Annotated in this window: 53 protein-coding genes (1 of these 53 running past the window's edge); 21 read left to right on the top strand and 32 right to left on the bottom strand. The window is 69.6% G+C overall.

From position 1 onward, the window contains the following. Positions 1 to 430, bottom strand: the 5' portion of a protein-coding gene (gene sigE, locus BST38_RS26085; RefSeq protein ID WP_110781995.1) for an RNA polymerase sigma factor SigE. 401 nt of this gene lie to the left of the window's left edge; only the first 430 of its 831 coding nucleotides appear in the window; the start codon lies at positions 428 to 430; its stop codon lies off the left edge, out of view. Between the two features lie 165 nt (positions 431 to 595). Here sigE and BST38_RS26080 point away from each other — a divergent pair, with 165 nt between their 5' ends. The 6 genes from BST38_RS26080 to BST38_RS26055 all read left to right on the top strand — a co-directional run bounded on the left by BST38_RS26080 (position 596) and on the right by BST38_RS26055 (position 5,830). Next, a complete protein-coding gene (locus tag BST38_RS26080) occupies positions 596 to 1,276 on the top strand; it encodes an O-methyltransferase (protein ID WP_083146396.1) in 681 nt (226 codons plus the stop codon). Positions 1,277 to 1,393: 117 nt separating this feature from the next. After that, the gene (locus BST38_RS26075; protein WP_083146395.1) at positions 1,394 to 2,053 is read left to right on the top strand and encodes a TetR/AcrR family transcriptional regulator; all 660 of its coding nucleotides are present in this window, start codon (positions 1,394 to 1,396) and stop codon (positions 2,051 to 2,053) included. Continuing rightward, positions 2,046 to 2,951: an ABC transporter ATP-binding protein gene (locus BST38_RS26070; protein ID WP_083146394.1), complete on the top strand. Its 906-nt coding sequence runs from the start codon at positions 2,046 to 2,048 to the stop codon at positions 2,949 to 2,951. The genes BST38_RS26075 and BST38_RS26070 overlap by 8 nt, the downstream gene beginning before the upstream one ends. Then, complete coding sequence (locus BST38_RS26065) at positions 2,951 to 4,540, top strand: ABC transporter permease (protein WP_083146393.1); 1,590 nt, start codon at positions 2,951 to 2,953, stop codon at positions 4,538 to 4,540. The genes BST38_RS26070 and BST38_RS26065 overlap by 1 nt, the downstream gene beginning before the upstream one ends. After that, entirely contained in the window at positions 4,537 to 5,211 is a 675-nt protein-coding gene (locus BST38_RS26060) for a methyltransferase family protein (protein WP_083146392.1), read from the top strand. Before BST38_RS26065 ends, BST38_RS26060 begins: the two co-directional genes overlap by 4 nt. A 25-nt stretch (positions 5,212 to 5,236) precedes the next feature. Further along, a complete protein-coding gene (locus BST38_RS26055) occupies positions 5,237 to 5,830 on the top strand; it encodes a DUF4126 domain-containing protein (protein ID WP_083146391.1) in 594 nt (197 codons plus the stop codon). Positions 5,831 to 5,852: 22 nt separating this feature from the next. Here the strand turns inward: BST38_RS26055 and glgC are convergent, their stop codons facing one another. Beyond that, positions 5,853 to 7,067, bottom strand: coding sequence for a glucose-1-phosphate adenylyltransferase (glgC, locus tag BST38_RS26050; RefSeq protein WP_083146390.1), 1,215 nt, complete (start codon positions 7,065 to 7,067; stop codon positions 5,853 to 5,855). Positions 7,068 to 7,228: 161 nt separating this feature from the next. Here glgC and glgA point away from each other — a divergent pair, with 161 nt between their 5' ends. Then, positions 7,229 to 8,392, top strand: coding sequence for a glycogen synthase (gene glgA, locus BST38_RS26045; protein ID WP_110781993.1), 1,164 nt, complete (start codon positions 7,229 to 7,231; stop codon positions 8,390 to 8,392). A gap of 11 nt (positions 8,393 to 8,403) precedes the next feature. On the opposite strand, the gene BST38_RS26040 is transcribed toward glgA, so the two are convergent. The 7 genes from BST38_RS26040 to log all read right to left on the bottom strand — a co-directional run bounded on the left by BST38_RS26040 (position 8,404) and on the right by log (position 14,080). Then, entirely contained in the window at positions 8,404 to 8,571 is a 168-nt protein-coding gene (locus BST38_RS26040) for a DUF3117 domain-containing protein (RefSeq protein ID WP_003931055.1), read from the bottom strand. 156 nt (positions 8,572 to 8,727) lie between these two features. Beyond that, entirely contained in the window at positions 8,728 to 9,387 is a 660-nt protein-coding gene (locus tag BST38_RS26035) for a DNA-3-methyladenine glycosylase I (protein WP_083146409.1), read from the bottom strand. Between the two features lie 5 nt (positions 9,388 to 9,392). Then, entirely contained in the window at positions 9,393 to 9,770 is a 378-nt protein-coding gene (locus BST38_RS26030; RefSeq protein ID WP_083146389.1) for a DivIVA domain-containing protein, read from the bottom strand. 52 nt (positions 9,771 to 9,822) lie between these two features. Then, a complete protein-coding gene (locus BST38_RS26025) occupies positions 9,823 to 10,782 on the bottom strand; it encodes a glucosyl-3-phosphoglycerate synthase (RefSeq protein WP_083146388.1) in 960 nt (319 codons plus the stop codon). Then, a complete protein-coding gene (gene folP / locus BST38_RS26020; protein ID WP_083146387.1) occupies positions 10,779 to 11,654 on the bottom strand; it encodes a dihydropteroate synthase in 876 nt (291 codons plus the stop codon). The genes BST38_RS26025 and folP overlap by 4 nt, the downstream gene beginning before the upstream one ends. Before the next feature lie 19 nt (positions 11,655 to 11,673). Next, positions 11,674 to 13,479, bottom strand: a complete 1,806-nt coding sequence (gene fadD6 / locus BST38_RS26015; RefSeq protein ID WP_083146386.1) for a long-chain-acyl-CoA synthetase FadD6 — start codon at positions 13,477 to 13,479, stop codon at positions 11,674 to 11,676. Between the two features lie 37 nt (positions 13,480 to 13,516). Further along, positions 13,517 to 14,080 carry a cytokinin riboside 5'-monophosphate phosphoribohydrolase gene (gene log, locus BST38_RS26010; protein WP_083146385.1) on the bottom strand — a complete coding sequence of 188 codons (564 nt, stop codon included), beginning with the start codon at positions 14,078 to 14,080 and terminating at the stop codon, positions 13,517 to 13,519. Positions 14,081 to 14,111: 31 nt separating this feature from the next. Between log and BST38_RS26005 the strand changes: the two genes are divergently transcribed. Further along, positions 14,112 to 16,094 carry an AAA family ATPase gene (locus BST38_RS26005; protein ID WP_420872548.1) on the top strand — a complete coding sequence of 661 codons (1,983 nt, stop codon included), beginning with the start codon at positions 14,112 to 14,114 and terminating at the stop codon, positions 16,092 to 16,094. Between the two features lie 81 nt (positions 16,095 to 16,175). Beyond that, positions 16,176 to 16,904: an ESX-1 secretion-associated protein gene (locus BST38_RS26000; protein ID WP_083146383.1), complete on the top strand. Its 729-nt coding sequence runs from the start codon at positions 16,176 to 16,178 to the stop codon at positions 16,902 to 16,904. Here BST38_RS26000 and BST38_RS25995 read toward each other — a convergent pair. Both BST38_RS25995 and dapE read right to left on the bottom strand, forming a co-directional pair. After that, positions 16,901 to 18,520: an ABC-F family ATP-binding cassette domain-containing protein gene (locus tag BST38_RS25995; protein WP_083146382.1), complete on the bottom strand. Its 1,620-nt coding sequence runs from the start codon at positions 18,518 to 18,520 to the stop codon at positions 16,901 to 16,903. The two genes, BST38_RS26000 and BST38_RS25995, sit on opposite strands and share 4 nt — an antisense overlap. Positions 18,521 to 18,598: 78 nt before the next feature. Further along, a complete protein-coding gene (gene dapE, locus BST38_RS25990; protein WP_083146381.1) occupies positions 18,599 to 19,663 on the bottom strand; it encodes a succinyl-diaminopimelate desuccinylase in 1,065 nt (354 codons plus the stop codon). 46 nt (positions 19,664 to 19,709) lie between these two features. Between dapE and dapD the strand changes: the two genes are divergently transcribed. Further along, positions 19,710 to 20,654 (top strand): 2,3,4,5-tetrahydropyridine-2,6-dicarboxylate N-succinyltransferase, encoded by a 945-nt coding sequence (dapD, locus tag BST38_RS25985; protein WP_083146380.1) that lies wholly within the window; start codon positions 19,710 to 19,712, stop codon positions 20,652 to 20,654. Positions 20,655 to 20,979: 325 nt separating this feature from the next. Further along, a complete protein-coding gene (locus tag BST38_RS29830) occupies positions 20,980 to 22,419 on the top strand; it encodes a hypothetical protein (protein ID WP_110781990.1) in 1,440 nt (479 codons plus the stop codon). A 14-nt stretch (positions 22,420 to 22,433) separates the two neighbouring features. Here the strand turns inward: BST38_RS29830 and BST38_RS25975 are convergent, their stop codons facing one another. The 3 genes from BST38_RS25975 to BST38_RS25965 all read right to left on the bottom strand — a co-directional run bounded on the left by BST38_RS25975 (position 22,434) and on the right by BST38_RS25965 (position 24,849). Next, positions 22,434 to 22,991 carry a M15 family metallopeptidase gene (locus BST38_RS25975; protein WP_083146407.1) on the bottom strand — a complete coding sequence of 186 codons (558 nt, stop codon included), beginning with the start codon at positions 22,989 to 22,991 and terminating at the stop codon, positions 22,434 to 22,436. Positions 22,992 to 23,092: 101 nt separating this feature from the next. Beyond that, entirely contained in the window at positions 23,093 to 23,440 is a 348-nt protein-coding gene (locus tag BST38_RS25970; protein WP_083146379.1) for a VOC family protein, read from the bottom strand. Then, on the bottom strand, positions 23,431 to 24,849 hold the full coding sequence (locus BST38_RS25965; RefSeq protein WP_083146378.1) for an acyl-CoA synthetase: 1,419 nt from the start codon (positions 24,847 to 24,849) through the stop codon (positions 23,431 to 23,433). The genes BST38_RS25970 and BST38_RS25965 overlap by 10 nt, the downstream gene beginning before the upstream one ends. A 41-nt stretch (positions 24,850 to 24,890) precedes the next feature. Here BST38_RS25965 and BST38_RS25960 point away from each other — a divergent pair, with 41 nt between their 5' ends. Next, positions 24,891 to 25,427 (top strand): NUDIX domain-containing protein, encoded by a 537-nt coding sequence (locus BST38_RS25960; RefSeq protein WP_110781987.1) that lies wholly within the window; start codon positions 24,891 to 24,893, stop codon positions 25,425 to 25,427. Positions 25,428 to 25,593: 166 nt separating this feature from the next. Then, entirely contained in the window at positions 25,594 to 26,094 is a 501-nt protein-coding gene (locus tag BST38_RS25955; protein WP_083146376.1) for an Rv2253 family sensor-like surface protein, read from the top strand. On the opposite strand, the gene BST38_RS25950 is transcribed toward BST38_RS25955, so the two are convergent. The 4 genes from BST38_RS25950 to fdxA form a co-directional block, all read right to left on the bottom strand. Next, the gene (locus BST38_RS25950; protein ID WP_083146375.1) at positions 26,082 to 29,525 is read right to left on the bottom strand and encodes a proline dehydrogenase family protein; all 3,444 of its coding nucleotides are present in this window, start codon (positions 29,523 to 29,525) and stop codon (positions 26,082 to 26,084) included. The genes BST38_RS25955 and BST38_RS25950 overlap by 13 nt on opposite strands. 40 nt (positions 29,526 to 29,565) lie before the next feature. Continuing rightward, entirely contained in the window at positions 29,566 to 31,650 is a 2,085-nt protein-coding gene (locus tag BST38_RS25945; protein WP_133057268.1) for a cadherin-like domain-containing protein, read from the bottom strand. An 81-nt stretch (positions 31,651 to 31,731) separates the two neighbouring features. Further along, on the bottom strand, positions 31,732 to 32,895 hold the full coding sequence (gene dapC, locus BST38_RS25940; RefSeq protein WP_220182576.1) for a succinyldiaminopimelate transaminase: 1,164 nt from the start codon (positions 32,893 to 32,895) through the stop codon (positions 31,732 to 31,734). A 27-nt stretch (positions 32,896 to 32,922) separates the two neighbouring features. Next, positions 32,923 to 33,246, bottom strand: a complete 324-nt coding sequence (fdxA, locus tag BST38_RS25935; protein ID WP_083146372.1) for a ferredoxin — start codon at positions 33,244 to 33,246, stop codon at positions 32,923 to 32,925. A gap of 368 nt (positions 33,247 to 33,614) precedes the next feature. Between fdxA and BST38_RS25930 the strand changes: the two genes are divergently transcribed. Further along, positions 33,615 to 34,160: a YceI family protein gene (locus tag BST38_RS25930; protein WP_083146406.1), complete on the top strand. Its 546-nt coding sequence runs from the start codon at positions 33,615 to 33,617 to the stop codon at positions 34,158 to 34,160. Between the two features lie 4 nt (positions 34,161 to 34,164). On the opposite strand, the gene BST38_RS25925 is transcribed toward BST38_RS25930, so the two are convergent. From BST38_RS25925 to mshB, 4 genes are all read right to left on the bottom strand, one after another. Next, the gene (locus BST38_RS25925; protein ID WP_083146371.1) at positions 34,165 to 35,073 is read right to left on the bottom strand and encodes a fumarylacetoacetate hydrolase family protein; all 909 of its coding nucleotides are present in this window, start codon (positions 35,071 to 35,073) and stop codon (positions 34,165 to 34,167) included. Between the two features lie 123 nt (positions 35,074 to 35,196). Next, a complete protein-coding gene (locus BST38_RS25920; RefSeq protein ID WP_083146370.1) occupies positions 35,197 to 37,776 on the bottom strand; it encodes a bifunctional FO biosynthesis protein CofGH in 2,580 nt (859 codons plus the stop codon). 28 nt (positions 37,777 to 37,804) lie between these two features. After that, positions 37,805 to 38,317, bottom strand: a complete 513-nt coding sequence (locus BST38_RS25915) for a hypothetical protein (RefSeq protein ID WP_237160927.1) — start codon at positions 38,315 to 38,317, stop codon at positions 37,805 to 37,807. Positions 38,318 to 38,411: 94 nt separating this feature from the next. Then, positions 38,412 to 39,281 (bottom strand): N-acetyl-1-D-myo-inositol-2-amino-2-deoxy-alpha-D-glucopyranoside deacetylase, encoded by an 870-nt coding sequence (gene mshB, locus BST38_RS25910; RefSeq protein ID WP_083146368.1) that lies wholly within the window; start codon positions 39,279 to 39,281, stop codon positions 38,412 to 38,414. A 371-nt stretch (positions 39,282 to 39,652) separates the two neighbouring features. Here mshB and BST38_RS25905 point away from each other — a divergent pair, with 371 nt between their 5' ends. Beyond that, the gene (locus tag BST38_RS25905; protein WP_133057267.1) at positions 39,653 to 40,804 is read left to right on the top strand and encodes a hypothetical protein; all 1,152 of its coding nucleotides are present in this window, start codon (positions 39,653 to 39,655) and stop codon (positions 40,802 to 40,804) included. Positions 40,805 to 40,863: 59 nt separating this feature from the next. On the opposite strand, the gene BST38_RS25900 is transcribed toward BST38_RS25905, so the two are convergent. Together BST38_RS25900 and typA are read right to left on the bottom strand one after the other, a co-directional pair. After that, positions 40,864 to 42,711: an ABC transporter family substrate-binding protein gene (locus BST38_RS25900; RefSeq protein ID WP_083146366.1), complete on the bottom strand. Its 1,848-nt coding sequence runs from the start codon at positions 42,709 to 42,711 to the stop codon at positions 40,864 to 40,866. A 38-nt stretch (positions 42,712 to 42,749) separates the two neighbouring features. Continuing rightward, the gene (typA, locus tag BST38_RS25895; protein ID WP_083146365.1) at positions 42,750 to 44,657 is read right to left on the bottom strand and encodes a translational GTPase TypA; all 1,908 of its coding nucleotides are present in this window, start codon (positions 44,655 to 44,657) and stop codon (positions 42,750 to 42,752) included. A gap of 55 nt (positions 44,658 to 44,712) precedes the next feature. On the opposite strand from typA, the gene BST38_RS29145 reads away from it, so the two are divergent. The 3 genes from BST38_RS29145 (at position 44,713) to BST38_RS25885 (ending at position 45,773) form a co-directional block, all read left to right on the top strand. Next, positions 44,713 to 44,880 carry a hypothetical protein gene (locus BST38_RS29145; protein WP_110781983.1) on the top strand — a complete coding sequence of 56 codons (168 nt, stop codon included), beginning with the start codon at positions 44,713 to 44,715 and terminating at the stop codon, positions 44,878 to 44,880. Positions 44,881 to 44,955: 75 nt separating this feature from the next. Continuing rightward, positions 44,956 to 45,228: a hypothetical protein gene (locus tag BST38_RS25890; RefSeq protein ID WP_083146364.1), complete on the top strand. Its 273-nt coding sequence runs from the start codon at positions 44,956 to 44,958 to the stop codon at positions 45,226 to 45,228. After that, positions 45,225 to 45,773 (top strand): DUF488 domain-containing protein, encoded by a 549-nt coding sequence (locus tag BST38_RS25885; RefSeq protein ID WP_237160926.1) that lies wholly within the window; start codon positions 45,225 to 45,227, stop codon positions 45,771 to 45,773. The genes BST38_RS25890 and BST38_RS25885 overlap by 4 nt, the downstream gene beginning before the upstream one ends. 4 nt (positions 45,774 to 45,777) lie before the next feature. On the opposite strand, the gene narI is transcribed toward BST38_RS25885, so the two are convergent. The 6 genes from narI to BST38_RS25855 form a co-directional block, all read right to left on the bottom strand. Beyond that, positions 45,778 to 46,509: a respiratory nitrate reductase subunit gamma gene (narI, locus tag BST38_RS25880; protein WP_083146363.1), complete on the bottom strand. Its 732-nt coding sequence runs from the start codon at positions 46,507 to 46,509 to the stop codon at positions 45,778 to 45,780. A 1-nt stretch (position 46,510) separates the two neighbouring features. After that, the gene (narJ, locus tag BST38_RS25875) at positions 46,511 to 47,164 is read right to left on the bottom strand and encodes a nitrate reductase molybdenum cofactor assembly chaperone (RefSeq protein ID WP_165761660.1); all 654 of its coding nucleotides are present in this window, start codon (positions 47,162 to 47,164) and stop codon (positions 46,511 to 46,513) included. Then, on the bottom strand, positions 47,161 to 48,813 hold the full coding sequence (gene narH / locus BST38_RS25870; RefSeq protein WP_083146362.1) for a nitrate reductase subunit beta: 1,653 nt from the start codon (positions 48,811 to 48,813) through the stop codon (positions 47,161 to 47,163). Before narH ends, narJ begins: the two co-directional genes overlap by 4 nt. Then, the gene (locus BST38_RS25865; protein WP_083146361.1) at positions 48,810 to 52,508 is read right to left on the bottom strand and encodes a nitrate reductase subunit alpha; all 3,699 of its coding nucleotides are present in this window, start codon (positions 52,506 to 52,508) and stop codon (positions 48,810 to 48,812) included. The genes narH and BST38_RS25865 overlap by 4 nt, the downstream gene beginning before the upstream one ends. Next, positions 52,505 to 53,725 carry a nitrate/nitrite transporter gene (locus tag BST38_RS25860; protein ID WP_083146360.1) on the bottom strand — a complete coding sequence of 407 codons (1,221 nt, stop codon included), beginning with the start codon at positions 53,723 to 53,725 and terminating at the stop codon, positions 52,505 to 52,507. Before BST38_RS25860 ends, BST38_RS25865 begins: the two co-directional genes overlap by 4 nt. Positions 53,726 to 53,821: 96 nt before the next feature. Continuing rightward, complete coding sequence (locus BST38_RS25855; RefSeq protein ID WP_083146359.1) at positions 53,822 to 54,238, bottom strand: (deoxy)nucleoside triphosphate pyrophosphohydrolase; 417 nt, start codon at positions 54,236 to 54,238, stop codon at positions 53,822 to 53,824. Between the two features lie 27 nt (positions 54,239 to 54,265). Between BST38_RS25855 and BST38_RS25850 the strand changes: the two genes are divergently transcribed. After that, the gene (locus tag BST38_RS25850) at positions 54,266 to 54,547 is read left to right on the top strand and encodes a 4a-hydroxytetrahydrobiopterin dehydratase (protein WP_083146358.1); all 282 of its coding nucleotides are present in this window, start codon (positions 54,266 to 54,268) and stop codon (positions 54,545 to 54,547) included. Here BST38_RS25850 and BST38_RS25845 read toward each other — a convergent pair. Then, positions 54,495 to 55,703, bottom strand: a complete 1,209-nt coding sequence (locus BST38_RS25845) for a mannosyltransferase (protein ID WP_237160925.1) — start codon at positions 55,701 to 55,703, stop codon at positions 54,495 to 54,497. The two genes, BST38_RS25850 and BST38_RS25845, sit on opposite strands and share 53 nt — an antisense overlap. 178 nt (positions 55,704 to 55,881) lie before the next feature. Here BST38_RS25845 and BST38_RS25840 point away from each other — a divergent pair, with 178 nt between their 5' ends. Continuing rightward, positions 55,882 to 56,490: a hypothetical protein gene (locus BST38_RS25840; RefSeq protein ID WP_083146356.1), complete on the top strand. Its 609-nt coding sequence runs from the start codon at positions 55,882 to 55,884 to the stop codon at positions 56,488 to 56,490. Here BST38_RS25840 and BST38_RS29825 read toward each other — a convergent pair. Further along, positions 56,467 to 56,592, bottom strand: coding sequence for a hypothetical protein (locus tag BST38_RS29825; protein ID WP_272818862.1), 126 nt, complete (start codon positions 56,590 to 56,592; stop codon positions 56,467 to 56,469). The two genes, BST38_RS25840 and BST38_RS29825, sit on opposite strands and share 24 nt — an antisense overlap. On the opposite strand from BST38_RS29825, the gene BST38_RS25835 reads away from it, so the two are divergent. Beyond that, positions 56,549 to 57,598 (top strand): Rv1157c family protein, encoded by a 1,050-nt coding sequence (locus BST38_RS25835; RefSeq protein WP_083146355.1) that lies wholly within the window; start codon positions 56,549 to 56,551, stop codon positions 57,596 to 57,598. The two genes, BST38_RS29825 and BST38_RS25835, sit on opposite strands and share 44 nt — an antisense overlap. The last annotated feature ends 73 nt before the right edge of the window (positions 57,599 to 57,671 follow it).

The following is a 57,671-nucleotide window of genomic DNA, read 5'->3' as shown; positions in this document are numbered from 1 at the left end:
AGCGGAACACCCGGATGAACGTCTCCTGGGTGAGGTCCTCGGCGTCGTGCTGGTTACCGGACAGTCGGTAGGCCAGGCGATACACCCGGTCGGCGTGCTGGCGGACGAGTTCGTCCCAGCTCGGCATCGCGGCCTTGTCCCCGGTCGCGTCGAATACCGCGGTACCGGTCAACTCCTCGGACGGTTCGACCCATTCGGCGTCGGTGAACTGCTCGAGATGGGCCATCGATACGGGTGCGGGAGCCAGCGTGCTCGCCGGCGCTTTGGACACGGGGCCGTTGATGATGGTCGTCGGATCCTCCAGATCGATGTGGCGCTGGTTCAGTCGGCCGCCATTCGGCGACCCTTCAAGATCGGAAACGCGAGGCGTCGCCTGGTTGTTCCCCGGCTGCACGGAGTCGATACGTGCGCTGGATGCGCCGTGTGTCATGCGATCACCATTTCCCGCGCCCGTGTGCCAGGCATATGAGCAAACTGAACTTTTCCTGAGAAAGACCGCTACCCCTTTTTCTAGCAGCGGAAACAGGTGTGACTCTGGTCGCGCACGCGGGCGTGTCGGTGCGGCGGGCGACGGGGTTGGTTCTACGCTGCGGGCATGGCCAACACCGACGAGCCTGGAGCGAACTCCGGCGAACTCTCCGCGCGGGCACGTCAGGCCGAAGCGATCGTCAACCACGCCGAACACTCGATCTCCGAGGACTCCATCGTCGCGGCCGCCCGGGAGCGGGCCGTCGACATCGGCGCAGGCGCGGTGACCCCCGCCGTCGGTGCATTGCTGTGCGTGCTGGCCAAGCTGACCGGGGCGCGCGCGGTGGTCGAGGTCGGCACCGGAGCCGGCGTCAGCGGCCTGTGGCTGCTCTCGGGTATGCGCGAGGACGGCGTGCTGACCACCATCGACGTCGAACCCGAACACCAGCGCATCGCCAAGCAGGCGTTCACCGAGGCCGGCGTCGGGCCCGGCCGCACCCGGCTGATCAGCGGCCGTGCCCAGGAAGTTCTGACCCGGCTCGCCGACGAGTCCTACGATCTGGTCTTCATCGACGCCGAGCCGGCCGATCAGCCCCAGTTCGTCGTCGAAGGGGTCCGGCTGCTGCGTCCGGGCGGTGCGATCGTCGTGCACCGTGCGGCCCTCGGCGGACGCGCCGGCGACGCGTCGGCGAAGGACAACGAGGTGGCCGCGGTACGCGAGGCGGCGCGCCTGATCGCCGAGGACGAACGGCTGACACCGGTGCTGATCCCCCTCGGCGACGGTCTGCTGGCCGCCGCGCGCGACTGACCATTCCCTGCGCGAGCAGACGCATTCTCCGGCGAGTCCCGCACGACACGCCGGAGAATGCGTCTGCTCGCGGCACGCCCTTGACGCCGCACTGAACGCACGTTTAACGTACTAAACATGCGTTCAGTCGACGATCTGACCGCGACGGCCCGGATCCGGGACGCTGCGATAGATCTGTTCGGCCGCGACGGCTTCTCGGTGAGCGTGCGCGCGATCGCCGCCGCCGCGGACGTCAGCCCCGGGCTCGTGATCCACCACTTCGGCTCCAAGGAGGGGTTACGCAAGGCGTGCGACACCTTCATCGCCGAAACCGTGCTCGCGAGCAAGCAGGAGTCGATCAGGAGCTCAGACCCCGCGACGTGGTTCGCGGCGATGGCCGAGATCGAGGACTACGCGCCGATGATGGCGTACCTCGTGCGCAGCATGCAGAACGGCGGAGAGCTGTCGAAGATGCTGTGGCGCACGATGATCGAGAACACCGAGCTGTACATCGAGGAGGGTGTACGGGCCGGCACGATCAAGCCGAGCGTGGACCCCGAGGCGAGGGCTCGCTTCCTCGCGCTGGCCGGTGGCGGCGGATTCCTGCTCTACCTGCAGCTGCACGAGAGCACAGACCTGAAGGTGGTGCTCCACGACTACGCCGAGCAGATGATCCTGCCCGCGCTCGAGCTCTACACCCAGGGGCTGATGGCGGACTCGACGATGTACGACGCGTTCGCCGCACAACGTGCGCGGGGGGTTCCCTTCACCGCGGCACCCGGAGCGCAGGATGGCTGAGACCACGCATGCGGTCGCGATCGCCGGGCTGCGGAAGTCGTTCGGGCGTACCACGGCACTCGACGGTCTCGACCTCACCGTGGCCCCCGGCGACATCACCGGGTTCCTCGGACCCAACGGCGCGGGAAAGTCGACGACCATCCGGGTGCTGTTGGGACTGCTGCGCGCCGACGGCGGCAGCGTGCGACTTCTCGGCGGCGACCCGTGGCGCGACGCGGTCGCCCTGCACCGCAGGATCGCCTACGTTCCCGGCGATGTCACGTTGTGGCCGAATCTGACCGGGATGCAGGCCATCGACTTCCTGGCCTCGCTGCGCGGGGACGGAAGCATCGATGCGAAGCGCCGCGATGCGCTGATCGAACGTTTCGAACTCGACCCGCACAAGAAGGCGCGCACCTACTCCAAGGGCAATCGGCAGAAGGTCGCGATCGTCGCCGCGTTCAGCACCCGCAGCGAGCTGTTCGTCCTCGACGAGCCGACATCGGGACTGGATCCGTTGATGGAGAAGGTGTTCCAGCAATGCGTCCGCGAGGTCGCCGATCGTGGTGCCGCGGTCCTGCTGTCGAGCCACATCCTCGCCGAGGTCGAAAAGCTCTGCGACGCCGTGACGATCGTGCGGGCAGGACGCACGGTGCGGTCCGGGACACTGGCCGAGATGCGCCATCTGATGCGCACCACCGTCGTCGCCCGGACGCGCGAAGACGGCGGCACCCTCGCCCACGCGCCGTACGTGCACGATCTGCGCACCGAGGACGGGCAACTTCGATTCTCGGTCGACCGTGACGATCTCGGCCGGGCGATGACCGATCTGACCGCGCTCGGCATCGATGACCTGACCGTCTCCCCCGCCTCTCTGGAGGACTTGTTCCTGCAGGAGTACCACGCGGCGGCACCGTGATGACTTCCCCGTCCCCGGGCGGCGGGCCGTGGACCGGCACCGCGCGGCTGGCCGGCCTCGCGCTGCGGCGGGACCGCGTCCGGCTCTCGGTGTGGATCGCGACGCTGACGCTGCTCATGGTGTACACCCCTAACGCGCTCGAGCTCGCGTATCCCGAAGAGGCACAACGCCTTGCGCGGGTCAACCTGCTCAGGACACCGGCGGGCATGATGATGGGTGGCCCGATGTTCGGGGTCAACGAGACCGATCTCGGCGCGATGATCGCCAACGAGCTGATGTTCACGTTGATCGTCGCGGCGTCGATCCTGGCCATTCTCACCGTGGTCCGGCACACCCGTGCCGAGGAGGAGAGCGGGGTCGCCGAACTGGTGCTGGCATCGGCCGTCGGCCGCCACGCCAGGACCACGGCGGCGCTGGCCGTCGCCTGCGGCGTGAACATCGTTCTGGCGGTGACGATGACGGCGGCGACCGTCGCGGCGGGTTTCAGGGTCGCCGACTCGGCCGCGATGTGCCTCGGCGTCACCGCGGTGGCGACGGTCTTCGCCGCCGTCGCCGCGGTGACGGCCCAACTGTGGCGTACGGCAAGGGCCGCGACCGGCGCGGCGATGGCGGTGCTCGCCGTTTCGGCGTTGGTCCGCGGGATCGGCGACGTCATCGACAACTCGGGAAGCACGCTGAGCTGGTTCTCCCCGATCGCGTGGGCACAGCAGATGCGCGCGTTCGTCGACCTGCGCTGGTGGCCCCTGGTGCTGCTCGCGGCCGTCACGGCGGCGCTCGTGGCGCTGGCCGCCGCGCTCGAGGCCCGCCGTGAGTTCGACGACGCGATCGTGCCGTCGAGCGGCGAACATCCCGGCGCCCCGCCGGTCCGCGGGCTGTTCGGCCTGCAGGTGCTGCTGCAGCGGGGACAGGTGTTCGGGTGGGCGGTAGGACTGTTCACCGCCGGGCTGGCGTTCGGGTCGATGACGAAGTCGTTGCTCGATGCGGCCGAGGGCAACGAGCTCATCGCCCAGCTCCTCCCGGTGCAGGGGCGCGACGGGGTGTACACCACGATGTCGCAGTTCCTGGCTGCCGCGGCGGGCGCGTACGTGGTCGCCGCCGTGTTGCGGGTGTACGGCGACGAGCAGTCCGGGCTCGGCGAGGCAGTGCTGGCCGCAGCGGTGCCTCGGTGGCGCTGGCTGGTCACCGCCGTCGCGGCGGCGACGGCGGGCGCCGCGGTGCTCATGCTCGCGGCGGGGCTGGGCAATGGCGTGGGCGCCGCGCTCACCCTCGACGAGCCGGGCCTGGTCGTGCGGCTGACGCTGGCGGGTCTGGCGTTCGTGCCGGCGTTGGCGGTACTCGCCGGGGTCGCGGCGGTCGCGGTCGCGGTGCGGCGCAGCTGGATCGGCTGGCTGGCGGTGACGTTCGTGATCGCCTCGCTGTATCTCGGCGCCCTGTTGCGGCTGCCGGACTGGCTGCTGGACCTCTCGCCCGTCGGGCAGACGACCGCGCCGGCCGAGGTCCCGGTGCCGGCCATGATCGTGATGGTGCTCGCCGCAACGCTTTTCACCGCGCTGGCGGTGGGGATCTACCGGAACAGGGACGCGGTATGAAGATCAAGCTGCAGGCGCTGGCATCCACGCTGATCGGACTCGTCATCTTCGCCGCCGTACTGTTCTGGCCCGCAGGCACGCTCGACTACTGGCAGGCCTGGGTGTTCATCACGGTCTTCGTCGTGACGACGATCGTCCCGACGGTGTATCTGGCTGTCCGCCACCCCGATGTGCTGGCCCGGCGGATGAAGGCGGGCCCGCTGGCCGAGACCCGGCCGGTCCAGCGGCTCGTCATCACCGGGGTGACGGTCCTGGTGCTGGGGACCTTCGTCCTCTCCGCGCTGGACCACCGGTTCGGGTGGTCCCACGTGCCGGTGTGGCTCACGCTGCTGGCCAACCTGCTCGTCGGTGTCGGGCTCGGGATCACCCAGTTGGTCATCGTGCAGAACAACTTCGCCGGGGCCAGCGTCACCGTCGAACCGGGGCAGACCCTGGTCTCCACCGGCCTGTACGGAATGGTCCGCCATCCCATGTACTCCGGGGCCGCATTGATGATGCTCGCGACACCCCCGGCGCTGGACTCGCTGTGGGGCCTGGCCGGCGTCGCCGCGGCGGCCCCGCTGATGGTCGCCCGCATCCTCGACGAGGAGAAGATGCTGACGGAGGAACTGCCCGGATATCGCGAGTACACCCGGCAGGTGCGGGCCCGCTTGATCCCCGGGGTGTGGTGAGCGTGCTCGTCGCATACTGATTCGCATGGAGCTGCTCACCGGTTTCGGCCTGGCGACGGCGGCCGGGCTGAACGCCTACATCCCGCTGCTCGCGCTCGGGCTGCTGGCCCGGTTCACCGGCCTGGTGACGCTGCCCGCCGGCTGGGAGTGGCTGACGAACGGCTGGGTCATGGTGATCGTGGCGGTGCTGCTGGTCGTCGAGGTCGTCGCCGACAAGGTGCCCGCGCTCGACAGCGTCAACGATGCGGTGCAGACGTTCGTGCGGCCGGCCGCGGGCGGCATCGTGTTCGGTTCCGGCACGTCCGCGCAGACCGCGGTCGTCACCGACCCCGCCGCGTTCGCGCAGTCCGGCCAGTGGATCCCGGTGTTGATCGGCATCGCGATCGCACTGGTGGTGTCGTTGACCAAGTCCACGGTGCGCCCGGCCGCCAATGTCGCGACGGCCGGGATGGCCGCACCGGTGCTCAGCACCGCCGAGGACATCGCCAGCGTCGCGCTGGTTTTCGTCGCGATCTTGGTGCCGATGCTCGTCCTGGTCGCGCTGCTCGCGCTGGCGTGGGTCGCGGTCCGGCTGGTCCGCAGGCGCCGGGCCGCACAACGGGCCGCGCCCGGACGCTGACCCCCGTCCGGGTGCCGGTGGCTTAGATCCACACACCCTTGCCGACGGCCACCACGCCGCCCGCGCTGACGGTGAACCGTTCCCGGTCCTTGTCCAGGTCGACCCCGACCATCTCACCGGGGCCGACGACGACGTTCTTGTCCAGGATCGCGTGCCGCACCACCGCGCCGCGGCCGATGCGCACGCCCGGCATGATCACGCTGCCCTCGACGATGGCGCCGTCGTCGATCGCGACATTGGACGACAACACCGAATTGCGAACGGACGCAGCCGAAATGATGCTGCCCGCGCCCACCACCGATTCCTGGGCGGACCCGCCGTTGACGAATTTGGCCGGCGCCAGGTTCTCGGCGCCGCCGCGGATCGGCCAGCGCTTGTTGTACAGGTTGAAGATCGGGTGCACCGACACCAGGTCCATGTGCGCGTCGTAGAACGCGTCCAGCGTGCCGACGTCACGCCAGTAGCCGTGGTCGCGTTCGGTGGCACCGGGCACCTCGTTGTTGCTGAAGTCGTAGACCGAGGCCATTCCGTCGGCCACCAGGCGGGGAATGATGTTGCCGCCCATGTCGTGGTCGGAATCGTCGTCCTCGGCGTCCGCGCGGATCGAGTCGATCAGCACCTTGGTGGTGAAGACGTAGTTGCCCATCGATGCGAACGTCATGTCCGGGTCGTCGGGCGTGCCCGGCGGGTCGGCCGGCTTCTCCACCCATCCCCTGATGCGTCCCGAGTCGTCGGCGTCGATGCAGCCGAACGCGCTGGCCTCCGAGCGCGGCACCCGGATTCCGGCGACCGTCGCACCCGCTCCGCTCTCGATGTGTTGCTGGACCATCTGCTCGGGGTCCATGCGGTAGACGTGGTCGGCGCCGAAGATCACGATGTAGTCGGGATCCTCGTCGTAGATCAGGTTCATCGACTGATAGATCGCGTCCGCCGACCCGGTGTACCAGCGCGGGCCGAGGCGCTGCTGGGCCGGCACCGGGGTGATGTACTCCCCTGCGAGCCCCGACAGCCGCCAGTTCTGGGATATGTGGCGGTCCAGCGAATGCGACTTGTACTGCGTCAAAACGCAGATCCGCAGGAATCGGGCGTTGACGAGATTCGAGAGCACGAAATCGATCAGGCGGTAACCGCCACCGAAAGGCACCGCGGGCTTCGCCCGGTCGGCCGTCAGCGGGTAGAGCCGCTTACCCTCCCCGCCCGCCAGGACGATGCCCAGCACATGTGGCGCTTCCCTCATGTTTCCAACCTATCCGCACGCCGCGACGGCGGCTAGCCATTCGCCGCCAACTCGCGCGTCCCCGGCCCGCCACACGCCGCTGACGACGGGTTTTCGGGCTGTCCGTCAAGACAATTGGGGATGCGGCGCAGCGCATCGAGAAGTTGGATACGGTCAGGAGCATGCGGGTGGCGATGATGACGCGGGAGTATCCACCGGAGGTCTACGGCGGCGCCGGCGTCCATGTCACCGAACTCGTCGGGCAGCTGCGGCTGCTGTGCGAGGTCGACGTGCACTGCATGGGGGCACCGCGCCCCGGTGCGACGGTTGCCCAGCCCGACCCGGCGCTGGCCGGCGCGAACCCGGCGCTGGCGACGCTGTCGGCCGACCTGTCCATGGTCAACTCCGCCGCGCAGGCCACCGTGGTGCACTCCCACACCTGGTACGCCGGGATGGCGGGGCATCTGTCGGCACTGCTCTACGGGGTGCCGCACGTGCTGACCGCGCACTCGCTGGAGCCGATGCGGCCGTGGAAGGCCGAGCAGCTCGGCGGCGGCTACCGCATCTCGTCGTGGGTGGAGAAGACCGCGGTGGAGGCCGCCGATGCCGTCATCGCCGTCAGCGCCGGGATGCGTGAGGACGTGCTGCGCACGTATCCGGCGCTGGACCCCGGCAAGGTGCATGTCGTCCTCAACGGGATCGACACCGACAAATGGCGTCCGGTCGAAGCCGGCGGCGACGGGTCGGTGCTGACCGAACTCGGTGTGGACCTGTCCCGTCCGATCGTCGCGTTCGTCGGCCGGATCACCCGGCAGAAGGGCGTCGCCCATCTGGTGGCGGCCGCGCACCACTTCGATCCCGCGGTGCAGCTCGTGCTCTGCGCCGGCGCCCCCGACACCCCGGAGATCGCCGAGGAGGTTGCCTCCGCGGTGCAGCAGCTGTCCCAGAGCCGCACCGGGGTGTTCTGGGTCCGGGAGATGCTGCCTCAGCCGAAGATCGACGAGATCTTGTCCGCGGCAACGGTATTCGTATGCCCATCGGTGTACGAACCGCTGGGCATCGTGAACCTGGAGGCAATGGCGTGCGCGACGGCGGTGGTCGCCTCCGACGTCGGCGGCATCCCCGAGGTGGTCTCCGACCAGCAGACCGGGCTGCTGGTGCACTACGACGCCGACGCGCCGGCGACGTTCGAACGTGACCTCGCCGAGGCCGTCAACGCCCTGGTCGCCGACCCGCAGCGGGCCGGGCGGTACGGGCAGGCGGGCAGGCAGCGCTGCATCGACCATTTCTCATGGGCGCGCATCGCCGAACAGACCGTGCAGATCTATCGCACGGTCTCGGCCTAGCGGAGTCGGCGCTAGCTGGTCACGCCCTTGAGTTCGTCGCCGAGGGCGGCGGCTTCCTCCGGGGTGAGCTCGACGACGAGTCGGCCCCCGCCTTCCAGTGGAACCCGCATCACGATGCCTCGCCCCTCCTTGGTCGCTTCCAGTGGACCGTCTCCAGTCCGGGGCTTCATCGCCGCCATCGAGTGCTCCCTCCACAATGGGCGTGCCCGTCAGGGCCTCGTCTGTCCGTGAGCCGGAAGCTGGGCACCGTTGGGCGTGCACCGACAGCACCCGGCTCTGAACTGCTACAGGTTCCATTGTTCCCTATCCAGGCCGAGTCGTGTGCGAAGACCCGGCTATAGCTGCTCTGACGGGGCCTTTTGATTCGCTGAACCGCCGGCCCCGGTCGCCTCCACACGCGGTACCCAGCAGTCGGCGACGTGGTCGTCGACCATCCCGGTGGCCTGCATCAGGGCGTACGCCGTCGTGGGCCCGACGAACCGGAATCCGCGTTTCTTGAGTTCCTTGGCCATGGCCGTCGACTCCGGGGACACCGCGGCGACGTCCGCCAGACTCTCCGGCCGCGACCGCGTCGCCCGGTCCGCCGGCGCGAACGACCACAGCAGCTCCCCGAGATCCTCACCGGCGTCGGTCATGTCGGCGACCACACGGGCGTTGGCGATGGTGGCCTCGATCTTGGCGCGGTTGCGCACGATGCCCGACTCGGACATCAGCCGTTCGACGTCGCGGTCGCCGTAGCGCGCGACGCGCTCGACGTCGAAACCGTCGAACGCCGCCCGGAAGTTGTCCCGCTTGCGCAGGATGATCAGCCAGGACAGTCCGCTCTGGAACGCCTCCAGACTGACCCGCTCGAACAGCTCGGGCGAGCCGTGCAGCGGGCGGCCCCATTCGGTGTCGTGGTAGTCGCGGTACAGCACGAAGTCGGCGTCCGACAGCCGCGACTGATCGATCCACCCGCAGCGGGTCCGGCTGTCCGGTTCCATCGCCTGTTTCATGCCGGTCACGAGTCGTCCCGCGCGTACTCCGGGGGAAGGGCGTGCGCCCCGGCCGGCGCGTCGGCGCCCTGCTGCCCGGGGTCCGCATCGAGGCCGTAGGACGAGCGCACCGCGGCGAGTTCACCACGCAACATGTCGATCTCGCGGCCGAGCCGGTCGAGCACCCAGTCGACTTCGCTGGGCTTGTAGCCACGCAGCGTCTGGGTGAATTTCACGGCCTCGACGTCGGCCCCGGTGACACCGGACGCGGGCAGCACGGTCGCGGTGGTCCCCTGGGGAAGCGGCGGCAGCACCTCACCGCGACCGAACAACACACTGCCCACGGCGAACAACACGATGCCGACGAGCACCAGTACGACGAGGTAGAGCAGGACGAGAGTCACCCCTCGATAGTGCCCGACGGCACCGACGACCGCGGCGCGGCCACCCGTTGGGTCAGCGCGGCCGCAGCGTGTTCATCGGCGGACGGTCACACAACGACACCGTCGACGTGCGCGGGGTGTAGTCCTCGCCGTCGGCGAAGAACTGGGTCAGCCCGACGCCGGAGTCCGGGACGCCGCAGCGCGACAGCAGCGTGCCGATGACCTGCCTGCTCATCGACGCCAGCTCGGTCAGCGGCCGGTTGCGGTGCGTACGCACACCGAGGTTGACCTGCGCGATGGCGTCCAGCCCCAGCCGGTCGTAGGTGTCGATGAGCAGCCCGATCTCGACGCCGTAGCCCGGCGCGAACGGCACCGCGGTCAACAGTTCGCGGGTGCCGGCGTATTCGCCGCCCAGCGGCTGGTACAGGCACATCAACTCGGGGCGCAGCGAGGCCAGCAGCGGGCGGGCCACCAGCTCGGTGACACGGCCGCCGCCGTTGGCGTCCTCCTTGCCGCTGACCTTCAGCGGCCTCCGGTAGAAGCCCTTGACCAGATGCACACCCTCGGTCGTCAGCAGCGGACCGAGCAGCTTGGGCACGAACATCGGGTCCGGATCGATCAGGTCGGAGTCGACGAACGCGATCAGGTCGCCGGTGGTGGCCGCCAGCGACCGCCACAGCACCTCGCCCTTGCCGGGCTGCGGCGGCACCTCGGGCAGCGCGACCTCTCGGCTGACCACCCGGGCCCCCGCGGCGACCGCCCGGATCTCGGTGTCGTCGGTGGAACCGGAGTCCAGCACGATCAACTCGTCGACGAGGCCACCCAGCAACGGGGTGATGGTCTCGACGACGCTGGCGACGGTCTCCTCCTCGTTCAGTGCGGGAAGCACGACCGACACCGTGCGGCCGCGCTTGGCGGCCACCAGTTCGGCGATCGACCAGTCCGGCCGGCTCCAGCTGCGATCGGTCAACCAGCGGTGTTCGGCGACCTCGTAGGTGGCCAGTTCATCGACGCGGTCAGACAGCACAGTCATGCCAATCCCCTCACCGTGTGTTTCGGCGGACGGGCGCCTCGGATTGACGCAACCATCTCCAGTACCCGACGCGTGGGACCCACCTCGTGCACCCGGAAAACGGCGGCGCCTTCCGCGGCCGCCAGAGCGGTCGCGGCCAGGGTGCCCTCGAGGCGTTCGGTCAGTCCCACACCCAGAGTTTCCCCGACGAAATCCTTGTTGCTCAGCGCCATCAGGACCGGCCATCCAGTGTTAACAAGCTCTTTTACATGACGCAACAAACTAAGACCGTGGTAAGTGTTCTTGCCGAAATCGTGGGTCGGATCGATCAGGATGCGGTCGCGGGCGACCCCGAGCGACACCGCCCGCTCGGCCGCGGCCGTCACCTCGGCCAGCACGTCGTCGACGACGCCCCTCTCGGTCAGCCCGTAGTTGACCCGGAACGGCCGGGTCCGCGGCACCGCGCCACCGGTGTGCGAACACACCAGGCCCGCGCCGAACTCGGCGGCCACGGCCGCCAGGTCGGGGTCGGCGCCGCCCCACGTGTCGTTGATCAGGTCCGCACCAGCCGCACACGCCTGTTTGGCCACCTCGGCGCGCCAGGTGTCCACGCTGATCAGCTGGTCCGGGAACGTCTCGCGCAGCCATTCGATGAACGGCACCACCCGGGCGATCTCCTCGTCGACCTCGACGGTGACCCCGGGCCCGGCCTTCACCCCGCCGACGTCGACGATGTCGGCGCCGTCGGCGATGACGCGGTGCGCGGCCTGCTTGGCCGCCTCGTCGGTGAACGTCGCCCCGCGGTCGTAGAACGAGTCGGGCGTCCGGTTCACGATCGCCATGATCAGCGCACGGTCCCCCGCGACCGGGCGACCCAGGAACGTCGACTGCACCTCCCCAGGCTACGTGCAGCTACTTGGGCTTCTTGCCGTCCTTGACCTCGATCAGGTACTCCTCGTAGAACTCGACGTAGCCCTCCTCGCGCCCCGACAGCACGTAGATCGGGTCCTCGACCTTGACGTCGTCGTCCTCGCCCTCGCCGCTGGAGCCGCCGTAGCCCTCCTTGCGCAGGTCCCCCTTCTGGCTCTTGAACGTCGAGGTGTGGGCGAGTTCTGAGACCACCCGCACGAACAGCGGCACCGCGTAGCCGGGCAGTTTGTCGAAGGCGGCCTTGGCCAGCGATTTGCCGTCGAACTCCTTGCCCTCTTTGAGCTGGATGGCGACCATGCCGGCGCGGCCGCCGGTGTCGGGCACCTCGACGCCGAAGACGGTGGCCTCCTCGACCTGCGGGTCGGTCGACACCGCCGCCTCGACCTCGGTGGTGGCCACGTTCTCACCCTTCCAGCGGAAGGTGTCACCGAGCCGGTCGGTGAACGCCGCGTGCCCGAACCCCTGGGCACGCATCAGGTCCCCGGTGTTGAACCACACGTCGCCCTCCTTGAAGGCGTCGCGGACCAGCTTCTTCTCCGACTCCTTCTTGTCGGTGTAGCCGTCGAAGGGCTGGAAGTTGCTGACCTTCGACAGCAGCAGGCCGGGCTCCCCCTTCTTGACCTTGCGCACCCGGCCGTCGTCGCCGCGCACCGGCTGGCCGGTGTGCTCGTCGTACTCGACGAACGCGACCGGGCTGGGGCAGATCCCGGTGGTCTTGTCGACGTTGAGGACGTTGACGAACGCGGTGTTGCCCTCGCTGGCGGCGTAGAACTCGCAGACCCGCTTGATGCCGAAGCGTTCGGTGAACGCGTCCCAGATCGCCGGGCGCAGACCGTTGCCGCAGATGACCCTGACCCGGTGCTTGCGGTCGGTCGGCTTCTCGGGCTGGTTGAGCAGGTAGGTGCAGATCTCGCCGATGTAGACGAATGCGGTGGCGTCGTAGCGGATCACGTCGTCCCAGAACTTCGACGCCGAGAACGACTTACCCAGCGCCAGCGTCGCCCCGGAGCTCAGCACCGACGACAGCGCCACCGTCAGCGCGTTGTTGTGGTAGAGCGGCAGGCAGCAGTAGAGCGTGTCGTTGCTGTTGAGGCGCATACCGAGGCCGCCGAACCCGGCCAGTGCGCGCAGCCACCGGTAGTGGGTCATCACGCTGGCCTTCGGCATGCCGGTGGTGCCGGAGGTGAAGATGTAGAACGCCTTGTCCTTGGCGAGCACCGCGGACGTGGTCGCGGGGTTGCTGGTCGGCGCCGTCTCGGCGAGCTGCTTGAACTCGTCGAGGGTGACCAGCCCGTCGGTGTCGGCGCCGGATTCGGTGATGTGTTCCACGAACTCGGTTTCGGCGACCACGACCGAGGCCGACAGCAGTCCGAGGCTGTGCTTGAGGACCTCGTCGCGCTGGTGGTAGTTGAGCATCCCCGAGATCGCCCCGCACTTGACCGCGGCGAGCATGAGCAGCACCGGTTCCGGGGAGTTGCGCATCATGATGCCGACGACGTCACCGTGGCCGACTCCCTTGGCCGCCAGCACCGCGGCATAGCGGTTGACGGTCTCGTTCGCCTCGGCATAGGTGATCTCGCGGTCCTCGAACTTGAGGAACACCTTGTTGCCGTACTGCGCGGCCCGGTCCTGGAAGACCTTCCCGATGGACGTCTTCGCGGTCGGGCGGGCACCGAAGCCGGTGACCACGCCGCGCACGATCGTCGGCGTATCCCTGACCAGTCCCGGTACCTGTTTGGCGATATCGAGCAGACCGACGCTGCTGCGGGTCCCCGACTTCTTGCTCACTGTGCCTCCGCTGTCTCCGCTGCTGCTGTTGTGTGCGTCACCCTAGCCGGGGTGCGCAGGCGGCCAGAGCGGCATCGACGTCGTCGACGACGACGAGGGACCGCATCGCGTCCTCGGCGACGTATCCGGTTCCGACCAACCCCCGCAGCCAGGCCAGGAGACCGTCGTAGTGCCCCGTGGTGTCGAGCATCACGATCGGTTTGGTGTGCATACCCAAATAGCCCGCTGTCCAGGCTTCGAAGAACTCCTCGAGGGTGCCGATCCCGCCGGGCAGCGCCAGGAACGCGTCCGCGCGGTCCTCCATCACCTGTTTGCGTTCCCGCATCGTGTCGGTGACGACCAGTTCGTCGGCTTCGGTGTCGGCGACCTCCCGGTGCACGAGCGCCTTCGGGATCACACCGACGGTGTATCCGCCGTGGCTGCGGGCCGCGCTCGCCACCTCGCCCATCGCCGAGACGTTGCCGCCACCGGAGACCAGCGTCCAACCCCGGTCCGCGATGCCGGCGCCGACGGCGCGGGCCAGCTCCAGCAGCGCGGGATGAGTCGGACCCGAGGCGCAGTAGACACAGACGGCCCATTCACGGTCTGGATCTCGGGACACACCACCAACCTAGCCACATAGACTCCGGCATGTGCCTTCGCCTCTGCCTCTCGGATGGGTGATCGCGCCCGCCGATCCGGTGCTCGACCAGCTCGAACTCGGTGTGCGGACCCGCGCGGGGGCGGTGCTGATCGGCCCGTCCGGGGTCGGGAAGACGACGCTGGCACGGACCGTCGCCGACCGGCTGGCAGCCGAGTTCCCGCGCGTGGACTGGGTGTTCGCGACGACCGCCCGCCAGCCTGTGCCCTTCGGGGCATTCGAACGGCTCATCACGGTTCCCGAGACCGGGTCGGCCACGGCGGTGTCGCGCGCGGCCGCCGAACAACTCGGCGACGGGCGGCTGTTGATCGTCGACGACGCGCACCTGTTGGACCCGCTGTCGAGTGCGCTGGTCCATCAGCTGGCGGTCGAGGGGACGGCGCGACTGCTGCTCACCGCGACGGCCGACGACGCGCCGGTGCCCGCCGAGGTGAGCGCACTGTGGCGCGACGGTCTGGTGGCCCGCGTCGACGTGCGACCGCCGGGGCACGACGACGCCCGGCTGCTCGCACAGGCCGACGAATTCGTCGCGACCCTGCCGGCCCCGGCACGCAGCGTGCTGGAGTTCCTGACGGTGTCGGATCCATTGCCGCGCACCGATGCCGACACGCTGGCCGGCGCCGATGCGGTCGACGCGGCGCTGGAGTGCGGCGCCGTGCTGGCCATCGGCGGTGAACTTCGCCCCGCACACCCACTGCTGCTCGACGCGGTCCGCGGTGCACTCGGCGGCCCGGAACTCCGTCGGCTGCGCACCGCGGTGGTCGAGCGCACGTCCGGGCCCGGCCGGGGCGTGGTCTCGCGGCTGCGGACGGCGTTCCTGGCGATCGGCAGTGACCGCGCCCTGACCGCTTCCGAGCTGTGCGCGGCGGCGCGGGAAGCGCTGAGGCTCGGCGATCTCGATCTGAGCGAACGGCTCGGCCGGGCCGCGCTGGCCCAGTCGCCGCAACTCGACGCCCGGTTGACCGTCGGGTATGCGCTGGCCTGGCAGGGCCGGGGCCGCGACGCCGACGAGATCCTCGCCGAGATCGACCCGGCGACACTGAGCGAAGACGAGCTGCTGGCGTGGGCGCTGCCCACCGCGGCCAACCAGTTCTGGATGCTGTCCGAACCCGAACGCGCGACGGCGTTCCTGCGAACGACCCGCGGCAAGGTGACGTCGCCGTCGGCGCGGATCACACTGGACGCCCTGTCTGCGACGTTCACGATGAACGCCGGAAACCTGGGCCGTGCACTGGAACTCGCCGACGAGGTGCTGGGGTCGGAATACGCCGACGACACCGCCGTCGGATGGGCGGCCTCGGCGGCGGCGTTGAGTTCGGCGCGGATGGGCCGGTTCGCCGACGTCGACGCGCTCGCCGAGCGCGCGCTGTCGGCCGGGCAGCCGGGTCTGTTGCGGTTCACCAGTGGCTTCGGCCAGACCACGGCGCTGATGATGACCGGCGACACCGACCGCGCTCTGGAGCTGGCGCGGCGGCTGACCGATCTCGCGCAGCGGCATCAGCCGGGCCGGGCGATCGGCGCGGTGCTCACCGCCGATGTGCTGATCGCATCCGGTGAGCACGCCGAGGCGGTGCCGCTGCTTCGCGACGCCGCGGCGGCGCTCGCACCGACCGGCTACTCCTGGGGGCCCCTGGCGTGGATGCTGCTCGCGCAGGCGCTGGGCCGGCTCGGCCAGCCGGTGGAGGCCGGAAAGGCGTTGTCCCGCGCGGAAACCAAGCACGGTCTCAAGTCGATGTTGTTCGCCCCCGAGCTGGCACTCGCACGGGCCGCGACGATGTCGGCACGAGGCGACGAGCACGGCGCGGTCGCGGCGGCACGTGACGCCGTGAAGGCCGCAGAACGCGGCGGCCAGCAGGCGGTCGCGCTGCGCGCGGCACGCGACGGGGCGCAGCTAGGCGATCCGCGGGCCGCCGAGACGCTGGCCCGGTTGTCCCGCGACCTCGACTGCGCGTTCGCGCGGGCGGCGCTGAGGTAACCGGTTCTGGAGCGCTTTTGGTGCGCCGAGGTCCGGTTCTGGGCTCATAGGATCGACACACCGACGATTCCGGAGGTGACGATGACCGAGCCCCTTTCGGTGGACCCGCACGGCGTGCGAACACTCGCCGAGGTCCACGGCGGGGTGGCCGCCGGGCTCGGCGCGCTGGGAGCATCCGCGCCTGGTTCCGCTCCACTCGCCGCGTCGCACGGACCGATCGCCGCCGCCGTCGACACCGCGCTGACAGGCACGTTGGGCCGGCGGTCCCGTTCGGTGGCCGGCGCCCGATCCGCCGGCGAGACGATCGCCGAACTGCTGCACCAGGCGGCGCTGGCCTACGAACGCGGCGACGAGCGCGGCGGCGACGCGATCAGTGCGGCTGCCGACCGGATGGCGCAGGCCCCGGAGGCCGTTGCCGCGACGGCGGCGCCGAGCCCACCCGGCGCCGATGCGCTGGGACAGGCCGTCGGCCAGCTGGGCCAGCTCGGGGTGCTGGGCCAGCAGCTCGCCGCGCCGTTGGCGGCGTTGGCCCCCGCCCTGCTCACACTGCCCGCGCAGCTGGCCTCCGGGCTCGCCCAGTCGGGCTTGTCCGAGGAAACCGATTCCAGCACAACCGGTCTCGCCGACGTAGCATCGCCCGCAGAAGCGGTCGCGACGCGCGAGGACACCGGCGCGCCCGCGCGCGAGGACACCGAGGAGCCCGCGCGCGAGGACACCGGCGAGCAGGAGCTTGCCCCGACACCGCCTGCAGAACCCGCACCGGTTCCGCCCGCCGTACCGCGGCCCGCGCCGACCCGCCCGTCGCTCTAGGTGCGCTCGGCCAGCCGGCCGTCCTGCAGGCGCAGCACACGATCCACGCCGACGGCGTCCAGGAACGCCGCGTCGTGGCTGACCACGATGAAGGCCCCGCGGTAGCCGCTCAACGCGTCCCGCAGGTGTTCGGCGCTGACGAGGTCGAGGTTGTTCGTCGGCTCGTCGAGCAGCAGCAGTTGCGGTGCGGGTTCGGCGAACAGCACGCAGGCCAGCGTCGCACGCAACCGTTCCCCGCCGGACAGCACGCGCACCGGAAGGTCGACGGCATCTCCACGGAACAGGAACTGCGCCAACAGATGCCGTCGCCGGGTCAGCGACAGACTCGGGGCGGACGCCGCGAGGTTGTCGGCCACGCTGCGCTCGTCGTCGAGCAGGTCGAGGCGCTGCGACAGGTAGGCCACCCGGCCGCGGGCCGTCGCGACGGTGCCGGCGTCCGGCGGCAGCTCCCCGAGCAGCACCCGCAGCAGCGTGGTCTTGCCCGCGCCGTTCGGCCCGGTCAGCGCGATCCGTTCCGGGCCTCGCACCGACACGCTGACATCGGTGAGCACCTCGCGACCCCCGACGCGCACCCGTATCCCGTTGGCGTCCAACACCGTGCGTCCGGCCGGGACGACGGTGTCGGGCAGGTCGAGTACCAGCGTGTCGTCGTCACGCACCGCCTGCTCCGCGTCGGCGAGGCGGCTCACGGCGTCGTCGAGGCGCCGGGCGTGCACGTCGTCGGTGCGGCCCGCGGTCTGCTGGGCCCGGCGTTTCCTGGCGCCGGCGACGATCTTCGGCAGCCCCGCGTCCCCCAGGGTGCGTTTCGCCACCGCCGATCGCCGTTCTTGCCGTTCCCGGGCTTCCTGGCGTTGCCGCTTCTCGCGTTTGACCGCCTGCTCGGCAGAACGGACGGCATCCTGGGCCGCGCGCCGCGATTCCTGCAGCGCTTCGATGTAGGCGGTGAAATCACCGCCGTAGAGCCGCAATTCGTCGCGGTGCAGCTCGGCGATCCGGTCCATCCGGTCGAGCAGCATGCGGTCATGGCTGACGACGAGCAGACAGCCGCGGAAGTCGTCGAGCGCATCGTAGAGCCGCTGCCGCGCATCGGCGTCGAGGTTGTTGGTGGGCTCGTCGAGCAGGAGCACATCCGGGCGGCGCAGCAGTTCGCGGGCCAGGCCGAGGGTGACCGCCTCACCGCCGGACAGTGAGCGCAGCGAGCGGTCGAGTTCGATGTGGCCGAGGCCCAGCCGGTCGAGCTGGGCCCGGGTGCGTTCCTCGACGTCCCAGTCGTCGCCGATGGCGGCGAACACCGCGTCACCGGAATCCCCTGCCGCCAATGCGGACAACGCGTCGAGCACCGGTGCGACGCCGAGGACCTCGGCGACCCGGCGGTCGTCGAGCAGCGGAAGGGTCTGCGACAGGTAGCCGACCACACCGTCGGCGCCGGCGGCGCCCGCGGTGGGCCGCAGTTCTCCGGCGATCAGGCGCAGCAGGGTGCTCTTGCCTGCGCCGTTGGGGGCGACCAGGCCGGTGCGGCCGGCGCCGAGGGTGAACGACAGATCGCTGAACAGCGCGGTCGCCGCGGGACCGGTGTCGAAGGAGAAGGACAGGTGCGTACAGATGATCGACGGCATGCGGATGCTCTCGGTGAGGGGCGGACAGAGACCGGAATCCTCTAGAGCGACAGCATGTATTTCAGGTTATCGGTGCGGTCAACCGGTTAAATAGCGCCGCAGCATCTCGGTCACCGCGGTGATCTGCGCGACCTCGACGTGTTCGTCGACGCGGTGCGCGAGGTTCGGGTCTCCCGGGCCGTAGTTCACCGCGGGGATGCCGAGGGCGGCGAAGCGGGACACGTCGGTCCAGCCGTACTTGGCGCGCACCTGCCCGCCGGCCGCCTGCACCAGCGCGGCGGCCGCGGGCTTGGCCAGACCGGGCAGCGCGCCCGCGGCGCAGTCGGTGAGCTCGATCGTCACGTCGAGGCCGTCGAACACCTCGCGGACATGGGCGTAGGCCTGTTCGACGCTGCGGTCCGGCGCGAAGCGGAAGTTGACGGTCACGCTCGCCAAGTCGGGAATCACGTTGCCGGCGACACCGCCGTCGATGCGCACCGCCGACAATCCCTCACGGTAGGTGCAGCCGTCGATGTCGACGCTGCGGGCCTGATACGCCTTGAGCCGGGCCAGCACCTCGCCGAGCTTGTGAATCGCGTTGTCCCCCAGCCAGGACCGGGCCGAATGGGCGCGGGTGCCCGCGGCGCGGACGACGACACGCAGGGTGCCCTGGCAGCCGGCCTCGATGTAGCCGCCGGACGGTTCACCGAGGATCGCGACATCGGCGGCGAGCCATTCGGGCAGGTCCCGCTCGATGCGACCGAGCCCGTTGGCGGTGGCCTCGATCTCCTCGCAGTCGTACATGACGAGCGTGATGTCGTGGGTGGGATCGGCGACGGTCGCCGCCAGGTGCAGGAACACGGCGTCGCCGGATTTCATGTCCGAGGTACCACAGCCGTACAGCAGCCCGTCGTGCATCCGGCTCGGCAGGTTGTCGGCGGCCGGAACGGTGTCGATATGCCCGGCGAGCAGCACCCGCGACGGCCGGCCGTAGTCGGTACGGGCTAGCACCGCGTCCCCACTGCGGATGATGTCGAAGCCGGTGGTCTGCTCGCGCAGCGCGCGCTCGATCTCGTCGGCGATGCGGGACTCGTGGCGCGACTCGCTGGGGATGTCGACCAGCGCCGCCGTCAAGGCGACCGGGTCGGCGTGTAAGTCCAGCACAACTACCCACGTTAGCCGGTCGGGGCGCGCGGTAACCTGTTGCATCGTGACTGCAGCTTCTGGCGTCGGCGTCGCGACGATCGCGGCCGACGGATCCGTTCTCGATACCTGGTTCCCCGCCCCCGAGCTGACGGCGGACGGGCCGTCGGGAACGGTGCGGTTGTCCGTCGCCGAGGCGCCCGCCGAACTGGCCGCGCTGGTGGGCCGCGACGAGGACCGTGACGTCGAGGTCGTGCTGGTGCGGACCACGATCGCGTCCCTGCAGGACAAGGCCGCCGACGCGTACGACGCCTACCTGCGTCTGCACCTGCTGTCGCATCGGCTGGTGGCGCCGCACGGGCTCAACGCCGACGGGTTTTTCGGCGTGCTGAGCAACGTGGTGTGGACCAGCCACGGGCCGTGCGCGATCGAGGGCTTCGAGAGAGTGCGTGCGCGGCTGCGCCGCCGGGGCCCGGTCACGGTGCACGGGGTCGACAAGTTCCCGCGGATGGTCGACTACGTGCTGCCGTCCGGGGTGCGGATCGCCGACGCGGACCGGGTGCGCCTGGGCGCGCACCTGGCGGCGGGCACGACCGTGATGCACGAGGGGTTCGTGAACTTCAACGCGGGCACGCTGGGCAGCTCGATGGTCGAGGGCCGCATCTCGGCGGGCGTCGTCGTCGACGACGGCTCCGACGTCGGCGGCGGTGCGTCCATCATGGGCACACTGTCGGGCGGCGGCACGCAGGTCATCTCGGTCGGTAAGCGGTGCCTGCTCGGCGCGAACGCGGGGCTGGGTATCTCGCTCGGTGACGACTGCGTGATCGAGGCCGGGCTGTACGTGACGGCCGGGACGAAGGTGACCACCTCTGACGGGCAGACCGTCAAGGCCCGTGAACTCTCCGGTGCCAGCAACCTGCTGTTCCGCCGCAACTCCGTGACCGGTGCCGTCGAGGTCGTCAAACGCGACGGCACGGGCATCACCCTCAACGAGGCACTGCACGCAAATTGACGTGGAGTAACCACCCGCCTCGCCTCGCGAGCGCGGGTGTCTTCGCGCCTGCACGCCGCGGTACGTGGCGCGCCCGCGCTTTCTCACCGCCGTCGACCCTCACCTCACCGGCCGTCGGCACGCGCACGGAATTTGCTGTTTTCGCTCGGATCGGTTAATGGCGGGCTGTTTCGACAGACACGTGTCGTGACCCGCACAAGCCTTTGCGGTAGCTAGCACTTTGGTTATCTACGCCCTCGTTATTTATGATCTTGCCCGACGATCTTGAAGCCAGGTAGTCGACCAGCGCCTCCCAGCCCCCGGCTTTCGAGAAGGGATCTCCAGCGTGTCCATCGCCGTCGAGGTATCAGCGAAATCACCCCTCCTCGCCAGTCTGGTCGTTGCGGCCGGGCTCGCCGGAACAGCGATCGGCGCGTCACTGGTGCTCGCACCCGACGCGGCGGCGACTCCCCGCTCATCGCTGCCGGCCGACTGCATGGCCCTGACCGAGTCGTGCGCGACCTCCGCCCCCCACAGCGCCGGCCGGTCCGCGACCCCGGCGTCCGCCCAGGCCGTAGCCGGATACCCGTCGTTCCGCCCGCTGTTCGGCAACGGCGCCGACGCCCCGGCCGACTGCGTCGGGAACGCCTGCAACGGACGCGACGGCGGCATCATCTGGGGTAACGGCGGGGCCGGCGCCAACGGCGGCCGCGGCGGCAGCGCCGGCCTCTTCGGCAACGGCGGGCGCGGCGGCGACGGGACCGCACCCGGTCAGAACGGCGGGGCCGGCGGCAACGGCGGGACCCTGTGGGGCAATGGCGGCGCGGGCGGCAACGGAGCGCCCGGCGTCGCCGGTTCCGCGGGCGTCAACCCGGTCCCCGGTGGCGTGGCCGCCCAGGCCGGCGACGGAGCGGGCCCCTATCTGGGATACGGCGACATCATCGCCGGTGACGGAGGGGACGGCGGCAACGGCGGTCGTTATCCGATCGGCGCGCTGTGCTGCGTCGACGTGCCGAACGGCGGCGCAGGCGGCAACGGCGGTTGGGCGAACAGCTTCGACCGCAACGCCACCGCCGGAGCAGGCGGCAACGGCGGTGACGGCGCCCTGGGTGGCTACGGCGGCGCCGGCGGGATCGGCGGCGTCGCTTTCGCCGCCAACGGGGTCGCGACGGGCGGAAACGGCGGCGACGGCGGGGCCGGCAGCACCGGAGCGACCGGAGGCCGGGGCGGCGCGGGCGGGTCCGCCTGGGGCGGCTCCGCCATCGGCGGCGACGGCGGCACCGGTGGCGCCGGTGGAGCGGGCGCCGACGGTGGGAACGGCAGCAAGGGCGGGGCCGGCGGCACGGGTGGTCGCGGCGGCCTGTTCGGCGGCAAGGGCGGCAAGGGCGGCGACGGCGGTACCGGCGGCGCCGGTGGTGACGGCGCGAACGGCGGTACCGGAGGCGACGGCGGAGCGGGCGGCACCGTCCACTCGCCTGGCGCAGTCGGGGCCGGCGGCAACGGCGGTGCCGGTGGCGTCGGTGGCCGCGGCGGTGACGGTGGCGCCGGCGGCGACCCGGGGCGCGGCGGCGCGAAAGGCCTGTTCGGCAGGTCCGGCGCCAGCGGGAAGACCGGCGATGACGGCACCGGAGGCCGCGGCGGTGCCGGCGGCAACGGCGGTACCGGAGGCCTCAGCGGCGCGGGCGCGTCGGGCGGCGCCGGCAAGTCGGGTCAGTCCGGGAAGTCGGCCACCGGCCGCACCGGCGGAGCGGGCGGGGCCGGCGGCGACGGCGGCGCGGGCGGCTGACGCGGCGCGGGTGGTCAGCCCGCGGCGTTCGGCCTCAGCGGCGGGCAGTTGCCCTGGGCGTCGACAGCCCGCTCGAAGTGCCAGATCTCGTTGGCGTAGATCTGGCACAGCCCGAAGCGGTTGCCGTTGGCGATGAGCCACCGGTCGGCTTCGGGCGGGCCGATGTCGACGGCCTGACCGGTCACATGCTTGGAGACTTCCGGCGTCGCGACGAACTGCGCGGCGACCTCGACGCTGCCGTAGGACGCGACCGCGTCGTCGAACAGTCGCTGCTGGAAGCCTTTCGATCGCCAGCCGGAGGCCACCGACAACTCGACACCGTCGGCCTCCGCGGCCCGGGCGGCGTCCTGCACCGCACTCAGTAGCGCCGGATCCAGCTGCGACAGAATCGGGTTGGCGGTGTCGAACGGGGACAGCAGGATGCCGTCCGGCAGCCAGCCACCGGTGGTGTCCACCGCCGCGGTGCCGATGGTCAGGGTGTCACCGGCGGCGACGGGCGGGGTCGGCGCGGGCGGGACGGCGATGCTGGTCTGGACGAGCATGATCTCCGGCGCACGGCCGCAGGACGCCATCAGCAGGGTCGTGAGCGCGCCGCCGAGGACGACGAGCGTGCGCGTGACGGCGGGAACGGCGGCGCGGCGGCGGGCAGACACGCGCGCTCGCGGTGCCGACGTCACCCTTGCGCTGCCAGGATGCAGAATTCGTTGCCTTCGGGGTCGGCGAGTACGACCCAGGTCTGCTCGCCCTGGCCGATGTCCACCCGCCGCGCCCCGAGACCGATCACCCGCTCGACCTCGGCCTGCTGATCGTCCGGGGTCAGGTCCATGTGGATGCGGTTCTTGATCGTCTTGCCCTCGGGCACCGGCAGGAACAGCCAGTCCGGCGCGCCGGCGGGGGCGCGCAGCACGACGTCTCCGTCATCGGCGTCCTCGGCGGGCCAGCCGAGCACCTCCGACCACCACGTCGCCAGCGCCTTCACGTCATTGGCATCGATACACAAGTCGCTGAATCTCAAAGCCATTGCGCCAGTTCCTTCTTCAGCACCTTACCCATCGCGTTGCGGGGCAGGCTCTCGACGAGGCGCACCTCGCGGGGCCGCTTGTGGGCCGAAAGCTGCTGGCCGACATACTCGATCAGCTCGTCCGGGTTCGCGTCGCCGACCACGAACGCGACGATGCGCTGGCCGAGATCCTCGTCGGGCGCCCCGATCACCGCGGCCTCCCGAACGCCGTCGTGGCCGAGCAGCACCGTCTCGATCTCGCCTGCCCCTATACGGAATCCGCCGCTCTTGATCAGGTCGACCGACGCGCGGCCGACGATGCGATGCATACCGTCGGAGTCGATCGCGGCGACATCACCGGTGTGGTACCAGCCGTCGTCGCCGAGCACTTCGGCGGTCGCATCCGGCCGGTTGAGGTAACCGTCGAACAGCGTCGGGCTCTGCACGTGCAACTGCCCGATCGACTCACCGTCATGCGGCACCGGCGCGCCGTCGTCGGACACCAGCCGCGTCTGCACCCCCGGCAGCGCGACCCCGACCCAACCGGGCCTGCGCTCACCGGTGACCAGCGTGCTCAGCGTGATCAACGTTTCCGTACTGCCGTACCTTTCGATCGCCTGATGTCCGCTCAGCGCCGACAACCCGTCGAACACCGGCACCGGCAGTGCCGCGCTGCCCGAGACCAGCAGCCGGGCCGGGGCCAACGCACGGGCGGCGTCGCCGTCCTCGACGATGCGCGACCAGACCGTCGGGACCCCGAACAGCAGGGTGCCGCCGAGATCGGTCACCGCGTGCGCGTACGCCTGCGGTGTCGGCTTTCCGGTGTGCACGAACCGGTTCCCGATCCGCAGAGATCCGAGCAGGCCCAGCACGAGGCCGTGCACGTGATACATCGGCAGCCCGTGCACCAGCGTGTCCTCGGGGGTCCACTGCCAGGCCTGCGCCAGCATGTCGAGGTCCGCGGCGACCGCGCGGCGGCTGACCACCACGCCCTTGGGCAGGCCCGTGGTTCCCGAGGTGTAGATGATCATCGCCGGGGCGTCGGGCGCCGGTTCGGCGTAGCGGTGCCACGACCGCGCGTGCATACGCACCGGGATGTGCGCGAGCCCGTCGGTGTCGTCGGGCAGTTCGCCGAGCCAGGCCTGGGCACGGGAATCGGTGAGCATGTGCCGCCGCTCGGCCGCGCCGACGTCGGCGGGCACCGGCACGAACGGCACACCGGCGATCAGGCAGCCGGTGACCGCCAGCACCGTCGTCGCGGTCGGACGAGCGAGGATCGCGACCCGGGACGCGCCGGCGACCCGCTCGGCGACCGAGGTCGCCGCCCCGACGAGGTCACTCCGACTCAACGACACCCCGTCGATGCGCACCGCATCACCGAGGTCGGCCCCGGCGGCCACGGCCGCAGGGTTCAAAGAGGCCAACAGCACAGGATGTGAGGCTACCCCTGCCCGATGGCCATACTGGTGCGGTGGATTACATCCGGGCCGTGGCGACGCGGGAGATCTACCGAAATCCCTGGCTGACGATCCGTGAGGACGACATCCGCAGACCGGACGGCAGCCCGGGGGTGTACGCGGTGGTCGACAAGCCGACGTATGCGCTGGTGATCCCCCGCGACGGCGACCGTTTCCACCTGGTGGAGCAGTACCGGTACCCGATCGGGCTGCGCCGTTGGGAGTTCCCGCAGGGCACCGCACCGGATCGGGCCGAACTCGACGGCGCCGAGCTGGCCGCCCGCGAACTGCGGGAGGAGACCGGGTTGGTCGCGGAGTCCCTGACCGAGATCGGGTTGCTCGACGTCGCCCCGGGCATGAGCAGCCAGCGTGGCCGGGTGTTCCTTGCGACCGGGATCACCGAAGGCCCGCACGAACGCGAGCACGAGGAACAGGACATGCGCAGCGCCTGGTTCAGCCGCGCCGAGGTCGAGCAGATGATGCGTGAGCGGGTGATCACCGACGCGCAGACCATGGCGGCGTGGACGCTGATGCGGCTGCACGGGCACTGAATCCGTCGTCGGAGCGAGCTCCGTTCGGCGGGAACGCCATTCGCCGGCGGTGCCGATATCAACCCGTGATCCAACCGTGCCCGAACGGGTCGTGTCGATACGGCAACTTGACGGTGGGGCCAATTACGTTTCAAGGGCCACATCTGGAAAACGACTGCGAGGAACCATGTCACCCGCACGGGCGCGCCACGCGTTGACAGCTGCGACTGTCATTGCTGCGGCATGCGTTTGCGCAGCGCCGGCCGCGACAGCGGCGCCCCCGAACTGGAGTGGCCGGTACACCGTGGTGACGTTCGCGTCGCAGAAGATCGGCACCAGCATCGCGACCCGGCAGCCCGAACCCGACTTCAGCGCCCAGTACACGTTCAGTACGACGTGCGTCGGTACATGTGTGGCGACCGCGGGCGACGGGCCCGCCCCGTCCAATCCGACGGTCCCGCAGCCGTCCCGCTACACCTGGGACGGCCGCCAGTGGGTGTTCAACTACAACTGGCAGTGGGAGTGCTTCCGCGGTGAGGGACTGCCCCGCGAGTACGCGGCCGCACGCTCGCTGGTGTTCTACGCACCGACCGCCGACGGTTCCATGTTCGGGACGTGGCGCACCGAGATCCTGGACGGCGTGTGCAAGGGCACCGTGGTGATGCCGGTGGCCGCCTACCCTGCGTGAGGCGCGTCGAGCAATCCGTCGACGAGCGCGGTCGGTGAACCGAACCGGTGTGCGGTGACCGAAATAGCTTGTTCGCGCAGAAAAGTCAGAAGCTCGACACGTCCGGCCTCGACGACGGGCTGCGCGTAGAGCGCGATGTCCGCTCGGCCGTCGCAGGCCTCGGCGAATGCCTCGCGGCTCCCGCCGAGCAGCCGGACCCGGCCGGGTGCGTTGGTGCGCAGCAGATTTCGCCACGCCTGCGGGTCGTGAACGTGCCAGGAGACGCCGTGCGCGCGCAGTAATCCGGCGATCGCGTCGTCCAGTGACTCCGGGGTCGACACCGTGAGCCGGGCCCCGGCCAGCACACCGGCAGCGACCACGCGCAACAGAGATGCGTGCTCGCCGTCCTCCGCGCGCACCGTCACCGGCACCGGCCGGTACCGGAAGACGTTCTTCTCCGCCAGCAGGTCCGCAAGGTCGCGGGTGCGCCCGAACTCCTTCTGCCAGGCCTCCGCATCGGATTTCAGGGACCTCTCCAGGAATTCGAGTTCGGTCGGCTTGAGATTCAGATGGTGTGCCGCCGAGAGGAACTCGTTCAGCACGGGGGTGAGCCGTCCGGCCCGCGCGGCCACGGCGGTGCGCCAGTCACTGAGGCCGATCAGGTAGTTGGGGCCGCCGGCCTTGGTTCCCGCGCCGACCGAGGACTTCTTCCACCCGCCGAAGGGTTGGCGGGCCACGATCGCGCCGACCGTGGACCGGTTGACGTACACGTTGCCGGCCTCGACCCGCTCCAGCCAGTAATCGATCTCGTCGCGGTCGAGGGTGTGCAGCCCCGCCGTCAGCCCGTAGTCGACCTGGTTCTGGATCGCGATGGCCTCGTCGAGATCGGCGGCGTCGATCAGGCCGAGGACCGGTCCGAAATATTCGGTGAGGTGGTACTCCGAACCGCGGCGGACCCCGGTCTTGACCCCCGGCGACCAGAGCCGGCCGGTGTCGTCGAGCCTGCTGGGCTTCACCAGCCACTGCTCCCCCGGCGCCAGCGTGGTCAGCGCGCGCAACAACTTCCCCTGCGCCGGTTCGACGACCGGCCCCATCTGCACGGTGGGATCGGCCGGATAGCCGACCCTCAGCGACGTCACCGCATCGACGAGTTGGTCGCGGAAGCGCCTGGACTGTGCCACCGAGCCGACCATGATGGCCAGCGACGCCGCTGAGCATTTCTGCCCGGCGTGCCCGAACGCCGAGTACACAAGGTCTTTCACCGCGAGGTCGATGTCGGCGTGCGGCGTGATCACGATCGCGTTCTTGCCGCTGGTCTCCGCGAGCAGCGGAAGGTCCGGCCGCAGCCGGCGGAACAGGGCGGCAGTGTCGAAGGCGCCGGTCAGCACGAGGCGGCCCACCCTCGGATCGGAGATCAGCCGGGCACCGAGGTTGCCTTCGTCGACGTGCACCAGTTGCAGTGCGGCGCGCGGGATCCCGGCGTCCCACAGCGCCTGCACCATCGCCGACCCGCACCGCTTGGCCTGTGGGGCGGGTTTGATGATCACCGCGCTTCCGGCGGCGAGTGCCGCCAGCGTAGAGCCGGCGGGAATCGCGACCGGGAAGTTCCACGGCGGGGTGACCACGGTCAGTCCGACCAGTTCGGCGACCGCGCCGTCGATGTCGTCGAGCTGTTCGGCAAGGGCCGCATAGTAGTTCGCGAAATCGATCGCCTCCGAGACCTCGGGGTCACCCTGATCCAGCGTCTTGCCCGTCTCGGACGCCATCACCTCCAGCAGGGTGGCCCGGCAGGCCTCCAACGTGCCCGCGGCGCGGCGCAGCACGGCGGCGCGCTCGGCACCGGGTAGCCCACCCCAGCTCTCGCCCGCGGCCAGACCGCGGGCGAGCACCGCCTCCAGCGCGCCGGCGGTGGTGACGGTGTTCTCGTCCACCAGGTCCTGCGCGGCCGTCGACGCCGCGATACGGTCCGTGATCGCCCGCGCCCAGACCCGGTTTCCGGGGAGCGACGGGTCGGTGTCGGCCACGTTCGTGAACACGCCAGGCGGGCACACCGAACCCGATGGGTCGTCGCTGCGCCGGTCCTGGCGGCGGTTGGGTGGCGGGACGTCGTCGTCGACAGCGGCCAGGGCGGCGGCGAACCGGTCCCGCTCCCGGTCGAAAAGCTGGTGTTCGCTGTGTAATTCGAACACCGCCGACATGAAGTTCTCTTTGCTCGCGCCCTCTTCGAGGCGGCGCACAAGATAGGCGATCGCGACGTCGAAATCCTTCGGATGTACCACGGGCACATAGAGCAGCAGGCCGCCCACCGTTCGGCGCACCGCCTCGGCCTGGGCTTCGGCCATGCCGAGCAGCATCTCGAACTCCACCCTGTCGCGTACCCCCTGCCGCCCCGCCAGGATCCACGCGTACGCGATGTCGAACAGGTTGTGCCCGGCGACGCCGATCCGCACGTTCGCGGCGCGCTCGGGTTGCAGCGCGTAGTGCAGAACCCTCTTGTAGTTGGTGTCGGTGTCCTGCTTGGTCGGCCATGTCGCGACAGGCCAGGAATGCAGCGACGCCTCGACGTGCTCCATCGGGAGGTTCGCGCCTTTGACGAGGCGGACCTTGATGCCGGCGCCGCCGCGTTCACGGCGGGCGCGGGCCCAATCCTGCAGCCGCATCATCGCGCTCAACGCGTCGGGCAGATACGCCTGGAGCACGATGCCGGCCTCGAGGTGGTGGAGTTCGGGCCGGTCCAGCAACCGGGTGAACACCGCGATCGTCAGGTCCAGGTCGCGGTACTCCTCCATGTCGAGGTTGATGAACTTCGGCGTCGGCGCCGTCGCGGCCAGCGTGAACAGCGGCAGCAGGCTTTCCTCGACGTGGTCGACGGTCTCGTCGAAGGCCCACGGAGAGTGCGGCGGTACCGTCGCCGAGACCTTGATCGACACGTAGTCGACGTCGGGCCGCCTCAACAGTTGTTCGGTGCCGGTCAGGCGGCGCTGCGCCTCGCGGCGCCCCAGCACGGCCTCGCCGAGCAGGTTGATGTTGAGGCTGACGCCGCGTTTGCGGATCCGGGCGATGGAGCGGCCGAGGCGCGCGTCGGTGGCGTCGACCAACAGGTGGCCGACCATCTCGCGCAGCGCCCTGGTGGCGATCGGGATGATGACGCCGGGTGCGACAACGGACAGCGCCGCGCCGAGCTTGATGAGCACGCGAAGGTGCCGCGGCAGGAATCCCGGTGCGTTGCGCGCGAGGTCGCGCAGGTTCGCCGCGGCGACGCGGGCGTCGTCCGGGCGGATCACCCCGTCGACGAATCCGACGGTGAACTCCAGGCCACCGGGGTCCTGCAGCACGTCGGCGAGCCGGCGCGCGGCCGGTGCGACGGGTTCCCCCGCCGCCTCGTCCAGCCAGCGCCGCACCAGGGTTTCGACTTCCGCCACCGCGTCCTCGACGCTGCCGATCGGGGTCATCTACCCATGATGGCCGCGCGCGCCGACAGCGCGCCAGGATCTACAGCGCCACCAGCGCCGCGGCCCCGGCGGGCACCACGGTGTACCCGAGGTCTTCGAGGATGCCGATCTCGACCGCGCTGAGCCGGCGCAGGGTCTGCCCGTACCCGAACTCGCCCATATAGGCCGCCGCGGCCCCGGTGAACGTGGTCCGGTCGAGGTGCGAGAGCGATCCGGCCTGCAGCGGAACCAGCCCCCCGTAGGCAGCGACCGCGTGCGCGCCGCCGAAGAACAGCCCGCCGTTGCCGCCCGACAGGTGCGGGTCGTAGGCGGTGTTCCACGCGAGATCGGCGCCGAATACCGAGGTGCCGTTGCGGTCCACCAGGAACTCGTCGAACGAATACCAGTACCTGTTCGTGTTGAGCCCTGCCGAGGACACGTTCGACACGAAGCCGAGGGTGTGGAGCAGCTCATGGGTTGCGGTGGCTTGGAAGTCGATCTCGTCCCAGTCGACCGAGTCCCCGTACTCCCAGTTCCAGGCGAAGCTGAAATGCAGTTTCGCGTCCGCCTCGGCGCCGTTGGGATCGTGGTGGACCTGCGACAGGATCTTCTCCCGGACCACGGTGCTCCAGAATCCTGTCGGTTGCCAGGTGCCCCACGGGCTGACCGCGTACGCGGTGTACCCGCTGCGGATGTCGTCGGCGGTGACGTCGTAGGTGATCACCACCGGGGACGAGGTCGCGATGTTCTCCGCCAGGCGGGCCGCGGCGGCCTGCAGGGCCGCTTTGGCTTGCGGAGTCCAGTACTGCGCCCCGGCTCCGAAGGAGAACTCGAAGACCACGTCGTCGACCGGCGTGACGACGATGCTGACCGTCGCGGTGTTGTCGCTGAGGGTCCCCGACGCGTCGCGGACGCGGTAGGTGAACGACGCAGCACCGTGGTAGTTCAGGTCCGGGGTGAACGTCACCGAGCCGTCGGAGTTCAGCGCGACGCGGCCGTGTACCGCGTCACCGACGGAACCGACGGTCAACCGGCCGCCCTGGGGATCTCGGTCGTTGGCCACCAGTGCCGCCGCCGTCAGTGTCAGCGCCGTGTCCTCGTTCGTCGTCGCGCTGTCGTCGACCGCCGTGGGCGCGCTGTTGCCCGACCGCACGGTGATCGTCACGGTGGCGGTCGCAGTGTGCACGCCGAACAGGCCGTGGCCGTGCCACGCACTGGCCCCGTCGGAGATCGTGTAGGTGAAGGTGTCGACCCCGCGGAAGCCCTCCACCGGGACGTAGGTCAAGGTGCCGTCGCCGTTGAGCGTCACCACCCCGTGGGCGGCCTGCGTATGGCCCGTCACCGTCAGGACGTCCCCGGCATCCGGATCGGTGTCGTTGCCTAGCACCGCGATTCGGATCGGGACACCCGGCGCCGTGGTCACCGTGTCCGCGGCCGCGGTGGGTGTGGTGTTGAAGAAGGTCCGTTGGATCTCGCGGCGGACGAACGCCAGCACGGCGAGTAGCAGCGGCGGATCACCGGGCACCGACGGCGGAGGGTTGAACAACATGGCGAGCGCCCGTGTCGCGATGTCGGCGAGCGCGCGAGGTACGCCGAGAACCAGACCCACCGCGCCCGCGGGCTGCCGCACCGTCGGCGCCGGCGCTTCCACCGTGACCACCACCGCGGCAGAAGGGCCGGTGTCACCTTGCGGTGCAACGGTGTTCACCGGGATACCGAGCTCCGGCGGGGTCGCGTCCTGTTCGGAGTCTGCTGGACCGGCCTCGGGGTTCACCGTGTCCGGGATGTGGCGCGCCGGCGACTCGGCCGAGTCGCCGTCCGGTTCCACCGTCACCGGCGCAGCGTCCTCGGGTTCGCTGGTGTCGTCGGTGTCCGCCGGCTCGTCAATCGTGTCGGCCGTCGACGGCTCGGCGGGGTCGTCCGGGTCCTCGTCATCCTGCGGGTCTTCAGAGTCAGCGTCCTCGGCGTCCTCGGCGTCGGCCGGCTCCGGTTCCGGCTCGGGTGACGAGGCGCGGTTGCCGATCTGCGGCTTCGACGGAGTCTTCACCGTGCTGACGGCGGCACTGTCCGTTGACGATTCGGCGGTCGACGGGTCCGCAGCCGCCGGGGCGGCTACCGCGGTGCCGATTCCCAACGCCAGGGCCAACGCACCGACTCGACCGACGTATTTCGCACAGCGCACGACCGCCCCCCTCGAAGAAGTGATCGAGCTGATACGAGCAACTGATCAGTGAACTTCTACCACGTCAATAACGCGCGGGGCGGGAGGCAAGCCCAATCGCTGCACGGCAGCGGCGATCCGCTCGTCCGTCGCCGTCAACGCCACCCTCACATGCTGCGCACCGCGCGGCCCGTAGAACTCCCCCGGCGCGACGAGGATGCCGCGCTGGGCCAGCCACGCGAGGGTGTCGCGGCACGGCTCGCCCCGCGTCACCCATAGGTAGAGACCCGCCTCGGAGTGGTCGACGGTGAACCCGGCGGCCTGCAGCGCGGGCAACAGCAGATCGCGGCGACGCTGATAGCGGGCCCGCTGCTCCTGCTCGTGGAGATCGTCGTCGAGCGCGGCGACCATCGCCGCCTGGATCGGAGTCGGCACCATCATCCCGGCGTGCTTGCGCACCGCGAGCAACTCGGCCACCACCGCGGGGTCACCCGCGACGAAACCGGCGCGGTAACCGGCCAGCGACGACGTCTTCGACAGGGAGTGCACGGCCAGCAGGCCGGTGTGGTCGCCCCCGCACACGTCGGGGTGCAGCACCGACAGCGGTGCGGCGTCCCAGCCGAGGCCGAGGTAGCACTCGTCGGACGCGATCAGCACACCGCGCTCACGCGCCCACTCCACGACCTTGCGCAGATGCTCGACACCGAGCACCTTGCCGGTCGGATTGCTCGGCGAGTTGATGTAGAGCAGGGCCGGGGCCGATGAGCCGCTGGCGCCAAGACCAGACAGCACCGACGGGCCGAGCTGGGTCAGCGAATCGGCGCGCACCACGGCGCTTCCGGACAACAACGCGCCGACCTCATAGGTCGGATAGGCCAGTTCGGGCACCACGACGGTGTCGGACGCGCCGAGGCCGAGCAGCGTCGGCAACCACGCGATCAGCTCCTTGGTGCCGATCACGGGCAGCACCGCGGCGGGGTCGACACCGGTGATCCCGTACCGGCGCCGCAGCGCCGCGACGGCGGACTCGCGCAGCGCCGGCGTGCCGTGGGTGGTCGGATAGCCGGGTGCGGAACTGGCCGCGGCCAGTGCCTCCCGGATCACCGGGGCGACAGGGTCGACCGGCGTCCCGACGGACAGGTCGACGATGCCGTCGGGATGTGCGCGGGCGGCGGCGGTGACGTCGGCCAGGGTGTCCCAGGGGAACACCGGCAACGACGCCGACCTCAGCCGCCGGCGGGCGAACTCAGCCGTAGCTCAGTCCTCACCCTGGGGCGGCAGGTCCTTGATGACCTGCGGGTCGTTGTCGGTCTGGCCCACCTTGGACGCACCGCCGGGCGATCCGAGCTCGGTGAAGAAGTCCGCGTTGCTCTGGGTGTAGCTGCTCCACTGATCCGGGACGTCGTCCTCGTAGTAGATGGCCTCCACCGGGCACACCGGCTCACAGGCACCGCAGTCCACGCATTCATCCGGGTGGATGTACAGCATGCGAGCGCCCTCATAGATGCAGTCGACCGGGCATTCCTCGATGCACGCCTTGTCCTTGACGTCGACGCAGGGCTCGGCAATGACGTACGTCACGTACTTCTCCTCAAGTCCTCTCGAACTACCTGTCCAGTGGGCTGCTGCAGGCAGGACCGCGCTGGCCCCGCAACCAATCCCAGCAAGTATCCCTGCCGTGATTCGGAGGCGCGGGTCAGTGTGCCCTAACTTCCGCGCAAACCCGGGTTAGGGGTTGCGCATGGTTACAGATACTAAACGTCTCACATACCCCTCGCCTAGTCTCCGCGAGCGCGCGTGTCTGCCCGTCGACCCGCCACAGAATCCGGACTTCCGCGCGCGCTCGCCGCCGCCGCCCGGCCGTCGGGGAATTAATTCGGACCACGGTCCGTTTACCTCGGATGACTCCGTCGCCATCCGTCGACGGTCCGTTCCCGAAGGAGACGCTCATGACCACCGCCACCACCGCACTGCCCACCGGAACCTGGGCGCTCGACCCCATCCACTCCTCGGTCAACTTCTGGGTGCGCCACCTCATGGTGAGCAAGGTCCGGGGCACCTTCGACGAGTTCTCCGGCGCGATCACCGTCGCCGAGGACGGCACCCCGTCGGTACGCGCCGAGATCGCCGTCGACTCGGTCAACACGCGCAACGAGCAGCGCGACGCCCACCTCAAGAACGCGGACTTCTTCGACGTCGAGAACCACCCGACCGCGACATTCGTCTCCACCGCGGTGCGCCGGGACGGCGACAACTACATCCTCGACGGCGATTTCACCCTCAAGGGCGTCACCAAGCCCGTCTCGCTGGCGCTGGAGTTCAACGGTGTCAACCCCGGCATGGGCCACGGCGAGGTCGCCGGCTTCGAAGCCTCGGTCGTGTTGAACCGCAAGGACTTCGGCATCGACTTCGACGCTCCGCTGGAGACCGGCGGCACGGTCGTCGGCGACAAGGTCACCGTCACCCTCGAGATCGAGGCACTCAAGCAGGCGTAAGCGGTCAGGTTGCGATCTGGTGGCTGACCTCGCCGATCTGGTCGATGGTCAGCACTAGATGGTCACCGGGCCGCAACCAGTGCCCGGTCTCCATTCCGCTGCCGCCGGGCAGTGTGCCGGTCGCGAAAAGCTCACCGGGATAAAGTCTCTCGTCCCGGGAGGTGTGTGCGAGCACCTCACCGATCGGCCACTGCGGACCGGCGCTGGACACTGTGCCCACGGTGGTCCCGTTGATCGTGACCGACCCCGTCAGGCTCTCGACGCGCGGCAGGATCTCGTCGGCGGTCACGGCGACCGCCGACATCGACGACGCGAAATGCTTGGCCTTCTGCGGACCGAGTCCCGTCACCATCTCGGCGCGCTGGACGTCGCGGGCGCTGAAATCGTTGACCACGACGAAGGCCCCGATCGCCTCGAGCGCTTCCTGCGGCGTCGCGTTGAACAGCGGTGACTTGAGCACGAATCCGAGTTCCAGCTCGTAGTCCAGCGCCGCCGTGTACGACGGGAACTCCATCGGCGTCCCACTCGGCACGAAGCTCAGGTGGTTGGACATGTAATAGATGGGCTGGCGGTAGAACAACGGCTTGGGCCTGAACGCGGGGAACGTCCGGCCGGACACCTTTTCGAACGCCCGCGCGACCGGGGCCGCCGCCGGCATGAACCGCGCCACCAGTCCACGCGCCGCGTCGACGGCGTGTCTCTCATAGAGCATGAAATCGCGGAACGACACCGGCTGGAACGGCAGGCACTGACCGGAGACGTCCCAGTGATGTTGCGCGACAGCGACTTCCCAGTCACTGTTGAAGGTCGCGCCGACCAGCGAGGTGGCCTCGGGCGCCCCAGCCCAGGACCCATCCTGCTGCAGCACCTCGACCTGCAGCCCGTCGTCGGTGAGGACCCGTCGCAGTTTCATACCTCTGTCCTACCAGCCCGGCGGGGACTGAGGGGCATGCTTAGGACCCGCGAGCGTGCGCAAAGTTTGCCGCTGCAACGGCGTGTCGGCCGCAGACACGCACGCTCGGCCAGGGAACCGGAACTACGCAGCCAGGGGGGTGTAGTCCGTCGAGCGCTGCCGGGCCGGGCGGCCGATGCCCTCGGCGATCGCGACCAACTCCGCGACGGTCTTGGCCGAGCCGTTCTCCGAACCGGCCATCCGGGAGATGGTTTCCTCCATCAGCGTGCCGCCGAGGTCGTTGGCACCGCCGTTGAGCATCACCTGGGTGCGCTCGGTGCCGAGCTTGACCCAACTGGTCTGAATGTTGGAGATCCTGCCGTGCAACATGATCCGGGCCAGTGCGTGCACCGCGCGGTTGTCGCGGTGCGTCGGTCCCGGACGCGCGCCGCCGGCCAGATACAGCGGGCTGGACTGATGCACGAACGGCAGCGGCACGAACTCGGTGAATCCGCCGGTACGGTCCTGGATGCCGCGCAGCACGTTCAGGTGCCCCACCCAGTGCCGTGGCGTGTCGACGTGGCCGTACATCATGGTCGAGCTCGACCGCAGCCCCACCTCGTGTGCGGTGGTGACGACCTCGATCCACATCGATGTCGGCAGCTTGCCCTTGGTCAGCACCCAGCGCACCTCGTCGTCGAGGATCTCGGCGGCCGTGCCGGGGATGGTGTCCAGGCCGGCCTCGCGCAGCGCGGTCAGCCATTCGCGGATCGAGGTGCCGCTGCGGGTGACGCCGTTGGCGATCTCCATCGGCGAGAAGGCGTGCACGTGCATCGACGGCACCCGCTTCTTGACCGCCCGCACCAGATCGGCGTAACCGGTGACCGGCAACTCGGGGTCGATGCCGCCTTGCATGCACACCTCGGTGGCCCCGGCGACGTGTGCCTCCCAGGCCCGGTCGGCCACCTCGTCGGTCGACAGCGAGTAGGCGTCGGCGTCTCCCTTGCGCTGCGCGAACGCGCAGAACCGGCAGCCGGTGTAGCAGATGTTGGTGAAGTTGATGTTGCGGTTGACGACGAACGTGACGTCCTCGCCGACGACGTCACGGCGCAGCGAATCCGCCAGCGCGGTAACGGCTTCCAGCGCCGGACCGTCGGCGGTGGCCAACGCCAGGTACTCGTCGTCCGAGCATCCGGCCGGGTCACGCTCGGCGGAGCGCAACGCGGCCAGCACATCGGTGTCGATGCGTTCGGGTGCCCGCGCGGCGAGTTCTTCGACCTTGGCCCGGATCGACTCCCAGTCCCCGAACGCCGACCCCAGGTCCGACCGGGTCTCGGTGCGCCTGCCCTCAGTGTCGATCGCCGCATGCAGATCGGTGCGGCCCAGCGACTCGGTGGCCTCGTCGGGTTCCTGCCACGGGCGCCCGACCGGGTTCACGTCCCGCGCGAGCCCGGTGTCCGGATCGGCCAGCGCCGCCACATGTCCCATCACCCGCGGGTCGATCCACGCCGCACCGGCGGTCACGTACTGCGGTTGCGCGGTCAGCCGCTGCACCAGGTCGTAGCCGGCCTCGGCGGTCACCGCGGCCAATTCGTCGAGGGCGGGCCACGGCCGTTCCGGGTTGACGTGGTCGGGGGTCAGCGGGGAGACCCCACCCCAGTCGTCCACGCCGGCACCGATCAGCGCCAGGCACTCCTCCCGCGAGACGAGGTTCGGCGGCGCCTGGATGCGCACCTTGGGCCCCATCACCAACCGCGTCACCGCGATCGTGGCGAGGAAGTCCTCCAGCCCGGCATCGGGCGTCGATGCCATCGCCGTATGGTCCTTGGCCCGGAAGTTCTGCACGATGACTTCCTGGACGTGGCCGAACTCCTTGTGCGAGCGGCGGATCGCGTGCACGGTCTCGGCCCGCTCGGCCAGCGTCTCACCGATGCCGACGAGCAGCCCGGTGGTGAACGGAATCGACAGCCGGCCGGCGTCGTCCAGTGTGCGCAGCCGCACCTCGGGGTCCTTGTCGGGGCTGCCGTAGTGCGCCTCCCCCTTGGTCTCGAACAACCGGCGCGACGTGGTCTCCAGCATCATGCCCATCGACGGAGCGACCGGCTTGAGCCGGGACAGCTCCGACCACGACATGACGCCCGGGTTCAGGTGCGGCAGCAGCCCGGTCTCTTCGAGCACGCGGATCGCCATCGCCCGCACGTAGTCCAGCGTCGAGTCGTAGCCGCGTTCGTCGAGCCACTGCCTGGCTTCATCCCACCGGGCCTCGGGCCGGTCACCGAGGGTGAACAACGCTTCCTTACAGCCCAATTCGGCGCCACGGCGGGCCACGTCGAGGATCTCGTCGGGCTCCATGAACATGCCCTTGCCCTCGGCCCGCAACCGGCCGGGCACGGTGACGAACGTGCAGTAGTGGCATGTGTCGCGGCACAGATGGGTGACCGGGATGAAGACCTTGCGTGAATAACTGACCGGCAGCCGGCCGGAGGGGCCGCGGCGCCCGGCCGCTTCCAGGCCCGCGTCGCGCACTCGTGCCGCAGAAGCGCACAGATCGGTGAGGTCGTTGCCGCGCGCGGTCATCGCGATCGCGGCCTCGTCGACGTTCAGAGCCACCCCGTCGCGCGCTCGCCGGAGCACACGACGCATCGCGGCCGCGCTGGGCGCGGCAGGCTTCGGGGGAACGACCGGGCTGGGCAGATCAGCGCCGCGTTGGGTGTTCAGAGCCACTTCCCTGTAACCCCGGCGTTGTCGCGGATCATCCACGCGTCTCACTATCTGAAACAGAATGTGCCCGTCCGCGTGACATAGCAGCCACAGTAGTCACCTCGGCCTGAGTCGCCGACCCGGGAGGGCGCATCAGCAGCCAGGCTCCGGGCAGCCCACCGAGCGCGACCAGGAGCACCGGCCCGAACTCCATGACGCCGGTGCCGCCGAACACGATGTCGTCGCCGGGCCCGAAGGACATCAGCACCAGCACGGTCGCCAACCAGGCCCACAGCGGTACGGCGGCCAATCGCGGCGACGTCGTCCACCGCAGCGCGACCCAGACCAGCGCGGCGTTGAGGACACCGCTGAGCAGCGCACTGATCGGGAACGGCACGACGCCGATGCGCAAGGGAAGGAAGAAGACAGCCATCAACGCCGAGAGCACGCCGTCGAGGCCGAGCAGGATCCACAGCATGATCCGATACCGGTCTGGGGCCGGTGCGACCGGCGTTGTCAGGTCGGGATGCTGTCGAGCAGCGACACGAGTGAGCCGACGACCCATTGATAGTTGTCGAGCCGGTCCTGCCAGTGCTGCAGGTTGGGATCCAGATCCGGGTCCATGTGCTGCCTTCCGTGCGCGGTCGGTTGCGGGCAGCTTACCCGCTGGACCCCTGGCCGAGGGGTAGTCCGGCCAGCAGATCCCTTTCCCAGCCGCGCTCATCGCGGTCGCCGGCGTGCCCCCGCACGCGCACGTAGTACTCGGTCGAGTCGACCGGGAGGGCAATGTTGTTCGACAGCGCGAAGCAGTGCCCGCCCGGCGCGACGGTGATCTGGGTTTCGTGCGCCCGCATCGCCGCGACGCGCGCAGCGGTGTGTGCTGAAACGTCCAGCGCCGCATGGATGTCCTCGTCGCCGAAGCCGAGCAGCGGCAGGTCGTCCGGCGACAGCGTCACCCACCCGTCCGGCACGTCGCGCAGGCCGGCCAGCCCAGAAGCCAGCGCCGAGGCCGCTGTCACCGTCCAATAGAACTTCGGCACGGTCCAAGTGGCGGCGTCGACGGCCGCGGTGGTCAGCCGGTGGGTGTGGATGTGATCGGGGTGGCCGTATCCGCCGTTCGGGTCATAGGTGACCACGACGTGCGGACGCAGGTCGTCGATCACGGCGGCCAACACGGCGGTCTGTTCGGCGAAGTCGCCGTCGACGAACCGCTGGCGGTGCCGGGCCGGGGTGCCTTCCATACCGGAATCGCGCCATCGGCCTGCTCCGCCGAGGTAGCGGGGACGGTCAACACCCAGCGCGGTGAGCGCGGCCGTCAGCTCCCCGATCCGGTATCCGCCGAGCTGATCGGCCTGATCGACGGCCAACTGCGCCCAGCGTTCACCGATCACCTCGCCCTCTTCTCCGAGCGTGCAGGTGATGACGTGGACGTCGGCACCGCGGGCGGTGTAGTGCGCGATGGACCCGCCGGTGGTCAGGGTCTCGTCGTCGGGATGGGCGTGGACGAAGAGCAGTCGCGGGGTCTCCATTCCGTCCAGCTTGCCGTATGTCCGACCCCGGCAAACTATCGGATATCCACTGAGCGAAATCGGCTGTACATCCGCCCGAAGAATATTCAGCCGCCAAACATTTGTTCCAAACGCAACAATTTCAATTGACGTCGATGTAAGTTGCGCGGTGTCCCACCTCACAGCCCATATCTGAAAGGGATCACTACATGGACATCACGGTTAGGCCGTATCTCACCGCGGGGGTAGCCCTCGTCGGAGCCAGTGCGATCGCGATCGCTCCAGCTATCACCCCGACACCAGCCCCATGGACGGCCGCCGCGCCTACCGTTTCTTCGCAGGCGGTCGATCTGTCCGCGGCGGTGAATCCGATCACGGCCTGGGCACAGGTTGTGGCAGCAGCAGCCGAGAACCTGAACGGGATCGGCGATGCTTGGCTGGCCAACCCGGCGCCGTTCCTGCGGCAGTCGCTCGCCAATGCGCTCGGATACGGCGAAACGGCGATCGGCGCCGGCGTGGGCGTGGTCGAGGGCACGCTCAACTACCTCAGCTTCAGCAACGAGGACGGGTTGTGGGGCCAGTTGGGACTCGCCGCCGAGCAGATCCTGCAAGGCGAGATCTCGACCGGCTTCAACACGCTGATGAACGCATTCCTCGTCGGCCCGCTGATCAACATCGGATTGCCGATCTTCGCCTCGGGACTGTTGGAGATCCCCACCAAGATCGCACAGAACGTCAGCAACGTGGTCCAGACGTTCTTCAGCCTTGAGGTCTTGATTCCGCTTGCCTTCGGCGTCCTGACGCCGATGGCCGGCGCGTTGTCCGCCACCGGCGACTCCCTGCAGGCATCGTTCGATGCTCTGGTCGAGGGCAGGCTGGTCGACGCGGTCATTTCATTGGTCAACCTCCCCGCCGCGGTCGTCGGTGCGGTCCTCAACGGATACACCAACTCAGACGACACGTGGCTGGCCGGGTTGTTCTCGTTCAACGAGGATCCGAACCAGGGCGGGCTGCTGCAGGCACTGCTGGTGACACTGCCGAGCGCGCTCGCCGCGGCCATCGCCCCGGAGGGCGCGGAGGAGTCCGCACGGGCGTACTCCTCCGTTGCGGGCCCATCGGACATCAACCTCGGCTCGGGCGATCTGATCCCGGTGACCGAGGTGTCCAACGGTGAGCCGGACGGATCCGCCGCGGTCGTTACGGAAACGACCGAGGAGACCACCGAGGACGCGACAGAAGACACGGTCGAGGACGCGACCGAGGACACCGTCGAAGACACGGTCGAGGACACCGTCGACGAGACCACGGACCTGGTCGAGGACGTCGAAGACGACGTGGCGCTCGACGAGGACGAGCTCGACTCGGTCGAGGACGACACCGATTCGGTCGAGGACGACACCGACGGCAGCGACTCCGCTGACGACGCCGCTTCTGACGACGCAGCTTCTGACGACGACGCCGATTCCGGCGACGCGTCCGATTCGGGGAGCTCGGCGGACTCCGGCAGCGATTCCGACAGCGGATCGTCCGGCGGCGACGAGTAACCCTCCCGCGTACCGGTAGGCCCCCGCACCCCCCGCGGGGGCCTACCTCGTCTGCGGGGCTATTTCGGCAGTTTGACCCACGCGCCGGCGTCGCCGACGATGCCGACCGGCACGGCCCCGGTGAGGCTGACGTTCTGCACGCTCGGGCCCGCCGCGACGATGGTGGTGTCCTGCAGGATCGGCAGCACCGTCGACATCTCCCACAGCTTCGGCTCGACCTCGTCGATGACCTCGGCGATATCGGCTGTCCCCCGCAGCGCGGCATCGATCCTCGGCTGGATCGCCCGGTCGCAGATGCCGGTGATGTTGCTCGGCGCCTGCACGAGCTGACCCGTCTCCGGAGGCGGGCCCGGCGCGGTGGTCGCGGTGGCGGTAGTCGGCGGTGGGGTGGCCTCCGGCGGATCGGACGGCTCCGGGGGTGGTGTCGGCGCGCCGGTGGTCGGGACGGCGGTCGCCTCCAGCGCGGGGCAGCCGTAGCGCGACGCCAACGACGTCGCCAGATCGCCGCCGGCCGGATGCCATCCCACCACCGCGTCGACGGTGTTGTTGACCAGCGCCTCGCCGTAGAGCGTCACCGGGTCGAGCGCGGACACCGATGCGTCGATCCCGACGTTGCGCAGCTGGTCGGCCGCGGTGTTCGCGACGGCCACCGATGTCGGGTCGTTGGCCGCGACGCCGAGCACCAGACGCAGCGGTTCACCGTCCTTGACGACGCGCCCGCGGCTGATCTCCGGCGGCGCGGGCGACTCCCCCGGTTCGATCTCGTACCCGGCTTCGGCGAGGAGGGCGATCGCGTCCTCACGGGACATCGCCGGCGGCGCGGTCGGTACGTATCCGGGATCCGATGGGGACCGCACCTGCGCCTGCGCCAGCGTCACGGTGTTGTCGTCTCCGGCGCCGACAGCGGCGAGCAGGTCGACGTCGAGCAGGCCGAGGATCGCTTTGCGTACCTGCCAGTCGGCCAGGGCGGGCTGCTGGGCCCGCAACGTCAGGTGCATGACGCGCGGTGTGACGATCCGCGCGGTACGCACGTCGGGGATCGCCGACAGCTGCGCGAACACCGCCGAGCCGCCGTGCACCTGCGCCACCTGGGTGTCGCCGTTGCGGATCGAGTCGGCGAGCGCGGCCGGCGCCCCACCGCGGCGGAACAGGATCAGGTCGGGAGACGCGGGCACGCCCCAGTAGCGGTCGTTGCGGGCCAGCAGGATCTCGTCGCGCTGCGGATCGATGGTGTCGACCCGGAACTGGCCGCCGGTCACCGGCAACGCCTGCGTCAACCCGGCCGCGAAACCACCGGGGACGTCTTTGACGATGTGGGCGGGCAGGATGTCGTTGAACAGTTCACGCCAGGCCGGGTACGGCTGGGCGAAGGTGACCACGGCGGTCTTGCCACCCTCGACCGACTGGACCCCGGTGATCAGGTCGTAGCCGGCCGGGTCGACGGCACCGGGCTGACTCACCATCTGGCGCCACAGATACCAGTAGTCATCGGCGCCGATCGGCGCGTTGTCGGTCCACTGCGCCTCGGGCCGGATCTTGTAGGTCACCGTGAACGGCTCCTGGCTGGTCACCTCCGCCGACTCCAGCAGCGAGGTGTCCATTTCCCACCGCGAGCCGGTCGGGGTCTGCGAATCCGGGACCGGCCGGAACGAACTCGGCAGTACCAGCGCGCTGATCGCGGCGTTCACCGGCGACTGGTCAGACAGCAGGTGCGAGTTGAAGCCGGGGCCGATCGAGTCGATCGCGACGATGATCTGCGTCGCCTTCATCGGCGGCGGGGGCGTGGACTCGGTCGTGTCGGTGCTCTGCGGGGCCGGCGGCGGGCTCACCGTACAGCCCGTGACCAGGGCAAACGTCATGCCGATCGCGCTGATGCCGGCGCTGACGCGGCGCAGGGTCGTCGGCATGCTCTACAGGGTAACCAGGGCGTACACGCCCACCGGGGTCAGTTGTTGGCCTGCGCTTTCGCCCGCGCCTTGGCTCGCGCGCGCAGCGATGCGGTCAGTTCGACCTTGCGCACGCGCACGATCTCGGGGGTCACCTCGACGCATTCATCCTCCGCGCAGAACTCCATCGCCTTCTCCAGGTCGAGTTCCAGCGGCCGGGCCAGCGTCTCCATCACGTCGGCTGTGGAGGACCGCATGTTGGTCAGCTTCTTCTCCCGGGTGATGTTGATGTCGAGATCCTCGGCGCGCGGGTTGATGCCGACGACCTGACCCTCGTAGGTCTCCTGCCCGGGTTCGACGAAGAACTGCCCACGGTCGGCGAGCTGGATCATCGCGAACGGGGTGATCTGGCCGCTGCGATCGGACACCAGCGACCCGCTGTGGCGGGCGCGGATCTCCCCTGCCCACGGCCGGTAGCCCTCGAACACCGCGTTGGCGATGCCGGTGCCGCGGGTCAGCGTCAGGAAGTCGGTGCGGAATCCGATCAGGCCGCGGCTGGGCACGATGAAGTCCATCCGCACCCATCCGGCGGCGTGGTTGGTCATCTCCTCCATGCGGCCCTTGCGGGCGGCCATCAGCTGGGTGATGGCGCCGACGAACTCCTCGGGGCAGTCGATCGTCATGGCTTCGAACGGCTCGTGCAGCTTGCCGTCGATGGTCCGCGTGACCACCTGCGGCTTGCCGACGGTGAGCTCGAAGCCCTCCCGGCGCATCTGCTCGACGAGCACGGCCAGCGCGAGCTCGCCGCGGCCCTGCACCTCCCAGGCGTCCGGGCGGCCGATGTCGACGACCTTGATCGACACGTTGCCGACGAGCTCGGAATCCAGCCGGTTCTTGACCATGCGCGCGGTCAGCTTGTGACCGGAGACCTTGCCCGCCAACGGCGAGGTGTTGGTGCCGACGGTCACCGAGATCGCGGGCTCGTCGACGGTGATGCGCGGCAGCGCGTGCGCGTGGTCGGGGTCGGCGAGGGTGTCGCCGATCATGATCTCGGGCATGCCGGCCACCGCGACGATGTCGCCGGCGTACGCCTCGTCGGTCGCGGTGCGTTCGACGCCCACCGTGACGAGCAATTCGGTGATCTTGGCGTTGGTGATGACCGGGTGGCCGTCGACCTCCCGCATCCACGCGACCTGCTGGCCTTTCTTGATGCGGCCCTTGTAGATACGGATCAGCGCGAGACGGCCCAGGAACGCCGACGCGTCGAGGTTGGTGACCAGTGCCTGCAGCGGCGCGTCCGGGTCGCCCTGCGGCGGCGGGATGTACTTGAGCAGCACGTCGAACAGCGGGTCGAGGTTCTCCCCGTCCGGGTTCTCACCGTTGGGCGGCTGAGTCGTGCTGGCGATGCCGGCTCGTCCCGACGCGTACAGGGTGGGCAGGTCGAGCGCCTTCTCGGCGGCCGCCTGGGCCTCCTCATCGAGATCGGAGGCGACATCGAGCAGCAGGTCGTGGCTCTCCTCGACGACCTCGGCGATGCGGGCGTCGGGGCGGTCGGTCTTGTTGACCACCAGGATCACCGGCAGGTGCGCGGCCAGGGCCTTACGCAACACGAACCGGGTCTGCGGCAGCGGCCCCTCGGACGCGTCGACGAGCAGCACCACACCGTCGACCATCGACAGGCCGCGTTCGACCTCGCCACCGAAGTCGGCGTGGCCGGGGGTGTCGATGACGTTGATCACCGTGACGGTTCCGTCCGGGTGCGTCCGGTGTACGGCGGTGTTCTTGGCCAGGATGGTGATTCCTTTTTCCTTCTCCAGGTCACCGGAATCCATCAGGCGTTCGATCTCGTCGTCACCGCGGTGGCTCAGGGCACCGGATTGACGCAGCATCGCGTCGACCAGAGTGGTTTTGCCATGGTCAACGTGGGCCACAATGGCGACGTTGCGAAAATCCGGGCGTGCAGTCACGTGCCGATTGTCGCAGTGCACTGCACTGATCACGAAAACGAGAGATTCCCGTCACTTGAAAGCCAAGAAGCTTGCCGGCCTCAAGCCGAAGAAGAAGTGCTGCCGCAGCAAGCCCCGGTGCAAGCGCTGCCCGCTGGTGATCCACAAGGTGCACAAGGCCGAACTCAACGGAATCCGCGGCAAGGATCTGACCAAGGTCTACCAGCGAGCCAGGAAGGCTTGAGCCGTTTTTCAGCAGGTCCACGCCCTGCGGGCGTACCTTTGAGGGACCCGTCGGGCGTGTTCTGGAGGTGCCTTCATGACGGTTTACACGGTGCTCACCATCGTCCTCATCACGGTGCTCGCCACGCTGACCACGCTGGCGATCTTCCTGGGCCTGGCCAACTGGGTCGGCGCGTTCTACGTCGTCCGATGTAGTCAGTGCCGGCACCTGACTTTCAGTTCGGCGAACAAGAGTCAGGCGTCGTGCCCGCAGTGCAGGCACCCGGTGCTGACGCATCCGATCCACGCGCTCGCGCACCGCGACGCCCGGGCCGACGTGCGTGTCGCCGGCGACCGCCTGCGTTATTGAGCCCGGCTGCGCGGCTGGTCTCGGGGCTGGTCTCGGTGGGGCACGGCACCCTCGACCGGGCCGGACTCACCGACCTGCTGACCGGCGCCGCGGTCACGGATGTGGTCGACCTCCGGCGATTCCCCGGGAGCCGACGCAATCCCGACGTCGGACGCGACGCGATGCAGGTCTGGGTGCCGGAGGCCGGCTTGACCTACCGCTGGGATCCGGCGCTCGGGGGTCGCCGGCGGCTGCCGGCGGGAACCGACGTCGTCGATACGTGGTGGCGGGTCAACCAGTTCGCCGCCTACGCCGCCTACACCCGCACCGACGAGTTCGTCCACGCACTGGACGGACTTCTCGGGCAGGCACGCAACGGTCGCACCGCGATGATGTGCAGCGAGTCGGTGTGGTGGCGATGCCATCGCCGCCTGGTCGCGGATGTCGCCCAACTACGTTGTGGTGCAAAGGTTCTCCATCTGATGCACGACGGCAGGCTACTCCCCCACGAAACGTCGGAGGGTGCCCGGCTCACCGCGGACGGCGTTGTCGTCTGGGACGGCTGAACCGTCACCACCCGCGCCGGTGCGGCGCCGATCCGACCAGCTCCCCCTTGCCCGCCGCATCCCTGCTGCGGTACACGATGTAGGGCCGGAACAGGTAGCCGATCGGTGCGCTGAACGCGTGCACCAGCCGGGTGAACGGCCACAGACAGAACAACGTCAGGCCCAGCAGCGCGTGGATCTGGAACCACAGCGGGGCGTCCGCCATCAGATCGCCGCGCGGCTGCAGCACCCAGATCGACCGGAACCAGGGCGACACCGTCTCCCGGTAATTGTGTTCGGCACCAACCGGTGTGGCGCCGATCAACGTGCACGCCAGCCCCGCGACGATGGCCAGCACCAGCACGGCGTACATCAGTTTGTCGTTGACCGTGGTCGCCATGAACACCGGGCCGCGGGTGCGTCTGCGGTACACCAGCAAGGTGATGCCGACCAGCGTGCACACCCCGGCGATCCCGCCGAGGACGAGCGCCTGCACGTGGTAGGCGTGGTCGCTCAACCCGATCGCCTCGGTCCAGCTCTGCGGGATCACCAGCCCGATGACGTGGCCGATGATGACGACCAGGATGCCGAAATGGAACATCGGGCTACCGATCCGGAGCAGCCGGCTCTCGTAGAGCTGCGACGAGCGGGTGGTCCAGCCGAACTTGTCGTAGCGGTAGCGCCACCAGGTTCCGATCACGACGACGGCGAGGGTCACGTACGGAATGACGTCCCAGAAGATCTCCCTGCCCGACATGTCAGCGCCCTCCCTCGTTGCCCGGCCGTCGGGGCGGCACCGTCAGCGTGAACGGTTGCAGCCCCACCGCATCCGACGGCGGTCCCTCGGCGGCCAGCCGCTGGACCCGGTGCAGTTCCTCGTTGGTCGCCGCCGGCAGCGTCCCCAGCACCGCGGCCACCGCGGGTGCCCACGGCGACGCGGACTCCCGCAGCGCGTCGTAGAGCACCGCCACCGACGCGCGATGTCCGGCGAGCAGCCGGCGGCCGGCGGCGGCGTCCACCGTCGCGGCGAACTCCAGCACGACCGGCAGATGATCCGGCGCTTCCCCGGCGGGCATGGCGACGCCCGCCGCACGGTACTCATCGGTGAACACGAGCATCGCCCGCCCACGGTTGCGGGTGTCTCCGGCGGTCCAATACGTCAGGTACAGCGTCGCGCGCCGACGCATGTCGAAGGTCGCGACGTAGCTCTGCGCGGCGGCCATCGCACCGAGTGCGCGCACCGCCTCGTAGGTTTCCGAAAGGTGTGCTGCCGCATCCCCTTCAACGTGTTCCAGGAGTTGCCCGGCGGTGTCGAGCGACTCGTCGTCCGGGTAGCTCAGCAGCAGCGACGCGCACTGCCAGACCACCCGGTCGGCCAGCGCCGGGGTGCGGGAACGCCTGAGCAGCTTCATGATCGACCACCGCCGGGAAACAGTCCTGGTGGCGCGCCCCGGCCGTCCCAGTTCAGCAGGTTGATGCGCGACGGCCGGCTCTCGTTGGCCGCCATGTGCTCGGTGGTCTGGCGCTGCTGCAGCGCGTGGAATGTCTCCACGGCGACGGGTACCGGCTGTCCGCTGGCCTCGCCGAACGGGCCCGACTCGTACATGCCCGGCCCGCCTTCGAACGACAGCGAGCACCCGGATTCCTCCACCGACCACGGTTCGACCGATGCATAGGCCGTCGGGATCACGTATCGCTCATCGTATTTCGCCAGCGCGAGCAGTCGGTACATCTGGTAGATCTGCTCCTCGGTCATACCCACCGACTCCGGAATGTGCGGTTGGGTCTCACGGCCGAGATTCACGTCACGCATGTAAGACCGCATCGCCGCGAGCCGCTTCAGCACCCCCTCGACGACGGCCGTGTCGCCGGCGGTGAACAGCCCGGCGAGATACTCGATCGGGATCCGCAATGCCTCCAGCGCCCCGAACAGGTTTCCGAGGTCCTCGCCGTCGTGGCCGTCACGGCTGACGGCGTCGACCACCGGGGACAGCGGCGGGACGTACCAGACCATCGGCACGGTGCGGAATTCCGGATGCAGCGGCAGCGCCACCCCGAACGTGTGGATCAGCGCATAGATCGGGGACCGCTGCGCGGCCTCGATCCATTCGTCCGAAATGCCCTCGGCACGCGCGCCGGCGATCACCTCGGGATCGTCGGGATCCAGCAGGATCGACCTGTGCGCCTCATAGAGGTCGGCGTCGTTCTCCACCGACGCGGCCTCGGTCACGCGGTCCACGTCGTAGAGCACCACTCCGAGATACCGAAGCCTGCCGACGCAGGTCTCCGAGCAGACCGTCGGCAGCCCGACCTCGATGCGCGGGTAGCACAGGGTGCACTTCTCGGCCTTGCCGGTCTTGTGGTTGAAGTACACCTTCTTGTACGGGCATCCCGACACGCACATCCGCCAACCACGGCAGCCGTCCTGGTCGACGAGCACGATGCCGTCCTCGCTGCGCTTGTAGATCGCGCCCGACGGGCAGGACGCCACACAGGACGGGTTCAGGCAGTGCTCACAGATGCGCGGCAGATAGAACATGAACGTCTGCTCGAGCTCGAGGCGGACTGTCTCGCTGACCTTGTCGAGGATCGGGTCACCGGGCACGATCTCCGTCGATCCGCCGAGGTTGTCATCCCAGTTGGCCGACCATTGCACCTTCATCGGTTCGCCGGTGATCAGGCTGCGCGGCGGCGCGACCGGCATGTGCTCGCCCAGCGGGGCGTCGATCAGGTTCTCGTAGTCGTAGGTCCACGGCTCGTAGTAGTCGTCGATGGACGGCATCAACGGATTCGAGAAGATGTTCAGCAGTTTGTTCAGCCGTCCGCCGCCACGCAGCCGCAGCCGGCCCCGTTTGTCGCGGACCCAGCCGCCGCGCCACCGCTCCTGATCCTGATAGGTGCGCGGATACCCTTGTCCGGGGCGGGTTTCGACGTTGTTGAACCACACGTACTCGGTACCGGGCCGGTTGGTCCACGCCTGCTTGCAGGTCACCGAGCAGGTGTGGCATCCGATGCACTTGTCCAGGTTCATCACCATCGCGACCTGGGCCATGACCTTCATTGGTAGCGCACCTCCTGCGACCGGCGCCGCACTATCGTGACCTCGTCGCGCTGGTTCCCGGTGGGTCCCAGGTAGTTGAACGCGAACGCCGTCTGGGCGTACCCGCCGGCCAGATGACTCGGTTTGACCAGCAGCCGGGTCAGCGAGTTGTGGATACCGCCGCGGCGGCCGGTCGTCTCGGTCAGCGGAACGTCGATGGTGCGTTCCTGGGCGTGGTAGACGAACACCACCCCCTCGGGCATGCGGTGGCTGACGATCGCGCGACAGACCACCACCCCGTTGCGGTTGACCGCCTCGACCCAGTCGTTGTCGCGGACGTCGATTTTGGCCGCGTCTGCCGGGCTCATCCACATGGTCGGCCCGCCGCGCGACAGCGACAGCATGAACAGGTTGTCCTGGTACTCGGAGTGGATGGACCACTTCGAGTGCGGGGTCAGATAGCGCACGGTCAGACCGAGTTCGCCGCGGTCACCGACGGCAGGCTCGCCGAACAGTCGCGCGATGTCGAGCGGCGGCCGGTACACCGGCAGTTGCTCACCGAGCTCCTCCAGCCAGTCGTGGTCGAGGTAGAAGTGCATGCGACCGGTCAGCGTGTGAAAGGGCTTGTGCTGCTCGATGTTCACGGTGAAGGGCGCGTAGCGGCGTCCGCCGGTCTCGCTGCCCGACCACTCCGGGCTGGTGATCACCGGCACCGGCCGGGCCTGGGTGTCGGCGAAGGTGATGCGGCGTTCCTCGCTGCCTTCGGCCAGGTGCGCCAACGGTTTCCCGGTCCGGCGTTCCAGTTCCCGGAAGCCCTCGACCGCGAGCCGCCCGTTGGAGGTGCCCGACAGCGCCAGGATCACGTCGGCCATCCGTGCCGCGGTGGTCATCGCGGGGCGGCCGGCCGCCGGGCCCGAGTCCAGCACCCCGAAGGTGCGGGCGAGTTCCTCGACCTCCTGCTCGGGGTGGGTGGTGACGGCCTTGGTGGTCAGCCCCAGCCGTTCGACGAGCGGACCGACCGTCGCCCACTTGTCGGCGATCGCAGCGTAGTCCCGCTCGACGACCGCGATCGGGCCGATCGTCCGGCCTGGCACCGGGGTCTCGCCGGTGGCGCGCCAATCCCGTTGCGTACCTGACGGATATGCCATCGCCGCGGGGGTGTCGTGCTGCAACGCCCCCAGCACGATGTCGGTGCGGGTGCCCAGATGGGTGCGCGCCAGGGCCGAGAACGCGCGAGCCACCGCGCCGAACGCGTCGAAATCCGACCGGGTTTCCCACGGAGGGTCGATCGCCGGGCTGAACGCGTGCACATACGGGTGCATATCGGTCGACGACAGGTCGTGCTTCTCGTACCAGGTGGCCGCGGGCAGCACCACGTCCGACAGCAACGTCGTCGATGTCATCCGGAAGTCGATGGACATCAACAGGTCGAGCTTGCCCTCTGGGATGTCGTCGGGCCAGACGACGTCGGCGGGGCGCAGCGCCTCGGGGGTCGGGGTGGCCCGCAGGTTGGAGTCGGTGCCGAGCAGATGGCGCAGGAAGTACTCGTTGCCCTTGCTCGACGAGCCGAGCAGGTTGGCCCGCCACACGTTCAGCACCCGCGGCCAGTTCGCCGGGTTGTCCGGATCGGTGACCGCCATGGCCAGTTCGCCCGAAGCCAGCTTGTCGCATACGTATTCGGCGATGTCCTGCCCGGAAGCGCGCGCCTCGTCGGCGACGTCGAGACTGTTGCGGTCGAACTGCGGGTAGAACGGCATCCAGCCCATCGCGGCTGCCGCCGCGACCACGTCCATGGTGTGCTTGCCGGTGAACCGGCCGCGCGCGGTCGGGCTCGCCAGCGCGTCCGCGCGGTAGCCGTCGTAGCGCCACTGGTCGGTGTGGGCGTACCAGTACGCCGTGCCGGGCATCTGGCGCGGCGGCCGCGACCAGTCCAGTGCCGAGCTCATCGTCGCCCACCCGGTGACCGTGCGGCACTTCTCCTGGCCGACGTAGTGCGCCCACCCACCGCCGTTGCGGCCCATCGATCCGGTCAGCAGCAGCATCGACAGCACGGCGCGATAGGTGGTGTCGCCGTGGAACCACTGGCAGATACCCGCGCCCATGATGATCATCGACCGGCCGCCGGATTCCTCGGCGTTGCGGGCGAATTCGCGGGCCACCCGGATGGCCTGGGCGGCCGACACCCCGGTGACCGACTCCTGCCACGCCGGGGTGTAGGGCTGGTCGGCGTCGTCGTAACCGGCTGGCCAGTCCCCCGGCAGGCCGGGGCGTTGAACGCCGTACTGGGCCAGCATCAGGTCGAACACGGTGCACACCCGGTACCCGCCCACCCGGCGCACCGGAACCCCGCGCGTCATCGTGGCGCCGCGTCCGTCGACCGTGTCGAAACGCGACAGGGTGACCGCAGCGGTCTCCCCGTCGTGGTCCTCGCCGGCGGCCACCGTCAACGCGGGCACCACCTCGCCGAGGTCGAGGTTCCACCGGCCCAGGCCCTCGTCGCCGTAGCGGAAGCCGAGTGAGCCGGGCGGCACCGTGACCGCATCGGTGCGCCCGTCCAGCAGGACGGGTTTGAAGGCGGCGTTCTCCGCGGCGTAGGCCGGCCCGAGATCGGCGGCCGTGAGCATCTTGCCCGGGACGACGACGCCTCCACGCTCTTCGAGTTTGACCAGGAAGGGCAGATCGGTGTAGGTCCGCACGTACTCGACGAAGAACGGGACCGGTTGCCTGACATAGCTTTCCGTGAGGATGACGTGACCCATCGCCATCGCCAGCGCGCCGTCGGTGCCGGCCGCGCACGGCATCCATTCGTCGGCGAATTTCGTGTTGTCGGCGTAGTCGGGGCTCACCGTCACGACCTTGGTACCGCGGTAGCGCACCTCGGCCATCCAGTGCGCATCGGGGGTGCGGGTGACCGGCACGTTCGAGCCCCACATCATCAGATATGTCGCGTCCCACCAGTCCCCGGATTCCGGGACGTCGGTCTGGTCGCCGAATACCTGCGGGGAGGCGACCGGCAGGTCGGCATACCAGTCGTAGAACGACGTCATGGCGCCGCCGATCAGGCTGACGAACCGGGCCCCGGCGGCGTGGCTGACCATCGACATCGCCGGGATCGGCGAGAAGCCGGCGATGCGGTCGGGTCCGTAGGTCTTGATGGTGTGCACGTGCGCGGCGGCGATCATCTCGGTGGCCTCGGCCCACGTGACCCGCACCAGGCCACCCTTGCCGCGGGCGCGCTGGTAGGTGCGACGGCGCTCGGGGTCGGCCTGGATGTCGGCCCAGGCCAGCACGGGATCCCCGGTGCGCGCCTTGGCTTCCCGGTACATCTCGACGAGGACACCCCGGGCGTACGGGTAGCGCACCCGCGTCGGCGAGTAGGTGTACCAGGAGAACGCCGCGCCGCGCGGGCAGCCGCGCGGCTCGTACTCGGGCCGGTCGGGGCCCACCGAGGGATAGTCGGTCTCCTGGGTCTCCCAGGTGATGATGCCGTCCTTGACGTAGACCTTCCACGAGCACGAGCCGGTGCAGTTGACGCCGTGGGTGGACCGCACCACCTTGTCGTGGCTCCACCGGTCGCGGTAGAAGATGTCGCCGTCGCGCCCGCCTTGGCGGGTGACGGTGCGCAGGTCGTCGGAGAACTCGCCCGGGGTGAAGAACCGGCCGCTGCGTTCCAACAGCTCTTCGATCACACTTCCGGTGCGGGGCGGGCTCGTCACGGGGTGTTCTCCTTCGGGGCCGGCTCCTGGGTGTGCAGTTTCAGTGCGGTGTAGCCGAATGCGATCAGCGCGGTGATCACCAGCAGCGCGAGCCCTATCGTGTAGTCGTTGTCGACGCTGTCGTAGGTGCTGCCCATCACCAGCGGCGGGAAGTAACCACCCAGCCCGCCCGCGGCCGAGACGATGCCGGTGACCGATCCGACCGAGTTGGCCGGCGCGCGGCGCGAGACCCAGGCGAACACCCCGCCGGTGCCGACGCCGAGGAACAGCGCCAGCGTGATGAAGGTGAGCGCCGACCACAGGTCCGGTGGCGGCTGCAGGATCGCGACAGCCGCCATCACCGCGGTGCCCGCGAACGACGCCAGCACCACGTATTTGGGTGCCATGCGGTCGGCCAGCATGCCGCCCACGGGTCTCGCGAGCACCGCTGCGAGCGCGAACGCGGCGGTGCGAGCGCCGGCATCGACCGCGGAGAAGCCGTAGATGGTCTTGATGTAGGTCGGCAGATAGTTGGAGAAGGCGACGAAGCCACCGAACACCACCGCGTACAGGAACGACATCTCCCACGTCACCGGAAGCTTCGCGGCCGCTTTGAGTTTCGGCACCACCGCGTCGTGATTCGGTGTGAACGCCGGTGAGTCGCGCATCACGAACACGCACAGTAGAGCGGTCACACCCAGCGCGGCCGCGATGATGACGTGGGTGGGCAGCAGCCCGAACCAGTTCACGAACCGCGGCGTGAAGAACGCCGACAGTGCCGTGCCGACCATGCCCATGCCGAACACGCCGGTGGCGAATCCGCGCCGGGACGGCTCGTACCAGTGGTTGGAGAACGGGATTCCGACGGCGAACACCGTGCCCGCGATACCGAGGAAGAATCCGAACACCACCAGCAGCGGGTAGGACCCCGCCTCACCGGCGATCCCGACGGCGAGCACCGGGATGATCGAGGCCAGCGTGACCGCGATGAACATCGTCCGGCCGCCGAACCGGTCGGTGAGCGGCCCGACGGCGATGCGCCCGAGCGCGCCGACGAGAATCGGGGTGGCCACCAGCACCGAGGCCTCGCTGCTGCTCAACTCCATATCGCCGGCATAGGTCGTCGACAGCGGGCCGATCATGTTCCAGGCCCAGAAGTTGATGGCCGAGACCCACGTGGCGAGCGCGAGGTTGAGCCCCTGTCCTGCACTGACATCTGGTCGTGTGACCGTGCTCACAGTCGACAGCCAAGCATCTTTCGCTTGGAACTGCTAACGATCTGGAGTTTTCGAATTGAATTGGCGCAGATTGTGTTTCACAGGGAAAACACAGCGTCAGGCGTCGGAGCGCGGTGGCCGGCACTCGTACGCCAGGCGCTCGGCCAGATCGGGCAACCACGCCCGGTCGGCCGGCACCCAGGCCACACTCGACAATTCGTCGGCGCCCACCCAGCGCAGCGCACGATGATCATGAGCCGTGACCACCCCGTGGAGCCGGGTCACCAGGTAGGCGCGCAAAATTGCCGTCTCCGTCAGCATCACGTCTGTGCCGAGACGCGCGCCGACGGCGACCACCACCCCCAGTTCCTCCTCCAACTCCCGCGCGAGGGCGGCCTCGTCGCTCTCGCCGGGACTGACCTTGCCGCCGGGCAGTTCCCACAGCCCGGCCAGCTCCGGTGGGCGGACACGCTGGGCCACCAGCAGGGCGCCGCGCTCGACCAGCGCACCGGCGACGACGATCAGATTCGGCATCGGCGCAGACGGTATACCGTCGGCAGCATGGCTGTCTTGACGGACGAACAGGTAGACGCGGCGCTGCCCGAACTCGACGACTGGGAACGCGTCGACGGGACCCTACGCAAGGCGGTGAGGTTCCCGGCGTTCCTCGACGGCATCGATGCCGTCCGGCGCGTGGGCGAGCACGCGGAAAGCAAAGACCACCATCCGGACATCGACATCCGTTGGCGGACAGTGACTTTTGTGCTGGTCACGCATTCCGAGGGCGGCATCACGGAGAAGGACATCCAGATGGCGCGCGATATCGACGAGATCCTCGGATAGCGATCCACACCAGCGTCGCCAACGTGGCGACGATGTAGATCAGGCCCGCCCACGCGAGGTACCAGGGCCGCGGGATGGTCCAGATCGTCGGCTGGGCGAAGCTGAGCAGCCACGGCACCCCGACCAGGATCAGGACCAGCCAGCCCCAGCCGAGCACCCGCGCGCCGAGTTGCGCGCGCAGCGGGCCGTGCAGCAGCCAGATGATCAGCGGGATCAGCCACACCCAGTGGTGCGTCCACGAGATCGGCGACAGCAGCAGCCCGAACAGCTGCACCACGACGATGCCGCCGAGCCGGTCCTGCGCGCCACCGATCGCGCGCCACGCCAGCACCGCGGCGACGGCCGTCACCGCGATGCCGAGCAGCACCAGCGGCCCGTAACCGGCGTCCTCACCGAGGATGCGGGAGATCCCGCCGCGCCAGGACTGGTTGAACGACGTGCCGACCGGCCCGACGCGGTCGGCGTCGCCGAGCAGTTCGGTGAAGTAGAACCGGGTCTGGTCACCGACCAGCACGGCCGACACGGCGATCGTCAGCGTGAAGACGACCGCCGACCACACCACCGTCGCCCACCGCCGGGCGCCGACGAAGTACAGGCCGGCCACCGCGGGGGTCAGCTTCACCCCGGCCGCCAGCCCGACGAGCAACCCCGACAGCCACCAGCGCGTGCTGTACACCGCGTACAGCGTCGCGAGCACGAGCAGAACGTTGACCTGGCCGTAGTCGAAGGTGCTGCGCAGCGGTTCGGTCCAGATCCCGACCGCCGCCCACAGCATCGCGACGCGCGGCCCGCGCGCGCCGGAGTCCTCCGGCAGCAATCGCTGGCTCATCCGGACTACGCCGTAGAGGGCGGCGATGATGCCGACCTGCCACAGGAACGCGACGAGCCCGAACGGCAGCACGTGCAGCGGATAGAACACCACCGCGGCGAACGGCGGATACGTGAACGGCAGCGGGAAGTCCGGCGTCTGCTCGCCGTAGACGAACTCGTAGAGCGTGCCCGGGCCGTCGAGTTCCGCGGCGCCGCCGACGTAGACGTGCAGATCGACGAAGTTCGCGCCGTTGGGCACCAGATACGTCCAGGCCAGCCGGGCGGCGATGCTCAGGACCAATAGCAGCGGGGCGGCCGCGCGAAGACGCGCGGTCGCCCCGGTCACGGGCTCGGTGGTGTTTATCCGACCGACTCTAGCGAGCGGTCACCATCTGCCTTCACCTCAGTAACGGTTGCATAAATGCCACTCTTGTCACTTGAGTAACTCTAGTAACAGGCTAGCTTCGGGTGCAGGCATGCCATCGATGTCATTTACGGCCGACTTGAGGATTGGGAGATCCCTGATGCACCGCACCCGGAAACTTTTCGCCACAACACTGTTCGCCGCGGCTGGGGCGGTGTCGGGCGCGCTGGCGCTCAGCGCCCCCGCCGCCGCGCAGCCCGCGCCGGCCCCGGCACCCGCCCCCGAGATCCCCGGCCTGCCGTTCCTGCAGCAGCTGGCCGCGAACCCCGAGGCCGCCACACAGCTCATGCAGGGATTCGCGAACCTGATGGGCAACGCACCGGCCGCCACCGCGACGGCCACGCCGGCCACCCCGGTGTCGGGACCCGGTGCGACGGCGTCGATCGAGCTGCCGCAGCCGGCGGCCATCCTGCCCGCCGCGACACTGCCTGCCGCGACTCTGCCCGGGGCCACCCCGCTGGGCAACGGCAACATCACCACGGTGCCCGTCGCGAACACGACGGTGCCCGCGGCCGCGCCGGTCTCGCCGCTGGCCGGTCTGACCGATCAGCTGCCGGGCGGACTCGCCTCGCTGCTGCCCGCCGGCAACCCGCTGGCGAGCCTTCTGCCGGGCGCCACGACGGCACCGGCCGCGGTCGCCCCGGCGGCGGCACCCGCTGCCGTCCCGGCACTTCCGCCGGCGTTCTCACCGCTGTCGGCCCTGCCGTGACGCGCTGACCACCACCAGGCCACCGAACTCCACCGACACACCGACCAATTGGGGGATCATGTCCACGACCGGGCGTAAAGCAACGACGAAGACGATGCTCACGGCCGCGATGGCGGTGTGCTCTTCGGCGGCGCTGCTGGCGGTCAGCGCGGGCGTCGCCCACGCTGAACCGCCGGCACCGCTGCCTGCACCGCCGCCGATCGACGGGCTGCAGGCCCCCGGTCTGCCCGCGGTGCAGAGCCTCGGGCCGGTGATTCAGCAGGCGGCCTCTGATCCCACCAATGCCGCGTCCATGCTGATGGCCGCCGCCGCGGTGTTCGCCGGGGACATGGCGGCGCCGAAGCCGTCCCGCGACGTCGCGTCGGCGGTCAACACGTTCGTCGCGCAGCCCGTCGCCCATGTCCCGGCGACCGGGGCGGTACCGGGGTTCGAGGCGCACCTGCCGGCCGGGGTCGACCCGCGGCATGCGCTCGGGCCCGTGCAGGAGGCGGTGCCGCAGGCGCTGCCCGATGCGGCCCATGCGCCCGCGGCCGCGGCTGCGGCGCCGGGTGCGGTTCCGGCTCCCGGACCGGCCCCCGGCCCCGCGGCGGGTGCCGAGGTGCCCGTTGCGGTTCCGGCCCCGGCAGCACCGGCGGCTCCGGGCGCACCGGTCACGCCGGTGGCCAACGCGACCGGGGAGGCAGGCGGCTTCGGTCCGAACGCTCCGGTGACGCAGGACTTCCTGTATCCGTCGATCAGCAACGGCTGCCTCTCCGACGGCGGCAACGTGCTGGCGACCGCGATCTCGGTGGCGGGCCCGGCGACGATTCCGCTTCCCGGCCCGGGCCCCGGCCAGACGGCCTATGTGTTCACCGCGATCGGCACGCCCGGCCCCGCCGCCGAGCAGAAGCTCCCGCTGAACGCGACCTGGGTGAACCTGACCACCGGCAAGTCCGGCAGCGTCACCCTCAAGCCGCGCCCGGACCTCAACCCCGAGGGTCCGACCACGCTGACCGCGATCGCCGACACCGGATCGGGCAGCATCATGACGACGATCTTCGGCCAGGTCTCCACGACCGACAAGCAGTGTCAGTTCATGCCGACCATCGGCTCGACCGTCGTCCCCTGACCCCGCACCTCCCCTTCCAACGCCGAACTGGGATTCCCGGTTGTGAATCTGGCCAGATTCACAACCGGGAATC

This window comes from Mycolicibacterium parafortuitum, assembly GCF_002086815.1.
GTDB lineage: Bacteria > Actinomycetota > Actinomycetes > Mycobacteriales > Mycobacteriaceae > Mycobacterium > Mycobacterium parafortuitum.
Note: the sequence above shows the minus strand (reverse complement) of the source record. Positions and strands in the feature narration are given on the sequence as shown.

Coding starts and splice junctions, on each gene's coding strand:
- BST38_RS25995 (WP_083146382.1), bottom strand. CDS start 18,520: ATGCCGTCGATCATCTGTACGCACCTGTCCTTCTCCTTCGACACCGGT.
- mshB (WP_083146368.1), bottom strand. CDS start 39,281: ATGGAGACCCCGCGACTGCTCTTCGTCCACGCCCATCCCGACGACGAG.
- BST38_RS26055 (WP_083146391.1), top strand. CDS start 5,237: ATGGAGCTGCTCACCGGTTTCGGCCTGGCGACGGCGGCCGGGCTGAAC.
- BST38_RS26025 (WP_083146388.1), bottom strand. CDS start 10,782: ATGACTGTGCTGTCTGACCGCGTCGATGAACTGGCCACCTACGAGGTC.
- BST38_RS25930 (WP_083146406.1), top strand. CDS start 33,615: ATGACCACCGCCACCACCGCACTGCCCACCGGAACCTGGGCGCTCGAC.
- BST38_RS25970 (WP_083146379.1), bottom strand. CDS start 23,440: ATGGCTTTGAGATTCAGCGACTTGTGTATCGATGCCAATGACGTGAAG.
- BST38_RS25955 (WP_083146376.1), top strand. CDS start 25,594: ATGTCACCCGCACGGGCGCGCCACGCGTTGACAGCTGCGACTGTCATT.
- BST38_RS25835 (WP_083146355.1), top strand. CDS start 56,549: ATGTCCACGACCGGGCGTAAAGCAACGACGAAGACGATGCTCACGGCC.
- BST38_RS26075 (WP_083146395.1), top strand. CDS start 1,394: ATGCGTTCAGTCGACGATCTGACCGCGACGGCCCGGATCCGGGACGCT.
- BST38_RS25950 (WP_083146375.1), bottom strand. CDS start 29,525: ATGACCCCGATCGGCAGCGTCGAGGACGCGGTGGCGGAAGTCGAAACC.
- narH (WP_083146362.1), bottom strand. CDS start 48,813: ATGAAGGTCATGGCCCAGGTCGCGATGGTGATGAACCTGGACAAGTGC.
- BST38_RS26035 (WP_083146409.1), bottom strand. CDS start 9,387: ATGAAACAGGCGATGGAACCGGACAGCCGGACCCGCTGCGGGTGGATC.
- glgA (WP_110781993.1), top strand. CDS start 7,229: ATGCGGGTGGCGATGATGACGCGGGAGTATCCACCGGAGGTCTACGGC.
- BST38_RS25840 (WP_083146356.1), top strand. CDS start 55,882: ATGCACCGCACCCGGAAACTTTTCGCCACAACACTGTTCGCCGCGGCT.
- BST38_RS26040 (WP_003931055.1), bottom strand. CDS start 8,571: ATGGCGGCGATGAAGCCCCGGACTGGAGACGGTCCACTGGAAGCGACC.
- BST38_RS25850 (WP_083146358.1), top strand. CDS start 54,266: ATGGCTGTCTTGACGGACGAACAGGTAGACGCGGCGCTGCCCGAACTC.
- narJ (WP_165761660.1), bottom strand. CDS start 47,164: ATGAAGCTGCTCAGGCGTTCCCGCACCCCGGCGCTGGCCGACCGGGTG.
- BST38_RS26060 (WP_083146392.1), top strand. CDS start 4,537: ATGAAGATCAAGCTGCAGGCGCTGGCATCCACGCTGATCGGACTCGTC.
- BST38_RS26000 (WP_083146383.1), top strand. CDS start 16,176: ATGACCGAGCCCCTTTCGGTGGACCCGCACGGCGTGCGAACACTCGCC.
- BST38_RS26065 (WP_083146393.1), top strand. CDS start 2,951: ATGACTTCCCCGTCCCCGGGCGGCGGGCCGTGGACCGGCACCGCGCGG.
- BST38_RS26070 (WP_083146394.1), top strand. CDS start 2,046: ATGGCTGAGACCACGCATGCGGTCGCGATCGCCGGGCTGCGGAAGTCG.
- glgC (WP_083146390.1), bottom strand. CDS start 7,067: ATGAGGGAAGCGCCACATGTGCTGGGCATCGTCCTGGCGGGCGGGGAG.
- BST38_RS25975 (WP_083146407.1), bottom strand. CDS start 22,991: ATGGCGTCCTGCGGCCGTGCGCCGGAGATCATGCTCGTCCAGACCAGC.
- BST38_RS25890 (WP_083146364.1), top strand. CDS start 44,956: ATGACGGTTTACACGGTGCTCACCATCGTCCTCATCACGGTGCTCGCC.
- BST38_RS25915 (WP_237160927.1), bottom strand. CDS start 38,317: ATGGGTCGTCGGCTCACTCGTGTCGCTGCTCGACAGCATCCCGACCTG.
- BST38_RS25900 (WP_083146366.1), bottom strand. CDS start 42,711: ATGCCGACGACCCTGCGCCGCGTCAGCGCCGGCATCAGCGCGATCGGC.
- narI (WP_083146363.1), bottom strand. CDS start 46,509: ATGTCGGGCAGGGAGATCTTCTGGGACGTCATTCCGTACGTGACCCTC.
- BST38_RS25855 (WP_083146359.1), bottom strand. CDS start 54,238: ATGCCGAATCTGATCGTCGTCGCCGGTGCGCTGGTCGAGCGCGGCGCC.
- BST38_RS25925 (WP_083146371.1), bottom strand. CDS start 35,073: ATGAAACTGCGACGGGTCCTCACCGACGACGGGCTGCAGGTCGAGGTG.
- BST38_RS26080 (WP_083146396.1), top strand. CDS start 596: ATGGCCAACACCGACGAGCCTGGAGCGAACTCCGGCGAACTCTCCGCG.